Source organism: Solibacillus sp. GQ1 (assembly GCF_059758555.1).
This window is the reverse complement of the sequence record NZ_JCAXEX010000004.1, coordinates 115,344-173,014: the sequence shown is the minus strand read 5'-3', so window position 1 is coordinate 173,014 and position 57,671 is coordinate 115,344. Positions and strand designations below refer to the sequence as shown.

50 protein-coding genes (1 of these 50 only partly in view) are annotated in these 57,671 nt (G+C 38.5%); 29 read left to right on the top strand and 21 right to left on the bottom strand.

The genetic code is table 11. The annotated features are described in order from the left end of the window. The 9 genes from pcrB to AC6CH1_RS16155 all read left to right on the top strand — a co-directional run. Nucleotides 1-428: the 3' portion of a heptaprenylglyceryl phosphate synthase gene (pcrB, locus tag AC6CH1_RS16195; RefSeq protein WP_498318502.1), read on the top strand. The gene continues 262 nt to the left of window position 1, outside the view; only the last 428 of its 690 coding nucleotides appear in the window; its start codon lies off the left edge, out of view; the stop codon is at nt 426-428. Nucleotides 429-463: 35 nt separating this feature from the next. Further along, the gene (gene pcrA / locus AC6CH1_RS16190) at nt 464-2,722 is read left to right on the top strand and encodes a DNA helicase PcrA (protein WP_251690800.1); all 2,259 of its coding nucleotides are present in this window, start codon (nt 464-466) and stop codon (nt 2,720-2,722) included. Nucleotides 2,723-2,734: 12 nt separating this feature from the next. After that, nucleotides 2,735-4,732 carry an NAD-dependent DNA ligase LigA gene (gene ligA / locus AC6CH1_RS16185; RefSeq protein WP_498318500.1) on the top strand — a complete coding sequence of 666 codons (1,998 nt, stop codon included), beginning with the start codon at nt 2,735-2,737 and terminating at the stop codon, nt 4,730-4,732. An 18-nt stretch (nt 4,733-4,750) separates the two neighbouring features. Beyond that, a complete protein-coding gene (locus AC6CH1_RS16180; protein ID WP_498318498.1) occupies nt 4,751-5,926 on the top strand; it encodes a CamS family sex pheromone protein in 1,176 nt (391 codons plus the stop codon). A 292-nt stretch (nt 5,927-6,218) separates the two neighbouring features. Continuing rightward, nucleotides 6,219-6,509: an Asp-tRNA(Asn)/Glu-tRNA(Gln) amidotransferase subunit GatC gene (gatC, locus tag AC6CH1_RS16175; protein WP_079523753.1), complete on the top strand. Its 291-nt coding sequence runs from the start codon at nt 6,219-6,221 to the stop codon at nt 6,507-6,509. 17 nt (nt 6,510-6,526) lie between these two features. Next, nucleotides 6,527-7,990, top strand: coding sequence for an Asp-tRNA(Asn)/Glu-tRNA(Gln) amidotransferase subunit GatA (gene gatA, locus AC6CH1_RS16170; protein WP_251690797.1), 1,464 nt, complete (start codon nt 6,527-6,529; stop codon nt 7,988-7,990). Nucleotide 7,991: 1 nt separating this feature from the next. Next, the gene (gene gatB / locus AC6CH1_RS16165) at nt 7,992-9,437 is read left to right on the top strand and encodes an Asp-tRNA(Asn)/Glu-tRNA(Gln) amidotransferase subunit GatB (protein WP_251690796.1); all 1,446 of its coding nucleotides are present in this window, start codon (nt 7,992-7,994) and stop codon (nt 9,435-9,437) included. A gap of 468 nt (nt 9,438-9,905) precedes the next feature. Beyond that, a complete protein-coding gene (nagA, locus tag AC6CH1_RS16160) occupies nt 9,906-11,078 on the top strand; it encodes an N-acetylglucosamine-6-phosphate deacetylase (RefSeq protein ID WP_498318496.1) in 1,173 nt (390 codons plus the stop codon). Between the two features lie 15 nt (nt 11,079-11,093). Then, complete coding sequence (locus AC6CH1_RS16155) at nt 11,094-11,966, top strand: GNAT family N-acetyltransferase (RefSeq protein ID WP_251690794.1); 873 nt, start codon at nt 11,094-11,096, stop codon at nt 11,964-11,966. Nucleotides 11,967-12,009: 43 nt separating this feature from the next. On the opposite strand, the gene AC6CH1_RS16150 is transcribed toward AC6CH1_RS16155, so the two are convergent. Both AC6CH1_RS16150 and AC6CH1_RS16145 read right to left on the bottom strand, forming a co-directional pair. Further along, a complete protein-coding gene (locus AC6CH1_RS16150) occupies nt 12,010-12,906 on the bottom strand; it encodes an alpha/beta hydrolase (RefSeq protein ID WP_498318494.1) in 897 nt (298 codons plus the stop codon). Continuing rightward, nucleotides 12,903-13,520: a YesL family protein gene (locus AC6CH1_RS16145; protein ID WP_498318492.1), complete on the bottom strand. Its 618-nt coding sequence runs from the start codon at nt 13,518-13,520 to the stop codon at nt 12,903-12,905. Before AC6CH1_RS16145 ends, AC6CH1_RS16150 begins: the two co-directional genes overlap by 4 nt. Nucleotides 13,521-13,689: 169 nt before the next feature. Here AC6CH1_RS16145 and AC6CH1_RS16140 point away from each other — a divergent pair, with 169 nt between their 5' ends. From AC6CH1_RS16140 to AC6CH1_RS16125, 4 genes are all read left to right on the top strand, one after another. Further along, nucleotides 13,690-14,997: a sugar ABC transporter substrate-binding protein gene (locus tag AC6CH1_RS16140; protein ID WP_251690791.1), complete on the top strand. Its 1,308-nt coding sequence runs from the start codon at nt 13,690-13,692 to the stop codon at nt 14,995-14,997. A gap of 69 nt (nt 14,998-15,066) precedes the next feature. Beyond that, nucleotides 15,067-15,984 carry a carbohydrate ABC transporter permease gene (locus tag AC6CH1_RS16135; RefSeq protein ID WP_251690790.1) on the top strand — a complete coding sequence of 306 codons (918 nt, stop codon included), beginning with the start codon at nt 15,067-15,069 and terminating at the stop codon, nt 15,982-15,984. Between the two features lie 24 nt (nt 15,985-16,008). Next, nucleotides 16,009-16,812, top strand: coding sequence for a carbohydrate ABC transporter permease (locus AC6CH1_RS16130; protein WP_251690789.1), 804 nt, complete (start codon nt 16,009-16,011; stop codon nt 16,810-16,812). Nucleotides 16,813-16,821: 9 nt separating this feature from the next. Beyond that, a complete protein-coding gene (locus AC6CH1_RS16125) occupies nt 16,822-17,661 on the top strand; it encodes a Gfo/Idh/MocA family oxidoreductase (RefSeq protein WP_251690788.1) in 840 nt (279 codons plus the stop codon). Here the strand turns inward: AC6CH1_RS16125 and AC6CH1_RS16120 are convergent. Continuing rightward, nucleotides 17,655-18,947, bottom strand: a complete 1,293-nt coding sequence (locus AC6CH1_RS16120) for a transcriptional regulator (protein WP_498318489.1) — start codon at nt 18,945-18,947, stop codon at nt 17,655-17,657. The two genes, AC6CH1_RS16125 and AC6CH1_RS16120, sit on opposite strands and share 7 nt — an antisense overlap. An 83-nt stretch (nt 18,948-19,030) precedes the next feature. On the opposite strand from AC6CH1_RS16120, the gene AC6CH1_RS16115 reads away from it, so the two are divergent. The 10 genes from AC6CH1_RS16115 to AC6CH1_RS16070 all read left to right on the top strand — a co-directional run bounded on the left by AC6CH1_RS16115 (nt 19,031) and on the right by AC6CH1_RS16070 (nt 29,751). Continuing rightward, the gene (locus tag AC6CH1_RS16115; RefSeq protein ID WP_498318487.1) at nt 19,031-20,047 is read left to right on the top strand and encodes an NAD-dependent epimerase/dehydratase family protein; all 1,017 of its coding nucleotides are present in this window, start codon (nt 19,031-19,033) and stop codon (nt 20,045-20,047) included. After that, the gene (locus AC6CH1_RS16110; protein WP_498318485.1) at nt 20,048-21,127 is read left to right on the top strand and encodes a dihydrodipicolinate synthase family protein; all 1,080 of its coding nucleotides are present in this window, start codon (nt 20,048-20,050) and stop codon (nt 21,125-21,127) included. Continuing rightward, on the top strand, nt 21,096-22,109 hold the full coding sequence (locus tag AC6CH1_RS16105; protein ID WP_498318483.1) for a zinc-dependent alcohol dehydrogenase: 1,014 nt from the start codon (nt 21,096-21,098) through the stop codon (nt 22,107-22,109). The genes AC6CH1_RS16110 and AC6CH1_RS16105 overlap by 32 nt, the downstream gene beginning before the upstream one ends. A 1-nt stretch (nt 22,110) precedes the next feature. Then, nucleotides 22,111-23,163 (top strand): Gfo/Idh/MocA family protein, encoded by a 1,053-nt coding sequence (locus AC6CH1_RS16100; RefSeq protein WP_251690783.1) that lies wholly within the window; start codon nt 22,111-22,113, stop codon nt 23,161-23,163. Nucleotides 23,164-23,173: 10 nt separating this feature from the next. Next, entirely contained in the window at nt 23,174-23,803 is a 630-nt protein-coding gene (locus tag AC6CH1_RS16095; protein WP_498318481.1) for a peptide ABC transporter substrate-binding protein, read from the top strand. Beyond that, nucleotides 23,800-24,774 carry a Gfo/Idh/MocA family protein gene (locus tag AC6CH1_RS16090; RefSeq protein WP_251690781.1) on the top strand — a complete coding sequence of 325 codons (975 nt, stop codon included), beginning with the start codon at nt 23,800-23,802 and terminating at the stop codon, nt 24,772-24,774. Before AC6CH1_RS16095 ends, AC6CH1_RS16090 begins: the two co-directional genes overlap by 4 nt. A gap of 74 nt (nt 24,775-24,848) precedes the next feature. Next, on the top strand, nt 24,849-26,372 hold the full coding sequence (locus AC6CH1_RS16085; RefSeq protein WP_498318479.1) for a hypothetical protein: 1,524 nt from the start codon (nt 24,849-24,851) through the stop codon (nt 26,370-26,372). Next, nucleotides 26,373-27,947 carry an FAD-dependent oxidoreductase gene (locus AC6CH1_RS16080; protein WP_498318477.1) on the top strand — a complete coding sequence of 525 codons (1,575 nt, stop codon included), beginning with the start codon at nt 26,373-26,375 and terminating at the stop codon, nt 27,945-27,947. It begins immediately after the preceding gene. A 1-nt stretch (nt 27,948) separates the two neighbouring features. Beyond that, entirely contained in the window at nt 27,949-28,887 is a 939-nt protein-coding gene (locus AC6CH1_RS16075; protein ID WP_498318475.1) for a GNAT family N-acetyltransferase, read from the top strand. Beyond that, the gene (locus tag AC6CH1_RS16070) at nt 28,888-29,751 is read left to right on the top strand and encodes an ROK family protein (protein ID WP_498318473.1); all 864 of its coding nucleotides are present in this window, start codon (nt 28,888-28,890) and stop codon (nt 29,749-29,751) included. Nucleotides 29,752-29,808: 57 nt separating this feature from the next. Here AC6CH1_RS16070 and AC6CH1_RS16065 read toward each other — a convergent pair whose 3' ends face one another. From AC6CH1_RS16065 to AC6CH1_RS16045, 5 genes are all read right to left on the bottom strand, one after another. Continuing rightward, nucleotides 29,809-30,891, bottom strand: a complete 1,083-nt coding sequence (locus AC6CH1_RS16065) for an ABC transporter ATP-binding protein (protein WP_498318471.1) — start codon at nt 30,889-30,891, stop codon at nt 29,809-29,811. 74 nt (nt 30,892-30,965) lie between these two features. After that, nucleotides 30,966-31,817, bottom strand: coding sequence for a PucR family transcriptional regulator (locus AC6CH1_RS16060; protein WP_498318469.1), 852 nt, complete (start codon nt 31,815-31,817; stop codon nt 30,966-30,968). A 79-nt stretch (nt 31,818-31,896) separates the two neighbouring features. Beyond that, entirely contained in the window at nt 31,897-33,381 is a 1,485-nt protein-coding gene (gene putP / locus AC6CH1_RS16055) for a sodium/proline symporter PutP (RefSeq protein ID WP_251690774.1), read from the bottom strand. Between the two features lie 89 nt (nt 33,382-33,470). Next, complete coding sequence (locus tag AC6CH1_RS16050) at nt 33,471-34,445, bottom strand: proline dehydrogenase family protein (protein WP_251690773.1); 975 nt, start codon at nt 34,443-34,445, stop codon at nt 33,471-33,473. Nucleotides 34,446-34,746: 301 nt separating this feature from the next. Beyond that, on the bottom strand, nt 34,747-36,042 hold the full coding sequence (locus tag AC6CH1_RS16045) for an AAA-type ATPase lid domain-containing protein (RefSeq protein ID WP_251690772.1): 1,296 nt from the start codon (nt 36,040-36,042) through the stop codon (nt 34,747-34,749). A 168-nt stretch (nt 36,043-36,210) separates the two neighbouring features. Between AC6CH1_RS16045 and pruA the strand changes: the two genes are divergently transcribed. Beyond that, entirely contained in the window at nt 36,211-37,755 is a 1,545-nt protein-coding gene (pruA, locus tag AC6CH1_RS16040; RefSeq protein WP_008405509.1) for an L-glutamate gamma-semialdehyde dehydrogenase, read from the top strand. A gap of 90 nt (nt 37,756-37,845) precedes the next feature. Here the strand turns inward: pruA and AC6CH1_RS16035 are convergent, their stop codons facing one another. From AC6CH1_RS16035 to AC6CH1_RS16015, 5 genes are all read right to left on the bottom strand, one after another. Beyond that, nucleotides 37,846-38,754: an ABC transporter ATP-binding protein gene (locus AC6CH1_RS16035; RefSeq protein ID WP_251690771.1), complete on the bottom strand. Its 909-nt coding sequence runs from the start codon at nt 38,752-38,754 to the stop codon at nt 37,846-37,848. Between the two features lie 2 nt (nt 38,755-38,756). Beyond that, a complete protein-coding gene (locus AC6CH1_RS16030) occupies nt 38,757-39,803 on the bottom strand; it encodes an ABC transporter ATP-binding protein (protein WP_251690770.1) in 1,047 nt (348 codons plus the stop codon). A 14-nt stretch (nt 39,804-39,817) separates the two neighbouring features. Continuing rightward, nucleotides 39,818-40,750, bottom strand: a complete 933-nt coding sequence (locus AC6CH1_RS16025) for an ABC transporter permease (RefSeq protein ID WP_285848940.1) — start codon at nt 40,748-40,750, stop codon at nt 39,818-39,820. After that, on the bottom strand, nt 40,750-41,679 hold the full coding sequence (locus tag AC6CH1_RS16020) for an ABC transporter permease (RefSeq protein WP_008405519.1): 930 nt from the start codon (nt 41,677-41,679) through the stop codon (nt 40,750-40,752). The genes AC6CH1_RS16025 and AC6CH1_RS16020 overlap by 1 nt, the downstream gene beginning before the upstream one ends. 148 nt (nt 41,680-41,827) lie before the next feature. Next, a complete protein-coding gene (locus AC6CH1_RS16015) occupies nt 41,828-43,447 on the bottom strand; it encodes a peptide ABC transporter substrate-binding protein (RefSeq protein WP_498318466.1) in 1,620 nt (539 codons plus the stop codon). 354 nt (nt 43,448-43,801) lie between these two features. On the opposite strand from AC6CH1_RS16015, the gene AC6CH1_RS16010 reads away from it, so the two are divergent. After that, nucleotides 43,802-44,359 (top strand): thioredoxin family protein, encoded by a 558-nt coding sequence (locus AC6CH1_RS16010; RefSeq protein ID WP_427713077.1) that lies wholly within the window; start codon nt 43,802-43,804, stop codon nt 44,357-44,359. A gap of 175 nt (nt 44,360-44,534) precedes the next feature. Beyond that, nucleotides 44,535-45,461, top strand: a complete 927-nt coding sequence (locus AC6CH1_RS16005) for a diacylglycerol kinase (protein WP_251690767.1) — start codon at nt 44,535-44,537, stop codon at nt 45,459-45,461. 309 nt (nt 45,462-45,770) lie between these two features. Here AC6CH1_RS16005 and AC6CH1_RS16000 read toward each other — a convergent pair whose 3' ends face one another. Next, nucleotides 45,771-47,456: a methyl-accepting chemotaxis protein gene (locus AC6CH1_RS16000; protein ID WP_498318464.1), complete on the bottom strand. Its 1,686-nt coding sequence runs from the start codon at nt 47,454-47,456 to the stop codon at nt 45,771-45,773. A 189-nt stretch (nt 47,457-47,645) separates the two neighbouring features. Between AC6CH1_RS16000 and rlmD the strand changes: the two genes are divergently transcribed. Next, the gene (gene rlmD / locus AC6CH1_RS15995) at nt 47,646-49,013 is read left to right on the top strand and encodes a 23S rRNA (uracil(1939)-C(5))-methyltransferase RlmD (protein WP_498318462.1); all 1,368 of its coding nucleotides are present in this window, start codon (nt 47,646-47,648) and stop codon (nt 49,011-49,013) included. 234 nt (nt 49,014-49,247) lie between these two features. Here rlmD and AC6CH1_RS15990 read toward each other — a convergent pair whose 3' ends face one another. Both AC6CH1_RS15990 and AC6CH1_RS15985 read right to left on the bottom strand, forming a co-directional pair. Continuing rightward, nucleotides 49,248-49,700 carry a hypothetical protein gene (locus AC6CH1_RS15990; RefSeq protein WP_498318460.1) on the bottom strand — a complete coding sequence of 151 codons (453 nt, stop codon included), beginning with the start codon at nt 49,698-49,700 and terminating at the stop codon, nt 49,248-49,250. A 415-nt stretch (nt 49,701-50,115) separates the two neighbouring features. Continuing rightward, nucleotides 50,116-50,802 (bottom strand): type 1 glutamine amidotransferase domain-containing protein, encoded by a 687-nt coding sequence (locus AC6CH1_RS15985; protein ID WP_498318458.1) that lies wholly within the window; start codon nt 50,800-50,802, stop codon nt 50,116-50,118. Between the two features lie 74 nt (nt 50,803-50,876). On the opposite strand from AC6CH1_RS15985, the gene AC6CH1_RS15980 reads away from it, so the two are divergent. Together AC6CH1_RS15980 and AC6CH1_RS15975 are read left to right on the top strand one after the other, a co-directional pair. Beyond that, a complete protein-coding gene (locus AC6CH1_RS15980) occupies nt 50,877-51,236 on the top strand; it encodes a MerR family transcriptional regulator (RefSeq protein ID WP_251690763.1) in 360 nt (119 codons plus the stop codon). A gap of 354 nt (nt 51,237-51,590) precedes the next feature. Continuing rightward, nucleotides 51,591-53,849: a S9 family peptidase gene (locus tag AC6CH1_RS15975; protein ID WP_498318456.1), complete on the top strand. Its 2,259-nt coding sequence runs from the start codon at nt 51,591-51,593 to the stop codon at nt 53,847-53,849. Nucleotides 53,850-53,934: 85 nt separating this feature from the next. Here AC6CH1_RS15975 and AC6CH1_RS15970 read toward each other — a convergent pair whose 3' ends face one another. From AC6CH1_RS15970 to AC6CH1_RS15950, 5 genes are all read right to left on the bottom strand, one after another. After that, nucleotides 53,935-54,651, bottom strand: a complete 717-nt coding sequence (locus AC6CH1_RS15970) for a dihydropteridine reductase (protein ID WP_498318454.1) — start codon at nt 54,649-54,651, stop codon at nt 53,935-53,937. Between the two features lie 200 nt (nt 54,652-54,851). Further along, nucleotides 54,852-55,280, bottom strand: coding sequence for a MarR family winged helix-turn-helix transcriptional regulator (locus AC6CH1_RS15965; protein ID WP_498318452.1), 429 nt, complete (start codon nt 55,278-55,280; stop codon nt 54,852-54,854). 125 nt (nt 55,281-55,405) lie between these two features. After that, on the bottom strand, nt 55,406-56,035 hold the full coding sequence (locus AC6CH1_RS15960; RefSeq protein ID WP_498318450.1) for a nitroreductase family protein: 630 nt from the start codon (nt 56,033-56,035) through the stop codon (nt 55,406-55,408). Between the two features lie 295 nt (nt 56,036-56,330). Continuing rightward, entirely contained in the window at nt 56,331-56,588 is a 258-nt protein-coding gene (locus AC6CH1_RS15955) for a hypothetical protein (RefSeq protein ID WP_498318449.1), read from the bottom strand. 163 nt (nt 56,589-56,751) lie between these two features. Further along, the gene (locus AC6CH1_RS15950) at nt 56,752-57,441 is read right to left on the bottom strand and encodes a hypothetical protein (protein WP_435368085.1); all 690 of its coding nucleotides are present in this window, start codon (nt 57,439-57,441) and stop codon (nt 56,752-56,754) included. Nucleotides 57,442-57,671 lie beyond the last annotated feature (230 nt).

Sequence of the window (57,671 nt, the reverse complement as noted above, 5' to 3'; positions counted from 1 at the left end):
ATACAAAATGGGTGAAAGATTTGCATCATGAAGCGATTAAAGAATACGGCGATGTACTGATTTGGGAAGAGCTTGTAGCGGAGGGCTACTGTATATTGAATCCGGATTGTAAAGTAGCACAAGTAACAGATGCGAAAACGGATTTGACGGTGGAAGATGTTGTGGCATATGCACGAATGGCCGAAAACTATTTTAAATTGCCGATTTTTTATTTGGAGTACAGCGGTGCATATGGTGATATCGAGATGGTGAAGGCAACAGCCGAAGTATTAAATGAAACAAAGCTCTTCTACGGAGGCGGCATTACTTCCGTAGAACAGGCGAAGGAAATGGCTGCACATGCTAATACCGTAGTTGTCGGAAATATTATTTATGATGACTTAAAAGCGGCATTAAAAACCGTACAAGCAGTAAAAAGTGTTATATAATAGGAACAAACGTTCTTTAGATAGGAAGGTGCAATATGGAGCATATAGCAAAAAATTTAGTAGCGGGAATGAATCCACAGCAAGCTGAAGCGGTGAAATCAACAGAAGGCCCGCTTCTAATTATGGCAGGGGCCGGCTCTGGGAAAACACGGGTACTGACACACCGTATCGCCTATTTAGTGGTTGAGCGTGAAGTGTACCCTTCGAAAATTTTAGCCATTACGTTTACAAATAAAGCTGCCCGCGAAATGCGTGAGCGAATTGACGGGATTTTAGGAAACGGAACAACGGAAAGCATGTGGGTATCCACATTCCACTCGATGTGCGTACGCATTTTGCGACGTAATATTGACCGGATCGGCTATTCGAAAAGCTTTTCAATTCTAGATAGTTCAGATCAGCTGACGGTAATAAAAAATATATTGAAGCAGGATAATATCGATCCGAAAAAATATGATCCGCGTGCAATTTTAAATACGATCAGTTCGGCAAAAAATGAATGTATTACTGTGGACGGCTTTGAAGCGAACATGAATCCGCATAATCCATTTGAAAAGATTGTCGCACAAGTATATAAAGGCTATCAGAAACGATTAAGACAAAATCAAAGTCTCGATTTTGACGATTTAATTATGCTGACAATCCGTCTATTTAACGAAGCGCCGGATGTGCTTGAGTTTTACCAAAACAAATTCCAGTACATTCATGTTGATGAGTATCAGGATACCAATAAATCCCAGTATCTACTCGTGCAATTATTGGCGAAGAAATTCCGCAATATTTGTGTCGTAGGGGATTCGGACCAATCGATCTACCGTTGGCGCGGTGCCGATATTTCGAATATATTATCGTTTGAAAAAGATTACAAAGAAGCAAAGGTAATTATGCTCGAGCAAAACTACCGTTCCACTAAGCGTATTTTACAAGCGGCAAACAGCGTCATTGAAAAAAATAAAGACCGCTATAAAAAAGTACTGCGGACAGAAAATCCGGAAGGCGAAAAGATTCAGCTTTACAAAGCCGGCAATGAGCAGGATGAAGCGCAGTATGTCGTACGTACGATTCAAAAGCTTATGAAGGACGAAGATTACAAGCTGGATGATTTTGCGATTTTATATCGTACAAACGCACAGTCACGTGTAATCGAGGATGTGCTCGTAAAATCGAATATGAACTACCAGATCGTTGGCGGCACAAAGTTCTATGATCGAAAAGAGATTAAAGATTTGCTTGCTTACTTGCGTTTAATTGCAAACAATGACGATGACTTGTCGCTGGCGAGAATTATCAATGAACCAAAACGTGCGATTGGTGCGACTTCATTTGATAAAATGCTTGTCTATGCGATGGAACGCGACCGTTCAATTTTCGATGCGATGGGTGAGCTTGTATTTATGGGGCTTTCAGGGAAGGCAGCTACTTCCGCTGAAAACTTCTACAGTATGATTCGTTCATTAAGTGAACGTCAGCAAGAATTATCGGTAACAGAGATTGTGGAAGAAGTGCTTGAAAAATCAGGATACCGTCAAATGCTGAAAGCGGAAAAATCGATTGAAGCAGAAAGCCGCCTGGAAAATATCGAAGAGTTTTTAACGGTAACACATGCTTTTGAAGCGCGCAGTGAAGATCAGTCATTAGTAGCATTTTTAACAGATCTTGCACTAATAGCTGATATTGATTCTTTAGATGAAGAGGAAAAAGCAAAAGGTACGATTATTCTAATGACGATGCATGCTGCAAAAGGACTGGAATTCCCTGTTGTGTTCATTATCGGAATGGAGGAAAATATATTCCCGCATTCACGTTCATTGGAAAGTGAAGATGAAATGGCTGAAGAACGACGCTTAATGTATGTCGGTGCGACTCGGGCAGAGCAGCGTCTTTACTTGTCGTGTGCGGGCTCTCGTACAATTTTTGGCCGTACAGGCTACAATGCCCCATCACGTTTTTTACGCGAAATTGATGAAAATGTGTTAGAGCAAGTTTCAAAAGCAAATACTACATCATATCGTGATGACTCATTACCGTTTAAATCGAACCGTTATGACCGTATGCCGAAGCGTTCATTAGGAAGTGTGCAGGCACCTGCTTCCCAAACGTCACGTCTGAATTCTACTGGCGGAGATAAGTTTGATTGGAAAGTAGGCGACAAAGCTGCCCATGGTAAATGGGGTGTCGGTATGGTAGTAAGCGTAAAAGGTGAAGGTGATGGAATGGAACTGGACATCGCTTTCCCATCACCAACTGGAATAAAACGTCTACTAGCGAAATTTGCGCCGATTACGAAAGCTTAGGAGGAACATTTGATGAATGAAATAGAACAAAGAATTGCGGAATTGAACAAGCTTCTTCATGAGTATGGCTATGCGTATTATGTATTGGATAGACCGGTAGTAGAAGATAGTGTATATGATCAGCTTTTACATGAACTTATCGCATTAGAGGAAGCAAATCCGGAATTTATTTATCCTGATTCTCCTACTCAGCGTGTCGGTGGCATGGTATTGGAAGGCTTTAAAAAGGTAACGCATGAAACAGCAATGCTTAGTTTGTCGAATGCTTTCAATGAAGAAAATCTGCGTGATTTTGACCGGAAAATCGAGCAGGCAATCGGTAAAAATTACTCGTATGTATGTGAGCTGAAAATTGATGGTTTGGCCATATCTCTGCGCTATGAAAACGGGATATTTGTACAAGGTGCTACACGTGGTGACGGAACAGTAGGGGAAGACATTACAGCCAATCTGAAAACAATCCGTGCCATTCCTTTACGTTTAAAAGAACCAGTGACATTAGAAGTTCGCGGCGAAGCCTATATGCCCAAAAAGTCTTTTGAGAAACTGAATGAACGTCGTGCTGAAAATGGCGAGGAGCTATTTGCAAATCCTCGAAACGCGGCAGCAGGATCGTTGCGTCAATTAGATCCGAAAATTGCGGCAAGCCGAAATTTATCGACGTTTATATATGCAGTTGGCGGGAATGGAGAAAGCTATGGCATAGACGGGCATTGGGAAATGCTCAAGTATTTGGAGGAGCTAGGTTTTCCATCAAATAAAGAACGTGAGTATTGCGAAACTATTGAGGACGTTTTGGCGTTTATAGAAAAGTGGACAGAAGCGCGCCCCAATTTATCGTATGAAATTGATGGTATCGTTATCAAAGTGAATCGCTATGCCCACCAGGATGAGCTTGGCTTTACAGCAAAATCGCCGCGCTGGGCAATTGCCTACAAATTCCCGGCTGAAGAAGTTATAACAAAATTATTGGATATTGAACTGACGGTAGGTCGCACAGGGGTTATTACTCCAACAGCGATTTTAACACCGGTGCTTGTTGCGGGGACTACTGTGAGCCGTGCGTCATTGCACAATGAAGACCTGATCCGTGAAAAGGATATTCGAATCGATGATACGGTCATCGTACGAAAAGCAGGGGATATTATTCCGCAAATTGTGGGAGTTGTTCTGGAGCAGCGGCCGGATGACGCCGTCCCATATAAAATGCCGACACATTGTCCTGCGTGTGATGAAGAAGTGGTACGTATTGATACCGATGTAGCATTGCGCTGCGTGAATCCGCAATGTCCTGCGCAAATTGCGGAAGGTGTGAAGCATTTCGTATCACGCAATGCAATGAATATCGACGGTCTTGGCGAGAAGGTAGTAGAACAACTGCTTCGCGAAGGCTATATTCAAGATGTAGCTGGACTATATGAACTTACAGTAGAGCAGCTGATCAACCTGGAGCGAATGGGACAAAAATCAGCGACGAATTTAGTTGAAGCGCTTATTCAGTCAAAAGAAAATTCCCTGGAACGATTACTATTCGGTCTTGGCATCCGCCATGTTGGGGAAAAAGCAGCCAAGATTTTGGCAGCTCAGTTTGAAACAATCGATGCACTAATGGTCGCTACTGAAGAGGAATTGAAAGATATTCATGAAATTGGCGATAAAATGGCCGAATCGATTGTAGCGTATTTTGCAAACGAGCAAGTACAACAATTAATCGAACGCCTAAAAGGATTTGGCTTAAATATGTCCTATAAAGGCAAGAAAATTGTCGTGGAAGCAGGGGCAAATCCTTTTGCAGGAAAAACAATTGTACTGACAGGTAAATTGCAGCAATTGACACGTAACGAAGCAAAGGCGAAAATAGAACAGTTAGGTGGTACTGTTGCAGGGAGTGTCAGTAAAAAGACAGATCTTGTGATTGTCGGAGAAGATGCAGGCTCGAAGCTTGAAAAGGCTCAAAGCTTAGGCATTGAAATTTGGGATGAAGTGCGCCTAATCGAACAATTAATATAGTAAAGGGGACTTGCTCTCATGAAACGTTATCGCTGGATACCTGCGGTAATTGTAGCGGCGATGTTGTCAGCGTGTGCACCAAACCTCACACCTGATACAGAACTGACGCAAGAATCAGATACAGAACAAGCGGTGGAAACAACAATTATCCCGAACATGCAAATAAACGATAAATTTTATCGCACATTAATTCCTTATAAGGAAAGTGCAAGCCGTGGTTTAGTTGTTTCCAATATTTATACGAAGTACGATATGAAGGAAGTCGAAACAGGCTTAATGCGTATTTCGCAAAATCATTTCGATACGGAAAACTACTATTTCCAAGAAGGTCAGTATTTAGATGAACAAACATTGAAATACTGGTTAGCCCGTCCCAACCAAACAGAAGACAAAGGACCGGAGTACCAAGGTCTAAACCCGTCAAGCGTGGATGAGGCGACAGGTAAGGAAATGGATCCGACTGTAAAAGCGACAGAAGCTCCGGTTTATTTGGCACATATTGTGGAACAAAATTATTTAACAAAAACAGATGAGAACAAAGTAAAACTGGCTGGTGTTTCAATCGGTTTAGCGTTAAATTCAGTTTACTATTATCAAAAAGAGCAGTATGGAGAGTTTTTTGAACAAAAAATCCCTGATGCGGAAATAGAAGCAGAAGGTAAAAAAATAGCGCAGGAAGTGATCAATCGTTTGCGTGCCCGTCCGGAACTGGCAGATGTTCCGATTGTCATTGGTTTATTTAAACAAGCTGAAAGAAATGCGATTGTACCGGGGACATATACTGACTATAACTTCGCGGATAAAGGAAAAACAGAGTTGGGTGAGTGGAAAGCAATCGATGAAAAATACGTTACTTTCCCAATGAGTTCGCCGGATGATGTATACCGTGACTTGAATACGAACTTCCAAAACTTCAAGCAAGATGTCGACAAATATTTCTCGAACTTCACGAGTGTGTTTGCTACTGGATTTTATCAAAACAAAAAAGTTCAGAAGCTTGATATCGAAATCCCGATCCAGTTTTACGGAACGGCTGAAATTACAGGATTTACACAGTATTTGACCGGCTTAATGCTTAATCATTTACCTCTTGACCTGTATATTTCGGTGAGTATTACTTCTGTTAACGGACCGGAAGTGCTAATTATTAAAGAACCGAATGAAGATAAGCCTTTTGTTCATATTTATGAGTAAAATCCCCCGGAAAATACCATACTTTTACGAGTGTGGTATTTTCTTTTTGCACAGGATTTCTACTTCACTACGTTAATGCGTTAATTTGGCGAAAAATCGTCATAAGTGGGGGATTGTTTGCTGGATTTTTTCCTAAAGCGGAGATTTTTACAAGGAAAAATGTTATCATTATGGGCATGGTTTATGTAGAATCAGCGGGTATCCAAAACAATCACTGACTCCACATATAGACCCGGCGGATGATCCGATTTTGCCGAGGTATATTTGATTCGATAACTTGGAGGTGTAACAAATGGCAAACATTTCGAAAGAAGAAGTAAAACACGTAGCACACTTAGCTCGCCTTGCTATTACAGAAGAGGAAGCAGAGAAATTTGCTGAACAACTAGGGAAAATTACTGATTTCGCAGAGCAGTTAAATGAACTAGATACAACAAATGTAGAACCGACTTCACATGTTTTACCTTTAGTGAACGTACTTCGCGAGGACGTAGCAAAAGAAGGCTTACCTCTTGAAAAAGTAATGCTGAACGTAAAAGAACAAGAAGCAGGTCAAATTAAAGTACCATCAATTATGGAGTAATAGGAGGAACCACTCGCATGACAGTATTTGAGCGCACATCAGCACAATTGCAAGAGAGCTTAAAGTCGGGTGAACTAACAATTGCGGATTTAACAAAAGAAGCGTTTGACCGCATTGAAAAGTTGGACGGCGAAGTACAAGCTTTCTTAGCATTAAATAAAGAACAAGCAACTGCAAAAGCAGCTGAGTTAGATCAAGTTCCTTTTGAGGAGCGCGGTCCATTATTCGGTATGCCGATTGGCGTAAAGGATAACATCGTAACAGAAGGATTGGAAACAACTTGTGCTTCTAAAATTCTGGAAGGCTTTATGCCAATTTACGATGCAACAATCGTAAAAAAATTACGTGATGCAGGCATGGTCACTGTTGGTAAATTGAACATGGATGAGTTCGCAATGGGTTCTTCTAACGAAAACTCTGCTTATAAAACAACTAAAAACCCATGGAACCTTTCGCATGTGCCAGGTGGTTCTTCAGGTGCATCTGCAGCAGCAGTTGCAGCGGGTGAAGTACCATTTTCACTAGGTTCTGATACGGGTGGATCAATCCGTCAACCAGCAGCTTACTGTGGTGTTGTAGGAATGAAACCTACATACGGTCGTGTATCTCGTTTTGGTTTAGTTGCATTCGCATCTTCTTTAGACCAAATCGGACCAATTACACGCAATGTAAAAGACAATGCATTATTACTTGAAGCAATCTCAGGTGTAGACGAAATGGATTCTACTTCTGCAGATGTGCCAGTACCAAACTATGCAGCCGCTTTAGACGGTAATATTAAAGGCTTAAAAATTGCTGTACCAAAAGAATTCCTAGGTGAAGGCGTTGGCGAAGCAGCAAAACAGTCAGTGCTTGATGCATTGGAAGTATTGAAAGGCCTAGGTGCTACAGTAGAAGAGGTATCTTTACCACACTCTAAATATGCATTAGCAGCATATTACATTCTTTCTTCATCAGAAGCATCTTCAAACCTTTCTCGTTTCGATGGTATTCGTTACGGCTACCGTTCAGAAAACGCGAAAAACTTATTAGAGCTATACAAACAATCTCGTGCTGAAGGTTTCGGCGATGAGGTGAAACGTCGTATTATGCTTGGAACATATTCTTTATCAGCTGGTACGTATGATGCTTACTACAAAAAAGCACAACAAGCACGTACTTTAATTAAAGCCGATTACGACAAAGTGTTCGAAAACTACGATGTAATCATTGGGCCAACTGCACCAACACCAGCATTCGCTATTGGCGCAAACATTGATGATCCATTGACAATGTACGCAAACGATATTTTAACAATTCCAATCAACTTAGCAGGTGTACCGGCAATTTCAGTTCCATGCGGTTTTGAAAACGGATTACCATTAGGTTTACAAATTATTGGTAAGCATTTCGATGAAGAAACACTTTACCGTGTGGCATATGCTTATGAGCAACAAACAGATTTCGCTAAACAAACTCCAGCATTATGGGAGGTAAAATAAAATGAACTTTGAAACAGTCATTGGTTTAGAGATTCACGTTGAGTTAAAAACAAACTCAAAAATCTTCTCTAGCAGTCCAAACCACTTTGGTGCGGAACCAAACACAAATACAACAGTAATCGACCTTGGTTATCCAGGCGTTTTACCAGTATTAAATAAACAAGTAGTAGATTACGCTATGCGTGCTTCTTTAGCATTAAACATGGACATCGAACAAGAAACTAAGTTCGACCGTAAAAACTACTTCTATCCAGATAATCCGAAAGCTTACCAAATTTCACAATTTGATAAGCCAATCGGTAAAAACGGTTGGGTAGAAATCGAAATTCCAGCTAAAGGTGATACACCAGGCTATAAAAAGAAAATCGGTATTACTCGTCTTCACATGGAAGAAGATGCTGGTAAATTAACGCATGCTGACGGCTATTCTTTAGTGGATTTAAACCGTCAAGGTACACCATTAGTTGAAATCGTTTCTGAGCCAGATATCCGCACTCCGGACGAGGCATATGCTTATCTAGAAAAAGTAAAATCAATCATTCAATATACAGGCGTTTCTGACGTACGTATGGAGGAAGGTTCTCTTCGTTGTGATGCGAACATTTCAATCCGTCCATACGGTCAAGAAGAGTTCGGTACAAAAACTGAGCTTAAAAACTTAAACTCATTCAACTTTGTCCGTCGTGGTTTAGAGCACGAAGAAATCCGCCAAGCAGAAGTATTAATGGCTGGTGGCGTTATTGAGCAGGAAACACGCCGCTTTGATGAAAAAACAGGTAAAACAATCCTTATGCGTGTTAAAGAAGGTACAGATGATTACCGTTACTTCCCAGAGCCCGACTTAGTACGTCTTTCAATTTCTGATGAATGGGTAGAGCGCGTACGTAACGAGATTCCAGAATTACCGGATGCTCGTAAAGCACGTTATGTTTCTGAATTAGGTTTAAATGATTATGATGCAAACGTACTCGTAGTAAACAAAGAGATTTCCGATTTCTTTGATGCAACTGTAAATGCAGGTGCTGATGCGAAATTATCAGCTAACTGGTTGATGGGTGATATTTCTGCATACTTAAATGCAGAACAAAAAGAGTTGAAAAATACAGCCCTAACACCGGAAAACTTAGCAGGTATGGTGAAATTAATTACGGACGGTACAATTTCTTCTAAAATCGCGAAAAAAGTATTCACTGAGTTAGTAACAAACGGTGGAGACGCAGCGAAAATCGTGAAGGAAAAAGGCTTAGTTCAAATTTCTGATCCGGAAGTAATTCGTGGTTTCGTAACAACTGTTCTTGATAATGATGCAAAATCAGTAGAAGACTTCAAAGCTGGTAAAGACCGTGCGATTAAAGCACTTCTTGGCCAAATTATGAAAGCTTCTAAAGGTCAAGCAAACCCACAATTAACAAACCAAATCTTAATGGAAGAAATTAATAAACGTTAATTTTTTTCTTAGAAGAGGGTAGGACATAACCCAAAAATGCTATTTTTCTCATAGAGAAAAATAGCATTTTTTTGCTGAGCGTTAAAAATTGATTTCCATTCCGGGACGCTTTCTGCAGGCACGGCCTTACACGAACGTTTCAGGCATCGGTGCTCCTGTCGCTACGCTTTCGTCGCAAAATAAATTTTGCTGTTCCCGCAGGAAGCTTTGCTTGTAGCGAAAGGCGTAGCCGTCAGCTGGTATTTTAACAGTGCGAAAGGTGATACCGTCAGCACGAACACTCGCCCTTCATTCCAATCAATTTTCCAAAATATCCGTTTCTTAATAAAGAGTTTTGTATTTATCCAAATATAATTCTACTTCTATCCCCATCTCTTTGTTTTATTTTAAAAGGAATTTTCTTGAAAATTGGCAAGTATAGGCTAATAATGGGGAATATAAAAGGCGAGGTAGAGGAGGGAAATGTTCATGGAAAAAACATGGTGTATTGGACCACTTCAAATTGTCCGGGAACAGCGGATAGAGGAAGATTGTTATGCCGTTATTGAAGGCAAAAAAATAGTCCGGTTTTGTAAAAAAGACGAATTGCCTGTACAAATCGATTTTGTGGAAACAAAGGCAGCGTATAAAATGATGCCGGGAATGATTGACCAGCATATTCACGGAATGTCCGGTGCTGATGTTATGGACGGAACTGAAAGCAGTCTAAATACGATCAGTATGGCACTTGCAAAATACGGGGTGACTACCTTTTTAGCAACAACGATGACTGCGGCAGATACACAAATCGAGCATGTTGTACAATCGATTGCCAATACAAAGAACAATGTTAAAGGTGCCAAAATTGCCGGCATACATTTAGAAGGTCCTTTCATTAACCCGATTCAAAAAGGGGCACAGTCCGATCGGTTTATAATAAAGCCTTCTGTAGAAATATTTGACCATCTAAATGAGTCTTCCCAAAACGAAATTAAACTAATTACACTAGCAGCTGAGTTAGATGAAGGCCATAAGCTTGCAACATATTTAAAAAATAAAGGGATTGTAGCATCAATTGGTCATTCTGATGCCAAATACACTGAGACAAAGGCATTGCTAGAACAACAGCTTATTCAGAATGCCACTCATTTTTGCAATGGAATGAGGCCAATCCATCACCGGGAGCCAGGCTTGCAGGTCGCTTTACTGCAAAGTGAGTGTATGCTGGAAATTATTGCTGACGGCTTTCATATTCACTCGGATATGATTCGCTTTATTTACGATACGATTGGTGAGGACCGAATGATATTAATATCAGACAGTATGCGGGCAACCGAATTAACAGACGGTATTTATGATTTAGGTGGACAACAAGTTCGGGTAGAAGAGGGCTTGTGTAAATTAGTCGGAAGTGATGCGCTTGCGGGAAGTACGCTCAATTTAAATAAGTCCAGAAAGAATATGAAAGAGTGGCTCGGACTATCAGATGTGACACTGGCTAAGCTGACTTCAACAAACAGTGCAAAATTGTTAGGGTTATATGAAGAAAAAGGGTCAATTGAAATTGGCAAAGATGCTGATTTTTATATTGTAAATGAAAAAGAGGATGTTGTATTAACTGTTTCAGAAGGGAAGATTATTTATGAAAATAGTAAGATTTAAAAAGGAGGGGTGGAAATGAATTTCATTAAAGGAGAGGCTGTGCGCCTTAACCCCGAGCTGAAAAAAAGTTTCTTTAAACTGGCAAACGATACTTTTGGTCTGGATTTCGAACAATGGGATGAGCAAGGGTATTGGAACGATACATATTGTCCCTATGTGTTTGAAGAGGATGGCGAAATAGTGGCCAATGTTTCTACAAGTATCGGGACGATGATTTTGGATGGCAGGCAGTATAAAGCTGTTCAAATCGGGACTGTTATGACAAATCCAAAATTCCAAGGGAAAGGATTGTCCCGTCAACTTATGGAAAAGGTGATGGAAGATCATGTGAGTGCACATATCATATACCTGTTTGCAAATAAAACAGTATTGGGCTTTTATCCGAAGTTTGGTTTTGAAACACGTATACAATCTACATTTACTGTGGATAAAAAAGATATTGAAACGGTTCATACTGAAGTGAAGAAAGTGAACCTGGATGATAAGCCTACAAGAAATGTATTTTATGAAACAACGGTGTTTAGAAAACCAGTCAGTCAGAAAATGAGTATGGTTCAAAATGAAAATATCGTGATGTTCCATGCATTGATGCAATATCGGGACTGTATTTACTATGTTCCTAAGTATCAGGCATTCGTCATTTTGAATGTAACAAGCGATTATGCTGAGTTAATCGATGTGATTTCTAAAGAGCAGGTTGATGTACAGGAAATACTCGGTTGCTTACCGATTCAATCCGAAAAAATCAGACTGTGCTTTACACCGGATAATTTAAAGATTCCTGTCATGCAAGATTTGCTCATCGATGAGGGAGCAATGTTTGTTAAAAATCAAAAAGATATTATGTATCCGAATAATTTGCTCTATCCATATAGTGGTTTGGCATAAAAAAATAGAGATCCGTAAAATCCTGCGGGTCTCCATTTTGCGGTTACTTCAATAATTTTGATGTAATATCCAAAAGCCGTTTTTTAGCTTTACGGGCAATTGGTATTCCCTCCAAGTCGAATCCGTGTGTACATCCTTGGTAAATATCAAATTGAACTTGTACACGGGACTGCTGTAGTTTATCCACAAATTCACATACTTCTTCGTAAAATAAATCGTGCGTTCCGATAAACGTATATACCGGCGGAAGCCCTTCAACATTTGCATAAAAAGGCGATGCATAAGGTGGGATGTTTTCAAGATCCGGTAAATAAGCAAGCCAACTTTTTCTGTTTTTTTCGGCATTCCAAATAGCAGGTGAGGTAAATTTCTTATGAAATGACCTTTCATTTGCATCAAGCATCGGATACAACGGTAAAACCGCCGCGATTTTTGGCCCTTTTTCATCTCGGGCTTTTAATGCTACGGCCAATGCTAAGTTTCCCCCGGCACTGGCGCCACTTACGATAATTTTCGTTAGATCTATATTCAGATCGCCTGCATGTTCACTTAGCCACTTTAATAGCTCATACCCGTCGTTTAAAGCAGCAGGGTAAGGGTTTTCCGGAGCGAGCCGATATTGCGGAATGAACACTACCGCTTGGAAGTTATGTACAAAATCTGTTACATAAGGTAAGCTGTCATCCGGACTGCCGAACACCATACCCCCGCCATGAAACCAAATAAAGCCCGGCATATTTTGTACTGCATTCTTCGGCTGTATCCGGATGACTCGTATATTTCCTATCATCATTTCTTCGATTAAACAATTTTCAAGTTGGTAGTTTTGCTCGGAATAATGGATAAATGTTCTGTTCATGATCAGTTGCTCGAATGTACGAGAATTTTTTAATTTATGATCAATACTTTCAACGAGTTCAGGGTGCAGTCCATTCATCATGTTACAGCCTCCGATACTTTCCGTTGTTCAATTTTCTTAAAGGAACGCAGAGAGAATTTCATAACGAACCAACTAAGCACACTCCCTGCAAATAAAGGGATTGCACCCGGCATAATATTGAAAATGCCATAGATCAATATGATACATAACGCATTTAAAATGACCGTGAAAGGTGAAGTGATCGTAAATAAAAATGCTTGTTTGATTATTGCCAAAAATGCTAAATCAAAATGTACATACACTGGAAAGAAGAAAAATAAAGTTCCAAAAATTAAAAAGGCAATGATAAAAGTTGGTATGAGAAAGAATGATAAAGAATCCACTATATAAATCGCATAAAAGTCGATTGCTAAAATCAGCACAATAATATAACTAATTACCGCATATCCATTACCTCTAAGCCACTCGGTTTTATAGACTTCCCAAAATGTTTTTGTAATCGGCTTCTCAATATTAAGAAGAAATTGTCTTGTAATTGTAAATAAAGCAATCGTCGCCGGAAATATTCCGAAAACAAAAAGTCCAATCGCAGAAAAAAATAGCCATAGAAAATTCAAGTAAATTATTTTTAATAGCTTTACACCAAAATCGTAAAACCCGTCCCAAAATGTCATAAAGTTAATAACCCCCTTGTCTTTATTATAAAATAAAAAATCTGAAAAATCGTACAATTTAAATTAAGGTCTTTTAATGGACTTGAGTTCCTCCTAAATTTTTTGTAGTCTGGAAAAAATAGCTATTTCGCTATTTTATACAAAGGAAAAATAAAAAGGGGGATGGGTTATGAGTAATACAATTTTTAAAAAGTTGGGACTGCTATTTTTAGTATTAGTGCTTTCTGTTGTAATGGCTGCATGCAGCGAAGATGAAACGACATCAACAGATGCGGATACAAATACGGACAATGGAAGCGCTAACACAGATTCAGAAGAATCTTCAGGATTATCAGGTGAAATCACAGTTTGGGCACACCCTTATACAGATGGCTCAACAGGTGAAGGAGATATGTGGAAAACATTTGCATCGGATTTTGAAGCTGAAACAGGTGTAAAGGTAAACTTCGAACAAATTCCATGGGCAAATCGTGACCAAAAAATCTTAACGGCTTTAGCGGCAGGTCAAGGTCCGGACGTATTCTATGTAATTCCTGACCAAATGCCACAATATGCAGAACAACAATTAATTTTAGATATATCGCAATATGTTACAGATGAAGATTTAAGCGGTTTTGTACCAACTGCTATCGAAGCAACAAGTTGGAAAGGCAAACAGTACGGAATGCCAATTTTACAAACAGCGGAGTCATTAATTTATAACAAAGATATTTTAACGGAGTTAGGGGTAGATGAAAACAGCCTTCCGACAACATGGGATGAATTCAAAGCTTTAGCTGAGAAAGCTAAAGCAGCTGGTTATTATGCATTCTCCTATGCTGGTGGAGGTTCTTTAAATAACACGCTTTATCCATTTTTATGGCAAGCTGGCGGTAATGTAATTGATGAAGAAAACAACATCTTAATTAACAAGCCTGAAGCGGTTAAGTCATTTGAATTAATTAACGAAATGTATACAAAGGGCTGGATTCCGCAAGATTCAATTACAGCGCTTGATCATGACTCACTTTACTTCGGCGGAAAGTTATTAGCTGTAAATGGTTCTGGTATTTCGGTAAACCGTTTATTAGCTGAGAAGCCATTTGAGTTTGTTATTGCTCCACCATTAAAAGATGCAGAGCAATTAACTTACGGTACTGTTGGTATGTTTGTAGGTTCGGCGATTTCTAAAAATCCTGAAGCCGCAGCAGAGTTCATGAAGTATATTACAAATACAGATAACCAACGTACATTCAACAATATTACACAATATATCCCGACACGTGATGAAGCGAAGGATATTTTTGATTCACAACAATACATGGCTCAATTAGCAGGCTACACAGAGTATGCGAAGCCAGGTGTGATTCACCCAGAAGGGCGTAATATTATGCCTTTAGTTCAAGCAGAAATTCAAGCAATGTTAGAAGGTAAACAATCTCCTCAGGAAGCTGCAGATAAAGCGGCAGACGCAATTGATAAGGTAATCAACAAATAATTTTAAAGGAGAGTTTGATCGTGAAGATCAAACTCTCTCATTACTTCAAGTACAGAAAGGGTGAGGCATGTGACCTCTACAACTTCTAAACAATCACTTAGTGCACGAATTAAGAGGGAGTTAAACAAAAATCTATTAGTCTATGTCGTGCTCGTTCCCGTAATAATTCATTTTCTTATTTTTCAAATCTATCCATTTGCTTTAAGTTTTTATTTAACGTTTCATGACTGGAAAATTATTGGGGACCCTGAGTTTGTCGGGTTAAAACATTGGAAAAGTTTGTTTGATGATGAAATCGCTTGGAAAGCAATATGGAATACAGTTAAGTTTTCCATCTATTATATAGTTCCAACAATGGCACTAGGCCTAATTTTAGCAGTAATCATTAATTCAGGAGTTAAATTTTCAGGTTTTTTTAAAGGATTGTTTTTCTTACCTGTTGTTACATCATTCGTAATTATTGCAGGGATTTGGGGATGGTTATTCCGCGGTACAGAAGATGGTTTTATAAACTATTTAATCGGTTTTGTCGGAATCAACCCACAGCTGTTTTTATCCAGTTCATCACAGGCACTTCTAGTCTTGGCAGGATTAAGTATTTTTAAAGTAGCGGGTACAACGATGATTTACTATTATGCGGGACTACAATCCATCGACCGTCAATTGTATGAAGCGGCTCGGATTGATGGTGCAAGTCCATGGAAGATCTTCTGGAAAGTTACATTCCCGATGTTAAAGCCTATTCACTTTTACGTGGCAATTACAACAACGATTGGTTCATTCCAAATTTTCGACTCTGCGTTCTTGTTAACGAATGGGGGACCGAACTACTCAACAACGACCATCGTGTATTACTTATATCATCAAGGGTTTACAAGCTTGAACTTGAGCTATGCAGCAGTCTTATCGTATGTGTTATTCTTTATCATTTTAATTATCTCGTTAATACAACGTAAATATATCGGGAAAGATCCAAATTATTATTAAGCTGGTGCGGGAAGGAGCAGATAAATGAAAAAAGTAATCTCTTATACAGCATTAGCAATATTAGCAATCATTTTTATAATGCCGTTCATCATCATGGTGTTCGGTTCATTAAAAGAAGTGAAACAGGCACAAATTGATCCGCTGTTTTGGCTGCCGACCAATCCATCAATCCAAAACTATATAACAATTTTTACGAATGGGATTTTTATACGATGGATCTGGAACTCTATCGTTATAACTGTCATTCCTGTTATTACTCAAATGCTTTTTGCGGCATTGCTCGGTTATATATTTGCTAAAAAGCAATTTTGGGGTAAAGAGGCAATCTTCTGGATTTTCATGGCAGTCATCATGATTCCTCAACAGTTATTTATTATTCCCAAATATATTATGTTCGCCGACTTTGGATGGATTAATACATATTGGGCATTAATTGTACCTGAATTATGGGCAATCATGGGTGTATTTTTAGTACGACAATTTTTACAGGGAATACCGAAAGATTTGGAAGAGGCTGCCTATATTGACGGGGCGAATGACTGGCAAATCTTCTTCAAGATTATTTTGCCGCTATCATTCCCGGTAATTGCGACAGTAGGAACTTTTGCTTTTATTTCAAACTGGAATGACTTATTCCAGCCGTTAATTTATTTAACAAATGAAAAGATGTTTCCAGTTACAGTTGGTCTTGCCTCGATGCTCGGAAAAGAAGGGAACTTCGGTGTCGAAATGGCAGGTGCAACAATTTCATTCATACCGACATTTTTAATATTTATTTTCTTCCAACGTTATTTTACAGAAGGAATTACAATGTCAGGTATTAAGTAGGGGGCTTCTATGAAAATAGGTATGATCGGAGCAGATTCAACCCATGCAGTCGCGTTCAGTGAAAGGCTACAGAAAAAAGGTCATGAGCTATTCGCATATCGGGGTGGATCTACAATTGAAATAAGTAGAAACCGAATTGAACGAGTTTCAGCGGAGTTGCATATAAGAGGAATTCCTTTTATAAAAACACTACAGGAACTGGCAGACATTTGTGATGCGTTTATCATTACATCGGTTGATGCCTCACAACATTTCGAGCAATTTGCAGTCTTGGCTGCTTCTGAAAAACCTATTTTTATCGATAAACCATTGGCACAAAATTACGAGCAGGCCATTTCCATTATGGAACTAGCCAATGAAAAGGGAACACCTTTGATGAGCTGCTCTGCTTTACGCTTTGCTGAAGAAATTCAACTGGCAAAATCTAAAAAGAGCATTGAGGCAGTGGACATCATAACTCCACTGCCGATGCTGCAGGAATTCGACTATTACTACTATGGCATACATGCAGTGGAAATGATCAGTGCGTTAAAAGGAACATCTTTCAAAGACATAGCCGTTACCTTTAATGATCAGCAACACTTTATCTCATTAACATATCAGGATGGGACAGTATCTTCAATTAGAGGGTACTTGCAGCATCGTCAAAGTTTTCAATTTGTAACACATACTCAGCAGCAAAGTGAATGGTTTGAAATTGCTGAAGGAGATGTCCGATTTTATGATCGCCTGATTGATGCAATAGAGCAATTTTTTATAGAGAAAAAAAGTCACATTGATCTCACCGACACATTGCAGACAATCAAACTATTAGATCAGATAAAGCATATTGCCAGCACAACTTACTGATTCTTTATATCTTCTAAAAACTGAATATAATAGATGCGTTTAGGACGTCCTCGGTGAGCTACCTTTTCCTCGCCGATAATATCAACTAGTCCGGCATCCAGCCATTTTAGCAGTATCCGATTTGCGCTTCGTAACGTGATATTCAATGTTTGAGCAAGTTCTTCGGCTGTATAAATAAACTTTTGATGCTTCATAATGCGACCCATTAATTTGGATATATAGGATGCGGACATACCGGCTTTTTCCGCCCGCTCCAATAATTTTAAATCTGTTATGACTAACGGGTACTGTTCATAGTTAATAAAAACGGTCGTATCGATTGGACCGATCACACTATTATCTTCACGCACGATATAACAAAGGTTTGGTCCGTTTTCATTTGCCTGATAGAGAGCCTGTTTGGCATGACGACCAGAATCATTTGCATTGATTCCAAAGCCGACACCGATTATGCAATTAATTTTCAGCTCTTCTTTAAAACGGGAAAGCAGCGGCAAATGTTTGTACCCTAATGTTTCGCGCTCAAATTGCCCACGGGTCGTAATAAAACTATATTGTAATGGATTCAGCATGATTAAATGACCATCCATTTGTTGTGTGAACTGCTGCAGTATTTGTTCCACTTTCGACTGTTCTTGTTTAGCAATCAATTCAAATTGAATCAAACCGTATACAATTTGACTTTCTTTGTTTTGTCGCCCTTTAGAGGCCAATAATACCCGTTCAAAAGCAACAATCAATTCTTGCTTTGTCGGAATTAAATAACGACATTCGATATTATGTTCACTTAATGATTCATAGACAGAGGCAATCGTAGTAACCGGAAAATAGCCTTGTTCAGCATGTTTTATATGATTTTCCAATATGGCATCAACCGTTTCGCCTTCAGAAAACACATAGTCGATTTTATGATGTAACTGATGTGTAATCGACAAGATGGTACTTTGTTGTAAAAAGTCAAAACAATACTGCTTCTGTTCATTTTGTATTTTATGGGTTAATAGCAATTCATATAGCTGAAGCGCTCTACTATTAATCTGATAAAGCTGCAAAGATGAATCATAGAATTTCAATTGCTGAAAAATATAAGGATCTGCTGCGACAAGCATTTCGTATTCATATATAAATCGCTGTAGCTCGTCCGTCATTATAAAGTCTTGTGTTAAAAAATAATGTGGTTGGATATTAGGGAATCCACGTAATGCTTCTTTAATTGTATCCTGCAAAATTTCAGGAACAATAATCCCTACTAAACTTTGTGAGGTATACGGAAGTGCCTTATTCATTATGTCTGTGCCTCCAAAAATCCATATTAATATAATTTTACAGAAAGATGTAAGAATATTCAATTTATAAAGGGGTGACCGCAATGCAAACGGTACAACAATTAGAAGAATTTATGACAAAACCTTCTGCTGCATTAGTAGAGGATATAAAAAAAATTGATGGTGATATTTTGATTTTAGGAATTGCAGGAAAGATGGGTCCTACTTTAGCAAAAATGGCGAAGCGTGCTGCTGAAGAAGCGGGGATCGAGAAACGGATCATCGGTGTGGCCAGATTTTCAAATAAAGAAATGAAAGAAGAGCTGGAATCTGCAGGGATTGAAACAATTACTTGTGATTTAATGGATGAAGAGCAACTCGCTCAGTTACCGGATATAACGAATATCATTTTCATGGCGGGAAATAAATTCGGTACAGTTAATAACGAACACTTCACATGGGCGATGAATACATACGTACCAGGTCGTGTGGCAGATAAATTTAAAAACTCAAATATCGTCGTATTTTCTTCAGGCAATATTTATCCATTTACTCCTGTAACAGCGGGCAATTGCGGAGAAGATGTAACACCGGTTCCCGTTGGTGAATATGCAATGTCCACATTAGGAAGAGAACGTATTTTTACGAATTTCTCCAATCGCTTTCATACAAAAATGCTTATGTTCCGTTTAAATTATGCGATTGATTTACGATACGGGGTTTTATTGGAAGTTGCAAAATCCGTCTACAATAATGAGCCGGTTGATGTCACGATGGGCAGTGTCAATGTCATCTGGCAAGGGGATGCAAACGAATACGCGATTCGCTCGCTAATACATTGCGAATCACCTGTAAAAATTCTGAATGTAACAGGGCCGGAAACATTGTCTGTTCGCTGGCTGGCGAAGGAGTTTGCAAAACGCTTTAATAAGGAAGCTATAATTATAGGGGTGGAACAGGAAACAGCATTATTAAATACAGCGGCCCATGCCCATAAATTATTTGGCTATCCCCGTGTATCCATTGAGCAAATGCTTGATATGGTTGCAAATTGGGTGGAATTAGATGGTGCCACATTAAATAAACCAACGCATTTCCAAGAGCGAAAAGGGGCGTTTTAAATGAATGAAGCTGTAAAAAAAGCATTGTTTGACGGTGCGTTTATTCCGGCGCATCCATTAGCGTTAAACGAAGACAAATCGTTGGATGAAGTAAGTCAGCGTGCCTTGACGAAATATTATATTGAAGCTGGTGTCGGGGGCTTGGCAGTTGGTGTTCATACGACACAATTTGAGATTCGTGATCCCCAATTCAACTTGTATGAGCGTGTTCTTTCAATTGCAATAGATGAAATGAAGAAAGCGAATGTTCCGGAATCCTTCATTAAAATAGGTGGTGTTTGCGGTCCGGTAGAGCAGGCGAAAAATGAAGCGACAATTTTAAAATCTCTTGGCTATGATTTAGCTTTACTAAGTATGGGAGGACTCCAACATTTATCAGAAGCGCAGTTATTGGAGCGAACGAGAGAAGTTGCCAAAATCATTTCTGTAGTTGGTTTCTATTTACAGCCATCAGTAGGCGGCCGTGTATTCACATACAAGTTTTGGCATGAACTTGCCAATATAGAAAATGTATATGCAATTAAAATGGCGCCTTTTAATCGCTATCAAACATTAGATGTCGTTCGGGCTGTAAACAATAGCGACCGCCGGGATGAAATCGCTCTTTATACAGGAAATGACGATAATATTGTCATTGATCTATTAACTGAATATGCATTTACGATTAATGGTGAAACCGTTAAAAAGAAAGTGGTTGGCGGCTTGTTGGGGCATTGGTCAGTATGGGCAAAAACTGCCGTTCAATATTTTGAAGAGATTAAGGCAGCTAGAGATAAAGCACAAATTGATGCAAGCTGGTTAACAAAAGCCATCGAAGTGACAGATGCGAATGCGGCTTTCTTCGACCCGGCACATGCCTTTAAAGGGAGCATTGCAGGGATCAATGAAGTATTGACGAGACAAGGATTGTTAAAAGGAAACTGGTGTCTGGCAGACCACGAAGTATTAAGTGAAGGTCAAGCCGATGAAATAACTCGAGTTTATAAAATGTATCCGCATTTAAATGATGATGTATTTGTTAAACAAAATTTAGCAAAGTGGAAATCAGGTGAGAAGAGTGAAAGCTTTACAAGCACATGATGGTGTCGTGAAAATAGCTGAAATCGATCAACCCGAGCTTTTTGCAACAGGGGTATTAGTAGAGACCTATTATACTGCTGTTTCACCAGGGACTGAACGGTTATTAATTGAAGGAAGCAAACAAGGGGTACGCCAGCTTGGTTATAGCGCTGTTGGGAAAGTGAAGGGAATTGGTCAAAGTGTTACAACCGTCCAAGTAGGTGATATCGTTGCTTGCTACGGTGCACCTTATGTTGGGCATATGGAGCAGCTTGTTGTACCGGAAATATTAGTAGCTAAATGTTCTGCAGAAGTTTTGCCAAAGCACGCGGCATTCGCAGCACACGGTACGATTGCCATTCACGCAATACGTCAAGGACAACTGCAGTTCGGTGAATCGGTTGTAGTTATCGGGTTAGGAGTACTTGGCCAAATGATTGCAAAGATTTGCGCAGCAGCAAGTTATGACGTCATCTGCTATGAACCTAATGAAAAAAGAGCAGAAATGCTGAAAGGTACACCGGGCATTGAAATTTTTTCGGATTTAAAAGAAATGGAACAGCATATTGTGGATTATACGAAAGGGCATGGTGTAGATGCTGTTCTATTATGTGCTGGTGGCAAACAATCTGAAACAACTCCCCGTACCCTTGAGTGGGTTCGTAAGCAAGGCAGAATTGTTATTGTCGGTGATGTAGAACCACAATTTAATCGTGAACAATTGTTTATAAAGGAAGCGATCATTACGATTTCAAGAGCTGGCGGACCAGGCCGTTATGATGCTCGCTATGAAAGAGAAGCGATTGACTACCCGTATCATTATGTTCGCTGGACGGAAGGGCGCAACCTGGCAGCCTATATTCGTTTACTGGAACGAAAGGCGATCGATGTTTCTGACTTTGTGCAACTGGAAATTCCTTTTGAAAATTCAGCCGGTGTGTATGACATATTAGAGAGCAGTGAGGCATTGACCGCCATCATTGAATATTCGGGAGGGAATTAACATGTTAAAGGTTGGTGTAATTGGAGGAGGATCTATTTCCGAGTATCATTTAAAACCTTATTTCGAACATCCCAATGTAGAGATTGTTGCGATTTGTGATAGTGATGAACGAAGACTGAAAGCTTTAGGCAAAAAATACTGTGTAGAGAACTTATATTTAAAAGTAAGTGAGTTCCTTGCGAACGAGGAAATTGATGCAATCAGTATCTGTACCTGGAATAACTCCCATGCAGAAATTGCAATTCAGGCACTCCAAAAGAACAAGCATGTTCTACTTGAAAAACCATTAAGTTTAACGCTTGATGAAGCTTATGCAGTTGAAGCTGCAGTAAAGGAATCGAATAAGATTTTACAAGTTGGATACGTACGCCGATTTGCAACAAATGTAGGGGTACTTAAAAAGTTTATTGATGCAGGTGAACTGGGCGAAATTTATTATGCGAAGGCTTCATGCATACGCCGATTAGGCAATCCGGGCGGCTGGTTCAGTGATATTAAAAAATCCGGTGGCGGGCCTTTAATTGATTTAGGAACGCATATGATCGACCTTTGCTGGTATTTAATGGGGAAACCAAAGCCGATTTCAGTTTCAGGTAATACGTACAAAAAGTTAGGAAATCGCGCCCATGTTGAAAACTTATCTTTCTATAAGGCGGCGGATTATGACGCTGAGCATAATGATGTTGAAGATCTTGCGAATGCGCTCATTCGTTTTGAAAATGGTGCTTCTCTCTATGTGGATGTAAGTTTTACACTACATGCAAAACAGGATGAAGTATCCGTAAAACTTTATGGTGAAAATGGCGGTGCCGAAGTAGAACCGGAACTGGCCATTATAAAAGAGCAGCATGAAACGATTTTAAATATTACACCACAAATCGATTTGTTAAGTTTCGATTTCGCAGGTTCATTCATCAACGAGATCAATCATTTTGTGGATTGCTGTATTAATAATGTGCAGCCTATTTCTACAGTGGAAGACGGGGTTGAAGTGACGAAAATGTTGGCGGCAATTTATGAATCGGCTGCAACAAATCAAGAAATAAAATTGTAGGTGATTACTAGTGAAAATCGTATTGGAAAAAGACCGGAAGCTACTTATGCACTCTCCGCTGTATCGTTTTACAAACGAGAACAGTGAAGAGGCTAATACCGTAACAATTTTGCAACAGCCTGCAGCAGATGCCTATAAGCCATTCTCGATTTCTGATAAACAAGGCTGGATTTACTTCGATTTATGGTCGTATTCATTTGCCATTCAATTACATGAAGTGTTGAAAGCACATGATACGGTAAAAGGCGTCCTTCGACTGCGAAGAACGACGAATAATTTCTCGTATATAGAAGAAGATATCCTTGCTTTATCGGAATGGTTTGGAACCGTTCGAAACGTATCGGTACGTTCGAATGAAATTGGAGAAAATCATTATACGATTGTTCTGTGTGAATTCGGAGAATCGATTATGGCCCATTTAGAATACCGGACGGGTCAGGATCGGATTGAACTTGAATGGAGCAGCCATCTGCATATTGCAGAGTTTGATAGTTTACAAATGACGAGTGACACAGACAACAATCGAAACCTGTTCAAAAATATAGATGCAGTTCATCAGTATGCGGTTCAATGGAATGATGCTTATGATGAAAGACTGGCTGCTGTTAGACTGCTCCTGCAACGAGGTGAACTGCGATGAACATTGGCATTATGAGCTTTGCACATATTCATGCTACTAGCTATGCAAAGGCAATTCAGCGTATCCCCGGTACGAAATTAACAGCTATTTTTGATACGGATACAACGAGAGGTATGCATGCGAGCAAGCAATATGATGTACCATTTTTTACAGATATGAATGTATTTTTAGCAGAGGATATCGATGTTGTGCTTATTTGCAGTGAAAATGTGTTTCATAAAGAAATGGTAATTGCGGCGGCGAACGCAAAAAAACATATTTTATGTGAAAAACCGATTGCTACAAATATTGATGATGCAAAAGAGATGATCGATGTATGTAAAGAAAACGGTGTGCAACTGTCAATCGCTTATCCGGTCCGCTACAGTGCACCTATCCGAGATTTGAAAGCAGCCATTGATGCAGGTGAACTTGGAGAAATCGTTGCAATCCGTTCTACTAACCGCGGGCAAAACCCGGGCGGATGGTTTGTCGATGAGGGGTTGGCAGGTGGTGGCGCGGTATTGGATCATACCGTCCATATGGTTGATATTATGCGCTGGTATATGAACAGCGAAGCAAAGGAAATTACAGCATTTGCGAATAACTATTTTACCGAGCTTGGTACGGATGATGCAGGGATCATGACAATTGTATTTGATAATGGTGTGATTGCTTCACACGATGCAAGCTGGTCACGGTTCCCGGAATTTCCGACATGGGGTGACGTGATGATTGAAGTAATCGGAACGAAAGCAACGCGAAAAGTCGATGTGTTCAACGAGAAGCTTAACCTGTATGGGAAAGGCAACAAATCGCTCACACATTTATATAGCGGAAATGATACCGATTTTGATTTAATTGTCGACTTTCTAAATTCAATTCAGCATCAAAAGCAACCGCTTATTTCCGGTTATGATGGATTGAAATCTTTAGAAATAGCGTTGGCAGCATATGAGTCAAATTACAAAAAGCAAGCAGTAAAACTATAGGACAATTCAAAGGATACTCGTAACGGGTATCCTTTTCGTTAAACCGGAGCAATTAACGAAAGGGAATGATGCAGATGAAAAAACTAAAAAGTTATAAAAATGAAATTGAACAATTTGCATTTGAAGAACTAGAACGCTTTTATACGGGGGATAAACAAGTCATTTTTGAACAGTTGAATCCATTGGGAAATGGTGATGAATATGTAATTAATTACACTGAAAATAACTATGTGATTCGCGGGAATACAAGTCGTTCCTTGTTGTACGGGGTGTATAAACTGATTGAAAAGGTAGAAGGGCTTGTATTTTTGGAGTTGGAGAATGAGAAAAAAATTGGTATTCAAGGGCTGACAAGTACCTATGAAGGAAAACCGAAATTCAGTCGTAGAGGAAATGTATTTGAAACAATCGATGACATCCCTTTTTTAAAGAGGATGCTAGATGTTGGTACGAAAAACGGACTAAATGAAGTGTTCTTTACATTTTTCCTATGGGATGAAGTAAAGGAGGCGCTATTGCCGGAAATAAAAAAGCGTGGGATTGATGTCACGTTAGGCGGGCACAGTTTACGTTATTTATTGGCAAAGGCAAAAGGAGTTAGCGTTTCCGGAAAGGCTGCTGCTGATGGGGCGGTAAATGACTTAGTTGGAGAGGAAACAGAATTTACAGCGGCCAATGCGCTAAAAAATCATGACTTTTTACAGGATGAAAAAGCTCAGCAATCAGTCATCGAAGTAATCGTATCTTACTGTGAAGCAGAACCCGTTATTCGACGGATTTCACTCTGGCCGGAAGATGTGGGAGCAAAAGGTGAAGAAGCAAAGCTCTTTTTAACTCAATATATGGCTTTCACCGAAAAGCTACAGCAAGCATTAACTGGAGCAGGTTTACAAGTTGAAGTAGAGCATATCGTCTATAATGCCGGTCTAAGTTGGGAAATGCTTGAGCGCAAAGAACAGCAGGTAAGTACAGCCAATGTTTTATATGCATTTTGGGGACGTAATTATGCACACAGTTATGAATCAGAACGTGATGAGCGTGCATGGGATAGCCTGATGGATTGGCGCAGTGCAACTGACAAACAGATTACAGTTTTTGAATATTACAGTGACCACTTCATGCTAAGTGAACTTTTCCCGCTATTATTTAAACGAATAGCGACAGATATAGAAAATTATAAAAAAGCAGGCTGTGATGGAATGGTCAATTTAGTCGTGCCACTTCATAAACTCGCAAAGGCTCAGCTACATATGGAGCAATACGATTATCAGCAGTATCAGCAATTAAATAATGTCGTATTTGCAAGGTCGCTTTGGGAAGATGTAGAAACTGTTTCGTATTTACTGTCACCGGCCATGCAGCAGCTTGCAGAAGAGATTGAACACATTTTTGCCCAAAACAGTCAGTATAACGCCGTATTTTTCCCAAGCCGTGTTGTAGAGGCCAAAAACCCGGAAATGAAACTTGAAGTACTGGAGTTATTAAATAAAATGGAACAGTTGCTGCAACAGGAGCAAGTAGAGGAACCGCTTCAACAATATGTGGAGTCATTACAGGGAGTCGTTCAGGCTACGAAATCACGTTGGGAGGCTTTATAAATGTGGGAACCGGTTTATTATTACTGTAAAAAAGAAAAGAGACAACAGCATTATAAGCAGGATGTATTAATATACGGTGCGACACCTGCAGGCATTACAGCAGCAATTACCCTTAAAAAGAAGGGACATGATGTTCGTATTGCTGAATGCAGCCGCTTTGTCGGCGGGATGACGACAAGTGGGTTAGGGGCAACGGACTTAGGTGCTGAACAGGCGCTTGGTGGTTTAGCGAAGCAATTTTATGACGAGATTGCGCACCACTATCGTATCGAAAAATGTGTACGTTTCGAGCCGCATGTAGCAGAACGTATATTTAAAACATGGTTAGAAGAACATGAGATTGATGTCCAGACGGAGCAATTTATTGAATCGGTTCTTCTTGAAGACCGGCAAATTCAGCAAATCGTTATGACAGACAGTACAACCTATGAAGCAAAGCAATTTATTGATGCCAGCTATGAAGGTGATCTGCTGGCACATGCAGGGGTTGAATATATTGTAGGAAGAGAAGCAAGCACAGTTTATAAGGAAATTTATAATGGAGTTCAATTTGGTGCACAACATCACAAGTTTGAAAGTTTTATCGATCCGTATATAGAAGAAGGCAATCCGGCAAGCGGACTATTGTATGGAATTTCGGATGAGGTTGTGAAAGAGCAAAATGGTGAAGGTGATCATCGAATTCAAGCTTATAATTTCCGGATGTGTTTAACAAAGGAAAAAAAAGTGCCGTTCCCAAAACCGAATGGATATGAGCGTAATAATTATGCACTGCTGTTACGCTATATAAAGGCAGGGCATTGGGACGCGATGAAGTTACATACCCCATTGATGAATGGAAAAACCGATTTAAATAACCATGGGGCATTTTCTACGGATTTTATCGGAATGAATTATGCTTTCCCAGATGGGGATTATGAATTAAGAGAAAAAATGTATCAGCAGCATGTAACATATGTTGCAGGGCTACTGTACTTTTTAGCCAATGATGAAGAAGTGCCGCTTGTTATTCGTGAAGAAGTGGGACAATGGGGATTGGCGGCAGATGAGTTTACCGATACAGGCAATTGGCCGCGCCAGCTGTATATAAGAGAAGCAAGGCGAATGGTAGGCGAGTATGTTATGACAGAACACAATGCACTAAAACGAGTAATTTGCGAACAACCTATTGCAATCGCATCTTTTCATATGGATTCACATAATTGCCGTCGGATCGTCGTCAATGGGCGAGTAATGAATGAAGGTGATATCCAAGTACCGGTAAAACCATTTATGATCGATTTGCGTTCGCTTTTACCGAAGAAGGAGCATTGTACAAACTTAATTGTTCCTGTGTGCCTAAGTGCTTCTCATATTGCTTATGGTTCAATTCGGATGGAACCGGTATTTATGATGCTCGGGCAAGGGGCAGGTACTGTAGCGGCAATTGCACTGCAGGAAGGGAAACCAGTTCAGGACATTTCATATGAACAAGTAAAACAACAGTTAATAGAACAAGGGCAAGTTGTTGAATGGGATGAAAACTTTTTTGATGATCCGTTACGTCGAATGGAAGAAACATTTGGGGGGAAATAGGATGCTAAAGCCAGTAACAAAGGAATCTCACAAGGACATAGTAGATTTATGGAATATTTGTTTGCCTGACTTTAAGTTGTCGGATCGCTTGCTTGAACAAAATACTTGGCAATCATCTTATGTTTTAGATGAAGGAAGTGCGATAAAGGTAATAGACGGGAAAACTGTCGGTGTTGTCATTGCAAAAGTTTGGCATGAAACACACGGCGTTTCTTTAAATAAGGAGCATGGCTGGATTCAAATGCTGCTCGTACACCCGGATTACCGTCAGCAAAAAATTGCGACAGAACTTTATCAATATGCAGAACAGGCCCTTCACAATAACGGAATAAAGAAAATCCAGTTTGGCGGAGATTTAGGCCACTTATTATGCGGAGTCCCACTTGATCAACGGCAAGGTGTTGCATTCGCCGAAAAGTTTGGCTTTAAGAGAGTTGTCAATAGTGTAGACTTTACGAAAACGATAACAGAGCGATTGTCATTGCCTGAAAAAAACAATGTTCAATTTGTTCTATTGGAAAAAGAGGAACAACAGCAACTCATTGATTTTATGAGCAAGTCTTTTCCCGGACGTTGGACTTTTGAAGCACATGACTATTTTGCTCACGGAGGTACAGGAAGAGATTATGTCGTTGTAAAATGGGAAGGTAAGATTGTTGGCTTCTGTCGTATAAATGACGAACATAGTGCCTGGAAGGGGCCGAACTATAATTGGGCAGAGCAGTTTGACCGATTAGGTGGCATTGGTCCACTAGGGGTAAATGAAGATTATAGAAAATATGGATTAGGACGTGCGGTTATTGAAGCAGCAGAATATTATTTGCAGCAACGTGGTAAAGAGACGTTCTTTATTGATTGGACAGATTTAATCGCCTTTTATGAAAAGCTTGGCTATACGATTTGGAAAGACTACGGAATTTTTGTGAAGCAGGTGGACTAAATGTGGATTTTAAGTGCTGATATCGGAGGGACAAAATTAGCACTTGCTTTATCGAAGCAAGAACAGCCTGAAAAAATAATAAAGCAAATGGAAGCAAAGAGTCCCCAGCAATCTGAATCATTATTTGAGGCCATTATTTCTGGTTTTCATAAGCTTCTGGAAGATGAAGATGGGGGGGACGTTATAAAAGTTGCGGTCGGTTTACCGGGAATATTAGATTTAAAACAAGGGCTTGTTGTATTTCAGCAAAACTTGCCATGGCGTAATTTTCCGCTCGTCCAAAGACTTGAAATGGCATTTCCGAAAGCTCAAGTTTTTATGGAAACAGATATGATGACAGCAGCAAATGGAGAATATAAAATCCGTCATTTTGAAAAAGAGACATTCATTTATGTCACGATCAGTACAGGAATTGCCTGCTGTATCATTCATGAAGGAAAGTTTTTAAGAGGTGCCGGAATTCCAGGGGAAATCGGTTTTTCGTTAACAAGCGCAGGGGCCTATTTTGAAGAAGTATGTGCTGGACCTGGTTTATTAAAGAAGTTACAGCAGCATACAAATGAAGAATGGACATTACAGCAATTTTTTGACCGCTACTATGAAAATGATGAACGTATTGTGCCGCTCATCCATGAATGGCAGCAAGAAATCGCTCAGAAAATTAATAGTTTCATCCTATTAGTAGATCCGCATGTTGTTGTACTAGGCGGAGGAGTTATGAATCATCATCCGCTAATTGTGGATGAAATTTCCCGTTTGGTTGATCAGTATTTCAGCCTGCCATTCTTTGAACATAAAAAAGGCAGAGTGCAAGCAAGTTTAAATAAAGGCAATGCCGGACTGATAGGTGCAGCGTTGCTATAAAATATAAAAAGAAGCAGTCAGAATTTTCTCTGACTGCTTTTTCTAATTATTTACTAATCAGCGAATCCGCATTTCAGTTGCCGGATCAAAAAAGTGTGCCTTAGCTAAGTTGAAGTTAAGGGAAAGCTCCTGGCCCATAGCTACATCTGCATCTGCGTGTATTTTGCCTACAAATTGCTGGTCATCAATTGATGCATAAACAATCATTTCTGCACCGGTTAATTCGCTTACTTGCACTTTAGTTTTAACAACACTGCTCGAGTCTTGTTTATTGCCGTCATGTATATCTTCAGGACGGATACCTAAAATAATTTCCCGGTCCGTATAATTTTGTTCTTTTAATACTTTTAATTTTTCTTCGGGAATGCGAACTTTTTCGCTGGCAATTTCAAAATATTCCCCTACGACATTCCCGCGAAGGAAGTTCATAGCTGGTGAACCAATAAACCCGCCAACAAATACATTCTCAGGTGTATCATATACTTCACGAGGCGTTCCGATTTGCTGAATGATTCCATCTTTCATTACAACAATACGTGAAGCCATTGTCATCGCTTCCGTCTGGTCGTGTGTAACATATATAGTCGTCGTATTTAAACGGTAATGGAGCTTTGTAATTTCAGAGCGCATTTGTACACGAAGTTTTGCATCCAAGTTCGATAATGGTTCGTCCATTAAAAACAGTTTCGCGTCACGAACAATGGCGCGTCCTAATGCAACACGTTGGCGCTGACCACCGGATAGGGATTTTGGCTTCTTGTCCAATAATTCCGATAACCCTAAAATTGCTGCAGCGTCACGTACTTTTTTATCAATTTGATCTTTGGAGAATTTACGCAGCTTCAAGCCAAAAGCCATATTATCATATACATTCATATGCGGATAAAGAGCGTAGTTTTGGAACACCATTGCAATATCACGGTCTTTTGGTTCAACTTCATTCACTCGTTTACCCTCGATGCGTAGTTCCCCTTCGGAAATCGTTTCAAGTCCTGCCACCATACGCAATGTCGTAGATTTCCCGCAGCCTGAAGGACCAACAAGTACAAGGAATTCACCAGGTTTAACCTTTAAATGAAAATTTTCAACAGCTACATAGCCATCGGGATAACGTTTTACAAGATGATCAAAATCTAACATAAAAAACAATCCCCCTTTTTTCATATTATAAAAGATTAAGAGGGGAATGCCTTTGTGCAATGTGCTTAAAATTTTCAGGGATATTTTGTCAGTTTATTCAATTGAGCTGCTAAATAAGCTATTAGCAGATCGTCACTGCGCTTTAAGTCCAATGATGTTTCTTCAAAATAACGTTGTGTTCGATACAACAACGTGTTGCGGTGTATATGTAATTCTTTTGCGGCTGAGGACATGTTTCCATTATGGGAAAATAGCGTTGTAATGGTAGTAATCATTTCATCATTTAAATTATTGAACAGCGTATGCTGCAAATATTGTTGTAACGGCAGATTTAAATGTAACGGCAGTATAGTTAGGAAGCATTCAGAAAATGTATAGATCGTTTGATGTTGCCGTTCTAAAATAGTCTGAAACATTTTTTGTTCTGATGAGAAAGATTGGTGAAGCATCTCGGAAACTGGCAGCATTTGACCTATGAAAAGTTGTCCATGCAAATAAAAATCATTTTCCAGTATAGCAATAAAGCCTTCCAGTTCCTCCCGTGAATAATTTTTAAACAAAATAATCCAGAAAGTAGTAGGAGAAACTTCAAGAAGATAAGCATCATGCATAAAGAAAAGTTCGATAGCGTATTTTAATTGCGCGGCATCATTATTAATATGATATTGTAAAATTCGAATAGAAGAGTAAGTAGCTGGCTTTGGTACAACTCCTTGTGTTAATAATTGTAACCACGGATCCGTTTGCTCACTACATTCATGATAAAAATGCTTTAACAATAGAGCATCTCGTTCGGTTATTTCACTTTTGGCGATTTCATACCAACATGCATTAGGCGAATCATAAAAAATTGTAGTTGCAGAATTATGGGCTGTCGGGTATGTACTATGTTGCTTAAGGGAAGGGAATAGTTGTGCAAGTTGCATAAAATAACCTCCATCAAAAGTTTTTCTGGATATTGAAAAAACGGTATATCTATAAAAGATCATACCGTTTTTATTGTTACTATTGCTCTTCTTTTAAAATACGCTGAGTTTCATTGAACTCTTCTTCGATTTCCGCATTTGGTTTATACGTTAACATACTTACTACGACTGCAACGACTAAACACGCGATAAAGCCAGGTACAATCTCATAAAGCATGCTTGTTAAACTTTCCGTACGACCCCAAACAAATGCAACTGCGGCACCGGCAACCATGCCGGCAAGTGCTCCGTAGTTAGTAAGCTTGCGCCAGAACAGGGAAAGTAAAATGATTGGACCGAATGCTGCACCGAAACCTGCCCATGCGAATGCTACCAGTCCTAAAATTGTGCTTTCAGGATTCCATGCAACAATTGCGGCAATGATAGATACGAATAGTACAGCGACACGACCTAAAAATACGTAATGTTTATCTGTCGCAGTTTTGTTGAATAAAGCTTTATAAATGTCTTCAATCAGTGCTGAAGAAGTTACGATTAATTGTGATGAAATGGTACTCATAACTGCTGCCAAAATTGCTGCAAGTACAATTCCTGCGATGAACGGATGGAATAAAATTTGTCCTAGTACGATAAATACCGTTTCCGGATCTTTTAATTCCGTACCTTGCTGTTGGAAGTATGCTACACCGACCAAAGCTGTTGCAAGCGCACCTAGTAAACTGAAAATCATCCACCCAATACCGATACGGCGTGCACTTTTCGTTTCTTTTACAGATGAAATCGCCATAAAGCGCACAATTATATGTGGCTGACCAAAGTAGCCAAGCCCCCATGCAAGAGAAGAAATAATAGCCGCAGCTGTCACAGTAGATGGAAGAAGGCTGAACATTTCCGGATCTACCGCTTTAATGGAATCGACCGTTTCCCCAATACCGCCTGTTAGGAAAATTCCGAAAACAGGGACAGCAATTAATGTAATAAGCATAATAAGTCCTTGAATAACATCCGTATAACTAACAGCCAGGAATCCGCCAAATAAAGTGTAAGCGACAACTACTGCAGATACGAATAAAAGACCTGTATGATAATCCATTCCGAATGAGCTTTCGAAAAACTTACCGCCGGATACCATTCCGGAAGATACATAGAATGTAAAGAATACTAAAATGATAATTCCGGATGCGATACGTAATAGTTTAGTGTTATCACGCAAACGGTTATCCAAATAACTTGGAATTGTAATGGAATCCTTTGTTACTTGTGTATAAACACGTAAACGAGGTGCTACAAGTAACCAGTTTAAGTAAGCACCGATTGTTAAACCGATTGCAATCCAAGCTTCCACAAGTCCTGATAAATAGATTGCACCTGGAAGTCCCATTAACAGCCAGCCCGACATATCCGCTGCACCGGCACTTAATGCTGTTACAGCTGCACCGAGACCGCGCCCGCCTAACATATAGTCTGTCAGGTTGCTAGTTTTTCGAAAGGCATACCAACCGATACCGAGCATCACAATCATGTAAATAATAATGGCCAACAACTGATAGCTATAATCCGACATAAAGACAACTCCTTTATTAATAATTTTTGACTAGTTTAACATGCTTCGATAGATGGTCGTCAACGCAATAAAATATGGCGCATCTGTACTTATCTATACTTTTTAGACATACGTCCGGCTAAAAATGCACCTGCTGCAACAGCTAAAATTGTATTTGTTTTTTTCGTAAATACTTGTTTTGTGACAAGAGTCAGGTTTTGCGGGCGTTCAGCTAAACGACGCATAAAGTAGCCATACCAATCATTACCAAATGGTACATACGTACAGAAGTTGTATCCTTCTTTTGCAAGGCTCAACTGCATTTCTTTACGGAAACCATAAAGCATTTGGAACTCAAATTTATCATTCGGAATATTATGCTTTTCGACAAATTGTTTTACATGATTAATTACATTGTGGTCATGTGTTGCAATTGAAGTGAATTTGCCATGTAGTAAATGGTATTCAATTTGCTCGATAAACTTGCGGTCAATATCGGCTTTATTTTGATAAGCGACAGATTCGTCTTCTTTGTAAGCACCTTTTACAAGGCGTAAACGGTAATCTTTAAAACGTTCGACATTTTCATCTGACTCGAAAAAGTACGCTTGAATTACTGTACCAACATTATCGTATTCAGCATGAATCTTCTCCAATAACTCAAATGAAGGGTGTAAACGAGCATAGTTCTCCATATCAAAATTAACAAAAATCTGATATTCATTTGCCAATGCAACGATCTCTCTTAGATTTTCATAGCTAAACTCGAAATCAATATCCAACCCCAACTGAGATGGTTTTAAAGAAATATGTGCATCAAGGTTTTCACTGTGAATGCGTTCGATTACTGCCAAAATTTGCTCTTTTGCAGCAAGTGCAGCTGACTTCTCAAACACAAATTCCCCTAGGTTATCGACAGTACAAGAAATACCCTGTGCATTTAAATGCTTGATGCTTTCTATAACTTCATCAATATTTGTACCTGCAACGACACTTTGCGCCCCTAGCTTAAATCCGTATTTTTGGGCTGCAGAATTTAATGTTTGATTCTCTGAAAGTGCGATAAAAAAATCTTTTAATGACATTTTAATCAATCCCCCTGCGATTAAAAAAGTATTTTATTGTTATTGACGTGAGTATAAAACAAAAAATTCAAAAAAGGAAACAAATTTTGAGAAGTTTAGTGTTTGCTAGAAGGAAAAGCGAGAAATAGCAACGGTTTTTGCTGTAAAAAAATTTTGCTGAAATACTTTATTAAAACGTTTACATGCTCTAAAAAACATCATTTATATGACATGCATTATAATATTGCACTTTGTAAAATGAAAAACAGACCCACATAGAGCGGATCTGTTAAATGGTAATTAATAGAATATATTTCCAGTTTCACTTGCGTTTTAAGCGATATTGTAAACCTTGGCGGTGGATGCCTAGTGCTTTAGCTGTTTGTGAAATATTTCCATCATTCAGCTGTAAGGCGTGTGAAATATAATAATCCTCAACTTTACGCATATATTCATCAAGAGGCTGCAATGTTTGTCCGGAGAAGTCAAATAATTTTTGCTGCTCGGAGGTAGTTGGCTCGGCTTGCTGGAGCTTCCACTTGAAATATGCTGGGATATGTATAAGTTCCACATATTCTTCTGTTGTAAGTAATGCACTAATATCATCCAGTAACACTTCTAGTTCTTTTAAGTTTCCTGGCCATTCATAGTTCAGAAATATTTCCTCGATTTCAGGTGATAGACCTTTAACCGGGCTGCCGTATGCAATGCGTCGGCGAGCGAAATAATCGTCCACGAAAGGCTTAATGTCTTCACGGCGCTCACGTAATGCCGGTACTTGAATTGTTAAGTTAGAAAATAAGTAATACAGATTTTTGGAGAGATGACCTTTCTGGATTAGGTCAATCGGATCTTCACCAATACTTGCAATAAATACATGGTTACGTTCGGAATGTTTCTCCAGAAGCTCCACGATACGGTTTTGTGCTTCATCTGATAAAAACTCAATCCGCTCGGCAAAAAACGTATAGTTTTTTTCCTCGGCAATATATTTTTCGATTTGAGCGAGCAAAGTTTCTTCATTGCGGCGGCAAATAAGTGTAATAAAGCGTTCGTTTTTTTCTGCCAACTCATGATGAATACCTTCTGCAATCATATCTTTCCCTGTCCCTGATTCACCGACAAGCATGACCGGAATTCGGCCTAGCGCGGCAATTTTAGCTTGCTGGATTACTTGCTTCATCGATTTTGAGACAGCGGTAATAATATCAAAAGTTAATGGAGCTCCGTAACGACTTAAAGGACGGTCCATTAAAAACTCCTGCTGTGTAATATCGCGGGAAAATTGAATAGCGATTTTCGTACCGTCATTAAGGGTATATGGATAATAGTCATTCATCATTGTGACTTCTTCACCACGGGCATTCCAGAACGTTTGCTTAATATGTTTAAAACTTTGACCCGAAGCTAAAACTTTTTGCAGCATATTTTGCTCCAAGTTAAAGTCAAGTGACTGTGATAAAAAGCGCTGTGTTATTTGTTCAAGTGATTCACCAGTAAGTTCGCGCATTTTTTTGTTGTAAACGATGACTCGTCCATTTTCGTCAATAGCGCAAAGACCGGTTTCTATTTTTTCAATCATAAATTCAAAAACACTAGAGTCATCTAGTTGATTCATACGGTGTAACCCCCTCCATTTTATTTTAGCATGGGAATGTCAAAATGAGATAATTTGCGTAATTTAGAAAAAATAATTGATTTAAGCATTATTATATTGCATAATTCAAATTAAGTAACATAATATGATGCAAAAATATATTGCACTTAATATCGGAGGTAATGATAAATGATTAACTATAAACATGAACCATTTACAGATTTCTCGGTAGAAGAAAACAAGCAAGCTTATTTGGAAGCGCTTAAAAAAGTAGAATCACAGCTTGGTGCCGACTATCCTCTAATTATCGGTGGCGAACGTATTACGACAGAAGAAAAAATTGTATCATATAACCCGGCAAAGAAAACAGAAGTGATTGGGTCTGTTTCAAAAGCTTCAAAAGACTTGGCTGAAAAAGCGATGCAAGAAGCAGATAAAGCCTTCAAATCATGGAAAAAAGTTAAACCTGAAATCCGTGCAGACGTATTATTTAAAGCAGCGACAATTATCCGCCGCCGCAAGCATGAGTTTTCTGCATGGTTAACGAAAGAAGCAGGTAAGCCATGGAATGAAGCGGATGCAGATACTGCAGAAGCAATCGACTTTTTAGAATATTACGGCCGTCAAATGCTGGAAATGAAAGATGGACGTAAAGTAGAAAGTCGTCCAAATGAATACAACCGTTATGATTATATTCCACTAGGGATCGGGATTGTTATTTCTCCTTGGAACTTCCCGTTCGCAATTATGGCAGGTACAACTGTAGCAGCTGTTGTTACTGGTAACACAGTATTATTAAAACCAGCATCAACAACACCGGTTGTCGCTTATAAATTTATTGAAGTGCTTGAAGAAGCAGGTTTACCAAAGGGCGTAGTAAACTTCGTTCCTGGTAGTGGAGCGGAAGTAGGGGACTACTTAGTAGACCACCCGAAAACACGCTTCATCAGCTTTACAGGTTCTCGTGATGTCGGTTTACGTATTAACGAACGCGCATCAAAATTAAGCCCAGGTCAAATTTGGATTAAACGTGTCATCGCTGAAATGGGTGGTAAAGATACAATCGTTGTTGATAAGGATGCAGATTTAGAGTTAGCTGCACAGTCCATTGTAAAATCAGCGTTCGGTTTCTCAGGACAAAAGTGTTCAGCATGTTCACGTGTAGTAATTGTAAAAGATGTATATGATCAAGTTGTAAACCGTGTGGAAGAGTTAACGAAATCATTAACAATCGGTGACCCTTCAGACAATAACAACTTTATGGCAACAGTAATCGATTCAGCAGCATTCAAAAAAATCAGTGAGTATATTGAAATTGGTAAAACAGAAGGCCGTCTAGTTGCTGGTGGTACTGCAGATGATTCTGTTGGTTACTTCGTACACCCGACAGTATTTGCCGACGTAGATCCAGAAGCGCGTATTATGAAAGAAGAAATCTTCGGTCCAGTTGTAGCGATTACAAAAGCAGATTCATTTGAAGAAGCGATTGATATTGCAAACAACACGGAATACGGCTTAACAGGTGCTGTTATTACAAATGACCGTATGAACTTAGAGTATGCTCGCGAAGAGTTCCATGTTGGAAACCTTTATTTCAACCGCGGCTGTACAGGTGCAATCGTTGGTTACCAACCATTTGGCGGCTTCAATATGTCAGGTACTGACTCTAAAGCAGGCGGACCAGATTATTTAACATTGCATATGCAAGCGAAAACAACATCAGAAGCATTTTAATTATTAAGTAATAGTCATTGGAAATTTCCTTATATAATATAGAAAGAACTCCTTCACATTGCCTCGTGAAGGAGTTCTTATTTTGTTCTTTTATTTAGCCCAGTCTTTTACTTGTACATCTGTGCCAAAGACGAAATGGCCAGGGCGGGCTTCGATTACTTTAGCAGCCGGATCATGTTCAACATGTTTGTACGGGATACGTGTACGGTTGCGTTCATAAGCCGGATCTGGCTGAGGAACTGCAGATAATAGAGACTTCGTATAAGGATGGATTGGGTTATTGTAAATCTCATCCGCACTTCCAAGTTCTAATATTTTTCCGCGATACATAACCGCAATTCGGTCTGATATATACTTTACCATCGATAAATCATGGGCGATGAATAAATAAGTTAGCCCACGTTCTTTTTGTAGTTGCTTCAGTAAGTTTACTACCTGTGCTTGGATAGAAACATCAAGCGCAGAAATCGGCTCATCTGCAATAATGAAGCTTGGGTCTAAACTAAGCGCACGGGCAATACCGATACGTTGACGCTGACCACCAGAAAACTCATGGGCATAACGGTTAGCATGCTCACGTGTCAGTCCAACTGCTTCCAGCAACTCACCAATACGAGCTTGGCGTTCTTTTTTATTTTTATACAGGCCATGGATATCAAAGCCTTCTGCAATTAATTCGCCGGCCGTCATACGAGGATTTAAACTCGCATAAGGGTCCTGGAAAATCATTTGCATTTCACGGTTGAATTGCATCAATTCTTTTCGAGACTTCATTTCTGATATGTTTTTGCCTTTAAAGGTAATTTGACCTTCTGTAATATCGTAAAGGCGGATAATAGAGCGACCAGTTGTAGATTTACCGCAGCCTGACTCCCCGACTAAACCTAATGTTTCGCCTTCATACACATCAAAGGAGATGCCATCGATCGCTTTAATCGGCTGTTTAGCAGTGCCAAAATATTGTTTTAAGCCTTGTACTTCTAATATTTTATTTGCCATAATTACATGCCCTCCTGTTGATAGCCTTTAATACGGCGTGCTACCGCATCAGGAACAGGCATTTTTGGTGCATCAGGATGCAGTAGCCAAGTTTTTGCGTAGTGTGTATCCGATACTTTAAACATTGGCGGTTCCATTTCAAAATCGATTTTCATTGCAAACTCATTACGAGGGGCAAATGCATCGCCTTTAGGTGGATCGATCAAGTTTGGCGGTGAACCCGGAATCGCCATTAACAACTCATCAGTAGAGTTGTTTAAGTCCGGCATAGAGCCAAGAAGTCCCCAAGTATACGGGTGCTGCGGATTGTAGAAAATATCTTCCACAGTACCATACTCAACGATTTGACCTGCATACATTACCGCAACACGGTCCGCAACATTTGCTACAACACCTAAATCATGTGTAATGAAAATAATTGACGTATTTGATTTCTTTTGAAGTTCTTTCATCAGCTCTAAAATTTGGGCCTGAATTGTTACATCAAGCGCAGTTGTTGGCTCGTCGGCAATTAAAAGCTTCGGATCGGCTGCAAGTGCGATGGCGATGACAACACGTTGACGCATTCCGCCTGATAGTTCATGAGGGTAAGACTTATAACGTTTTTCAGGGAAAGGGATACCTACTTGATCAAGTAACTCAACCGCACGTTTTTTTGCTTCATCCTTATTTTTAACTTTATTATGCTTTAAAAGCACTTCGGTAATTTGCGACCCGATACGCATTGTTGGGTTTAATGCAGTCATGGGGTCTTGGAAAATCATTGAAATATCATTTCCGCGAACTTGCATCATTTCTTTTTCCGATAAAGGGATAATATTGCGACCATTGAAGTTGATTTCACCACCGGCATAAATACCAGGTGGTTGTGGAATTAACTTCATCAATGCATTACTCGTTACTGATTTTCCTGAACCGGATTCACCAACGATTGCTAATGTTTCGCCTTCGTATAATTCAAAGCTTACTCCGCGTACGGCTTGTACGACACCAGCGTACGTTTTGAAATTAATACGTAAGTCGTTTACTTCTAATACTTTTTTCTTCATTGCGTACACTCTCCTTATTTACGTAATTTCGGATCAAGTGCGTCACGTAAGCCGTCTCCAACTGCGTTAAATGCGAAAATTGTAATCGAGATTAAAGCTGCAGGGAACAATAATCGCCATGGTGCAGATTGAAGTGCTTTGAAACCTTCAGAGGCCATTGTACCCCAGCTGGCTAAAGGAGCCTGAACTCCTAAACCTAAGTAGCTTAAGAAACTCTCTGTGAAAATTGCACTTGGAATAGTCATTGTCATTGTTACTAAAATAGCACCCATTGCATTTGGGATTAAGTGACGTTTAATGATGTGCCATTGATTTGCGCCTAATGTACGAGCAGCAAGTACGTACTCCTGATTTTTAATTTTCAGTACTTCACTTCGTACAATTCGTGCCATGTTTACCCAACCTGTAATGGAAAGGGCGATAATCATAGGAATTAAACCAGGTTCCATGATTACCAATAATATAATTACTACTAATAAATAAGGGATTGCAGTCAATACATCTGCGATACGCATCATAATATTATCGACACGACCACCTGCCAAACCTGCAATACTTCCCCACAAAACACCGATAATTAAGTCAATTACAGCGGCAGTAATACCGATGAATAATGAAATTCGGGCACCTTCCCATGCACGGACGAAAATATCACGCGCAAGGTCATCCGTACCGAACCAATGTGTTGCAGAAGGAGCCGTATTGTATAATCCAACATTCTGTTCATATGTATAAGAAGAGAACATCGGCGCAAAAATTGCAAATCCTGCAATTATAATAAGAAGGATTAACCCGATTACAGCTAACTTGTTATGAGAGAAGCGATAAAATACTTCTTTCCAATAAGATACTTGCTTTTTAGAAAGGGCATCTGTATTTTCTGAACGACCGACAACATCGAACATGTCAGCTGATACTTTTGGTATTTGCTGTTCGTTTTGAGCCATTATTTTTTCGCTCCTTTCAATTTAATACGTGGATCGATGACACTGTATAAAATGTCTACGATTAATACAGCCAGTAATAAAATTAATGAATAGAACACAGTCGTACCCATAATTACCGTATAGTCACGGTTTGTAATACTTGTTACGAAATGGCGGCCAAGTCCTGGCACCGCAAAAATCTGTTCAATAACGAACGAACCTGTAATAACACCGGCAAATAGTGGGCCTAAATACGTTACAACCGGCAATAATGCATTACGTAAAGAGTGCTTGAACACGATTGTCCATTTTCCTAGACCTTTTGCACGAGCAAGCTTTACATACTCACTATTGTTTTGCTCCAACATACTAGAACGAGTAAGTTTGGCGATAAATCCGGCATGGGTAACAGCGATTGCCAACGAAGGTAAAATCGTATAGGCGAATCCTTTCCAGCCACTTACCGGGAACCAGCCAGCTTCAAATGCCAAGTAATACTGTAATAGTCCGGCTAAAATGAATGAGGGAACTGAAATCCCTAAAATTGCAAAGATTGTCGCGGCATAATCTCCGAAGCGATTATGATACAGTGCAGAAACAACACCGAGTAAAACACCAAGACCAATAGCTAAAACCATCGCCTGAAGACCTAAAGCAAGGGATACAGGGAAGCTTTCTGCGATAATGTCATTTGTGGAACGGCCTTTGTATTTCATTGACTCCCCAAAATCAAAGGTCATCGTGTCTACTAAATAGTCTTTATATTGGATATACCAAGGATTATCCAACCCGTATTTCGCGTTTAACTGTTCTTCGATAGCAGGTGGCAATTCACGTTCGCTTGTAAACGGGCTACCGGGAGCAAGCTGCATTAAGAAGAACGTTGCTGTAATAATTAAGTACATTGCAAGTACGATATAGAGTAATCGTTTAATAATAAAGTTAAGCAATGTCCGTACCTCCTTTTTATACTATTTTGAAAATTCGATAAAACTGTGAAAGGGAGTGCCCGAAATATAATTTCGAGGCACTCCCTATTTACGATGATTTTTTGAGATTATATCGACCATCGTAGGGGTAAATACTAACTAGTTAAAATTACTTCACTTTAACGTATTTAAGGTTAATGTTACCTAAAGCATCTGGAGCCATATTTTCTACTTCATCAGATACAACGTTTAAGTTAGTGTTGTAGTAAATTGGTGCTACTGGCATTTCTTCCATAATTACTGCTTCAGCAGCCAATAATTTTTCCGTACGTTTTGCCGGATCTGTTTCAGAAATTGACTCATTTAATAATGCAGTGTACTCTTCGTTCGACCAGCCAGTTTGGTTATTGCCGTTTTCAGCAGAGTTATACATTTCTAGGAATGTATACGCATCGTTGTAGTCAGCGCCCCAACCAAGTCGACCAATTTGGTAATCGCCATTACCGATTTTATCTAAGTATACTTGCCACTCAGAGTTATCAAGTTTAACAGTAATACCTAAATTCGATGACCATCCTTGTTGAATGAATTGTGCGATTGCAGAGTGAGCTTCAGAAGTGTTGTATGAAACTTTTACTTCTAAATCTTTAGCGCTAGCTAAGCCTAATTCTTTCAGACCAGCCTCTAAATATTTCTTCGCTTCTTCGAAATCAGCATCTTTGAAGTATCCTTCATCATCGCCGAAGCCTTCTACAGAGTTTGGCACGATACCTAATGCAGGTTCTTGTTCACCTTTTACTACATTACTGATTAAGCCTTCACGGTCGATTGCCAATGCTAATGCTTTACGAATGTTTTCGTTTTGCATTACTGGATCTTCTGTATTGAACTTGTACCAGTAAATAGATGACATATCAGAAACGTTTAATTTATCTTCTGATTTTAAGCGGTCGATTGCATCAAGAGAGATTGTCCCGTAAGGAGCTCCTAGGAAATCAACTTCGCCAGCGTCAAACATTGTCATTTGAGTTGTTTCAGACTCAACCATTGCAATGTTTACTGTATCGATATCTACATTTTTAGTATCCCAGTAAGTATCGCTTTTCTCTAAAACGATATCGCCTGAATGGTTCCAAGTAGTTAAGTTGAATGCACCGTTCGATACATATGTATCTGCTTCTGTGTACCATTTTGGATCCGCTTCAGCTGTTGCTTTATGAATTGGATAGAACGTTTTGAATGCTGTTAATTCCAAGAAATATGGAGTTGGAGCGTTTAACGTTACTTCTAATGTTTTTTCATCGATTACGTTAATTGCAACATCTTCAGCAGTACCTTTACCGTTGTTGTATGCCTCTGCTCCTTTAATAGGATAAAGGATTGTAGAATATTCAGACGCATTTTCCGGGTTTAATGCCCATTTCCAAGCGTATGCAAAATCTTCAGCAGTTACTTTTTCACCATTTGACCATTTTGCGTCACGTAAAGTGAAAGTGTAAGTTAAAAGATCATCAGATAGTTTATAATCTTCAGCAGCAGCAAGAACTGGCTCGCCATCAACCATTGTTGTTAACCCTTCGAATGTGCTTTCTAAAATTGCACCAGAAGTTGTATCTGAAGCCAATTGTGGATGTAATGAAGGCGGCTCCGAAGTGATTAGTAAATCTAATTCTTTTTCACCATCTCCAGATGATGTAGATTTTGTTTCTTCTCCACCACCACAAGCTGCAAGTAATGCAGATAATGAAAGTGCTGTAGCAGTCAATGCGACCTTTTTATTGCGTTTCATAAATAACCCCTCCTAGAAAATCATGTAAATTAAATTTTCTGATAATTTTTTGATGCGTTATTTTAATATATCAGAATATTTATAAGAAATATATACTATATTAAAAATTTTTTATAGATACTAATAAGTAAGATGATTGAGAATATTTTTAATTATTTTATAATAATGTAACGTTATTTGAGCAAAAGAATTAGTCGCTTTAATATTCTCGAAAATAACAAAAATCTGCTATCTTATGCAATTTGTTTTGAAAATTTTGAATTGTATTATTGTGTAACAATTTTGACACATAAAACTTTCTTTTTTTCTTTAAAACGTGCAAAATAGAAGAGAGAAATGAAAGGTGGTATATATATGAAAACAGAACAACAATATTTTGAAGAGAGCAAATCAATGAAGGAATATATGGATGCAATGTCTCAACTGAAAGAACAAAGCTTTGCGATTTATGAGAGCTTTGAACTTCCGGAAGATACAGCTTTTATTGAAAAGCTGAAAAATGCTAATGTCCATATTTTAGCGATTACGGAAGACTGGTGCGGTGATGCGATGATTAACAATCCAATCATCCGTAAAGTAGCAGAAGCGGCAGGTGTGGAAATTCGTACGGCCTTACGTGATGCGGATACAGATTTGATCGACCGTTATTTAACAAATGGCGGACGAGCTATTCCAATGTATTTAATTTTAAATGAAGCCGGGGAAGTAATTACTACATGGGGACCACGTGCACCACAATTACAGCAGCTTGTAACTGATTTACGTTCGACTTTACCGGATAAAGAAGATCCGTCATTTGAAGAAGCACAAAAAGCGGTATACGAAAATATGCGCGGACAATATGTAAATGATTCAAAGCTGTGGATTTACGTATATGAAGATTTTAAAAATAAAGTAAGTGCAGCTATTTAATTTTACTTAACCTGTTATTTTTACGAGTTCTTACTATATAATATAGTAGGAACTTTTTTCTATTTAATGCGTATTATTGAAGAGAATATCCTGGGTACTATTGTTGCTTTTCTAAAACAGACAGCAGTATACTTTGGACAGGATGAAAAATATAATTAATCAGGATGAGATCAATATGAAAAGAGCGAGAATTATATATAACCCAACTTCGGGTCGTGAAGTATTTAAGAGACATCTTCCGGAAGTATTGGAGAAACTCGAAATAGCCGGATATGAAACTTCATGCCATGCAACGACTGGTGAAGGTGATGCAACAAAAGCTGCAATTGAAGCTGTAAGACGAGAATTTGATGTTGTAATTGCAGTAGGTGGAGACGGTACGTTAAATGAAGTAGTGGCAGGTGTTAGTCAATGCGAAAAACGGCCAAAGCTTGGTTTAATTCCAATGGGGACGACAAATGACTTTGCAAGGGCTGTTCGTATTCCCCGAAATGTTGAAGAAGCACTAAACATCATTCTTGCAGGGGATACAATACCTGTCGATGTCGGTATTTTGAATGACGACCGCTACTTCATTAACATTGCTGCAGGCGGGCGAATTACCGAGCTGACATACGAAGTACCGAGCAGAATGAAAACGGTACTTGGACAAATGGCGTATTATTTGAAGGCAATTGAAATGATTCCTTCTATTAAAGCAACTCATATGAAAATCCAGATGGATGATGAAGAGTTTGATGGAAAAGCGATGATGTTTTTATGTGGCTTAACAAATTCAGTAGGCGGTTTCGAAAAAATAGCACCCGATGCATCGATTAATGACGGACTGTTTACAGTTATGATCTTAAAGGAATGCAATATTGCTGATTTCATACGTATTGCTTCACTCGCATTACGTGGTGAGCATTTATCCGACGAGCGTCTCATTTACCGAAAAGCTAGCCGTGTTGTCGTATCATCTGATCAGGAAGTGCATTTAAATCTGGACGGGGAATATGGCGGGGATGCACCAGCTGTTTTCCAAAATTTAAAACGGCATATTGAAGTATTCGTGCCAATCGATAAAATTCGTGAAATTGAAACAGATGAAGAAGTAATTTAACTAAAACTTGCAAGGGTAGTGGAATGCCCTTGTGAGTTTTTTAGTTTGGGCTGAGATGTTCAAATAAACCCAAAGAATGCTCTTATATCCTTTTAACATCTTCTAATAAAGTACACCATTGTTCTAAAATCCGTACCTTTTCATAAGAAAGAGCACTCTAACCCCCTGTAGAAAGCATCTTATCTAATATCTCCCTCAACTTTTCTAATAAACGAAAAGTTGTTCTAATAAACAATGAGAAACTTCTAAAAAACCTCCACTTCAACAAGTGAAAACCGTTAAAGTGAAGGTAATTTAAATCAATTTATTCTACAAAGTAAACTTCTCCATACTTTGTTGGAGCTGTTCGGCCTGATTAGCTAGTCGCTTAGACAGCTCTTCCATTTCAACGACAATTTCAGTTTGAAGTTGAGTTGCATTGGCTACTTGCTCTACGTCCGTCATCGTTTTTTCTGTACCTTGCGAAATTTCGATGACGGAAGCGGCGACTTCTTCAGAGCTTGCTGAAATTTGCTGTGATGTAGCAGAGATATGTTCTACACGCTCCGTTATATTGTAAATATTATCGGTAATCGTATGAAACGACTGACCGGCACGATCGATAATAACAACACCATCATTTGCACGTTTGAGACTGCTTTCCACCGCTTCGCCAACATTTTGGGAATTGTGCTGAATCGTTTCAGTTAAATGTACAATTTCATTTGCCGACTTTTTGGATTGCTCCGCGAGTTTACGGACTTCATCTGCAACAACAGCAAAGCCTTTCCCATGTTCACCAGCCCTGGCAGCTTCAATGGCAGCATTTAAGGCAAGCAGATTTGTCTGATCCGCGATATCAGTAATAGCTTTTGTTATTGTACTGATTTGTCCCGACTGTTCGATTAAGACACTGGATAGGTTGGAAATCGATTGAGTCGATGCATGTACTGTTTCCATTTGCTGCATTGCTTCATCAATAATCTTTACCCCATCATTGGCAAACTGTGTCAATGTCACCGCACTACTATGCAGGTCCTGTGTTGCCCGTGCAATCGAGTTAATTCCCTGTGCAGTTTCATCTACAGCAAGCGCACTTTCATTTGCTCCAATTGTCATCGTTGCGGCTGTCTGTGCAGTATGCTCGATCAATTCTTTAATATGGGCTGTTTCCGAAGAAATCGTCCCGCTGTTTTTCATAAGTGCATCCGCCGAAGAGCTAAGCTGATTTGCATTTTGCTGAATGCTTATTAATAAGTCCTCAAAATTACGCTGCAATGAAATGAACGCATTCGACAGCATACCGAATTCATCTTTTGTGTGAACCGGTTTATGTAAAACTTTAATATTTCCATCTGCAATTTGTTCCAGATCATTTGTAATGGATTGGAGACGCTGTGTAATGCCATATTTCGTATACACCATATAAAAGCCGATGACAATAAGCGTAATAATAATGAAAATAATCGACAAAATCGTAGAAAGTGAGATCATGTCTTTCGTATTTTTTACCACTTTATCAAGCTCTTTGTTTTCGATTTGTTCCACTTTCTCCGCAAGTTCGCTCGTGAATACGCTCGTATATGTATAATCGCCGTTCACCATTGAAAGAGCGGATGAAATATCACGTGCCTGTACAGATGAAATGACCTTATCAATTTGCCCAGCGATTATTTCCGACTGATCCTTTAAGTTAGTAATAACCGGTGTCGCTTCTGCTAAAATATTCTCATCTTGTACCTCTTCAATTAATTGAACGAGGCTTGTTGTATGGCTGTTTAGTAAATCCAAGTTATTTTGAGAAGGGTCTACTGCATAGGCACGTGCATAAATCCCTTGGGATAATATGTGCTGCTGAATATCATTAATACGAGTAACCTGTGCCATCTGTACATCAACGGCTTTGGAAACTTCATCACCAATACGGAAAAACTGAACGGTTGCAAATCCGATTGAAAGCAGAAGAATCATCCCGATTAAAATAAAGCCTATATTAAGTTTTTTGCGAACTGACATGTTTTTTCTTCTCCTTGAAATTAATAGAATTATTAGAGCTATAAGGTAAATTATATAGGTAATACTTACTGAATACTAGAACAAAAGTAATAATTGGGATTAGTCAGAATGTTAGTAGAAAGTATAATAAGTGCAAAATATATGGAGCGTGGTACAATAAAGTGATTGAAATGAGAGGAAGAAATGAACATGTCTGCACCAATTAAAAAAAATGATCGTCAAACAGTTTATATAGAAGATTTAACACATGATGGCAATGGCGTCGCGAAAATTGATGGCTATCCATTATTTATACAAGGGGCACTTCCTGGAGAAACTGCCGAAATTCATGTTATGAAAACATTAAAAAATTATGGCTTTGCAAAAGTTATAAATATACTGGAAAAGTCACCTGATCGTGTAGAAGCGCCATGTGTCTATTTCTCGCAATGTGGGGGATGCCAATTACAGCATCTTTCGTATGAGGGACAATTAAAATGGAAACAAAATATGGTCGCAAATGTGATGAAGCGTCTTGGTAAAATCGATGCGCCTGTCCTTCCGGTAAAAGGGATGGAAGAGCCTTGGCATTACCGCAACAAATCACAAATACCTTTCGCGCAAAACGAAGCAGGACAAATGGTGGCAGGCTTCTATAAAACGAAGTCACACTCAATCGTTGATATGGAACGTTGCTTAATTCAAACAGGGGAAGCCGATGTTGTTATGGCAGAATTGAAACGTGAATTAGAAATTTTAGGTGTGCGTCCATATGATGAAAAATCCCATCAAGGTATGCTGCGTCACGTGGTCGTTCGTAAAGGACGTGCAACAGGAGAAGTGATGGTCGTACTTGTTACAAAGTCTAAAAAGTTCCCGCAGACGAGCGCTGCAATCGGAAAAATCCGGGCACTTATTCCAAATGTCACTTCAATTGTGCAAAATGTAAACGGCGAGAAAACAAATGTAATTTTCGGCAACGATACATTCACACTTTGGGGCAAGGATACAATTGAAGATACAATCGGCAATGTCCGCTTTGAAATTTCGGCACGTTCGTTTTATCAAGTCAACCCGGTTCAAACAGAAGTGCTTTATAAGCAGGCACTCGATTATGCGCAGCTGACAGGCAATGAACGCGTAATCGACGCATACTGCGGTATCGGATCCATCTCACTGTTTTTAGCCCAAAAGGCTGGTCATGTAATGGGTGTTGAAATTGTCGAGCAGGCAATCGAGGACGCAAAACGCAATGCTGCATTAAATGGCTTTACAAACACATATTTCGAAGCAGGCCCGGCTGAGGAAGTCATTCCCCGCTGGTACAAAGAAGGTAAAGAGGCAGATGTATTAGTAGTCGACCCACCGCGTAAAGGCTGTGATGAAGCATTACTGAATACAATCATCGAGCAAAAGCCAAAGCGTGTCGTATATGTATCGTGCAACCCTGCAACCCTTGCGCGCGACCTCCGCATTTTAGAAGATGGCGGATATAAAACAAAAGAAGTGCAGCCAGTTGATATGTTCCCGCACACGACGCACTGTGAAGCGGTGGCTTGGCTTGAACTAGCTGATTAGAGATAATTTAGGAACGGTTTTTACGCCGATGCTTAGGTATAGACAATTGAATATTTGTTGAAACATAAAAGCAGACGGTTTAGAAGTGCGATAATGTACTTCTAAACCGTCTGCTTTTATAAAATAATAAATTCTATTCTATTTGAGAGGTCATTCTCCTATTAATAGCTCGAGACTCAAAAAAGTTTTTTGGCTTATAATTTTTACTATGTATAAGAATTGTTACCAATCTTGTTATTGTTTATCTGATGAATGATTTAGAAATGAAGCAAACATTCCTAAAATTATGAAGCTAATAAAAATCCAAAGCAAAGTAATTTTCAATAGTGACCAAAATGAAATTAAAACTTTAATTAATACACTAGATAAAATTAAAATCATTATTACCATTATAATTTTTATAGTAAGAGTATCTTTATTTAAAAATATACCTTTTGATAAATTCCATAACATAAATAAAAGAATAGTTATACCAAGACATAAGAGTAGGAATGGGAGTAATAAATTTAAATTAAATTCAATGTTGTCCTCAGAATTAAACATTAAATCTAAAAGTGGCATCCCTGTTTTTAATTCCGTAATAAGTGGTTCAGCAAGTTGGTTAGAAATGAATAAAAATGTAAAAATCAAAACAATTCCTAAGGCGTAAAATAGGATATCGAATTTCTTAAGAATATTTTCTTCCAAATAAAACCTCCTTTTTCTTCAAAGTATGAGTAAAGGATAAAAAAAATCACTCTAGAACCTTAAGGAATTTAATTATATTTTACCTAGAGGAGCACGAGAGATATTCCATCTAGATGACTTATAGATTTTAGAAAAAATGCCAGTTTGGCGTATAATATTAGAGTAGAAATAAAACACATGAATAAAGCAAATGAAAAATGCCAAATACTCATACAATTATAGTAAAGAAAATGTAACTCTATTACATCCATTTTATAAATTTGTTCACGTTCAGTACTCATGGCACTGTGAAGCGGTGGCTTGGTTGGAGTTAGTATAGGAGTACAATAAAAAAGCTGTGTCAAAAATCCACATTGTATGGGGATTTTAGCACAGCTTTTTTGAGGTTAAAAACAATTTTTTGAGTTAATTTGTATTAAAGTGATTTTAATAACTTAATTACATCTTTGGCAACTGCGCCACCTGATGCAGGATTTTGTCCTGTAACAATACGATTATCAGTTACAGTGAATACTGACCAATCAGCATCTTTTACGTAATTAGCACCTTTACGAACAAGTTCATCTTCAGTTAAAAATGGAACGACTTTATCTAGTCCAACAGCAATTTCTTCTGTGTTAGTAAAACCAGTCACTTTAGTATTTTTAATTAAATATTCACCATCACCATTTTTAATATTTAATAATCCAACAACTCCATGACAAACAGCAGAAACAACACCACCGTTAGCGTGAATAGTGCTTGCAATGTTTTGCAGGTTTTCGTCTTCTGGGAAATCCCACATAACTCCATGACCACCTGCATAATAGATAGCATCATAATCATTTGGGTTAATAGAGTCAGCCGGCAAAGTAGTGCTTAGTTTATTTAAGAAATCAGCATTTGCGTAATATTGCCAATCTAATTCAGTCATTTGATCAGCTTGTAAACTGTGTGGGTCAAGTGGTGTATGGCCACCTTTAGGGCTCACATAATCAATTTCATATCCTGCTTTTTCCATTTCAGCTGCAAAGTGAACAGCTTCTCCTAACCATAATCCTGTTGCACGATCTAAATTGGGATACTTAGAGGTATTCGTTACTACTAATAATATCTTTTTCATTATACAATCTCCTTTAAGTTTGATACTATCAAGCTTATAGGTTAAACCATACTTTAAGTCAAGGAGGACACCTCGTGTATACAATTCAACAAGCGAGCCTCTTAATTGAAATACCTGCAAGTTCAATTCGATACTATGAAAAAATAGATTTAATTCCACCAATAAAAAGAAATGAACAAAAGCATCGAATATTTGATGAACAAGATATTGAACTTTTAAAATTAATTAAATGTTTTCGAAGTCTAGGCATGTCAATTGAGGATATAAGAGAAAATATATCAACGCTGAATTTAGAGCAGGAAGAGATTAATACACAAGCTATATTAATTCAGCACAAGGAAAAACTAGAAGAGCAAATTGGCATTTTAAATTCTTTTATTAGTGAAATTGATCAGAAAATAATTCCTGCATTATCAGATACAGATTTAAAATAACGTTAAAAGATTAAGCTGAGTGATTCTACTACATCATTCGGCTTTTTTGTTGTTTTAAAATGAAAACATAACTTGTCAATATCATTAATTTACAGGAAGCATAATAACAAATGGGGATGAAAAGAAGCTGCCTTGAGCGTGACCTTCTTTAAAATATTTGAATGCTCCTGTTATTTCACTAAACTTGAGAAAATCAATAATATACGTTTGTGCTACAAAGAAGTTTCAAAAATATGTATTGTTATGGAATTTAAATTTATAAATATGTAAAAATATTGAATAATTTGAATTATATGTTACATAAATAATTCTGTGAGTTATTATTAAATTTATATTAATCAAGGAGGGGATATTGTGAAAAAAACCTTTTTATCAGTTATGTTAACGATGTCATTATTAGTCTCGTTACCATTTTCAGCTTTAGCAAACAATTCTACAAATGAGTTAGCAGCAAGTCAAGAGTCACGAGTAACCATTGATGCTTTTCTTGAAGAAGCTGTCACAGCTTTAACATTTCAGCATGCATCAGACTATATGAGAGCAGAAGTCATCGGAAATTGGCTTGGTGATTATGAGTTCGAAAATACAAGCAACTATATTACTGAAAATCAGTCTGCACTTATTTTAGTAAAAGCACTTGGTGCAGAAACAAATGAGGAAACGCTCGATGATTATAGAAAAACAGCTGAAAAACTAGGCTTATTTAAAGGTATTTCGGATTTCCAGCCGATTACAAAAGCAAAGGTTTCCAAAATGTTTAGTAATGTAAAGCAATATCAAAACAAAGATATTAATAACACAGGGGTACAGGAAATCTCTGTCGAAGATTTTATGCGAAATCCCGGTAGTTTAGGTTATCAAATGTCTCCAGATGGCCAATACATCGCTTACGCTGCTGAATGGCAAAGTCGCTTAAATGTGTTTATAAAGAACATGGCTGATGAGAGCGAGCCTGTGCGAGTAACAAGTACAACTGATCGAGATATTGCGGGGCTTTTCTGGAAAGATAATAGTATGTATTATTTGAAGGATAACGGGGGAGACGAAAATTATCATATTTACTCGTCTACATTTAACGGTGCAGAAGAAAAAGATTTAACGCCGTACCCGAATGTTGTTGTACTTCCTATTGATTATTTAAAAGATGTTGAAGATGAAATTTTAATCATGATGAACAAAGAAGATGCAACGGTATTTGATGTTTATAAATTAAACTTAAAGACAGGTGCAACAAAGTTAGTGGCAAAAAATCCTGGGAATATTTTAAGCTGGATTCCCGATAGCAAAGGACAAATTCGAATGGCTGTAGCATCTGACGGTGTAGTAGGTGCTGTTTTATATCGTGAAACAGAAGAAGAGGAGTTCCAGCCCTTTATTTCGATTGATGCTGGTGAAACAGTTTCACCGCTAGGATTTTCTCGAGACAATCAATCTATTTATGCCGTATCTGATAAGGGTCGAGATAAAGCGGCCCTAGTAAAATATGATTTAGAGGGCAAAGAAGAAGTAGTTTTCTCAAACCCACTCGTAGATATTTCAGGGGCTCTTTACAGCTCAACAAAAGATCAACTTCTTTACGCTGCGTATATCACGGATAAAGTTCACTATAATTTCTTCGATAGCGAGTTTGAAAATCTTTTCAATAAAATGAAAGACCAACTCGGTGTAAGTGCAAGTGAATTTGGAATTAACGATTACAATAAGGAAATGACGAAATTTATCGTAAGTGTTTCAAGCGATACTGTGTATGGAAAGTATTATTATTATGACGCTGAAACAGAAACAATGACATTATTAACAGAGTTAGGCTCATGGTTGGATGCTGGTAATTTAGCGGAGATGCGTTCTATTTCCTATGAAGCGAGAGACGGTCTAATAATCCATGGTTATTTAACACTACCAAAAAATAAATTAGCTGAAAATTTACCGTTAGTTGTCATTCCGCATGGTGGACCATGGGCACGTGATATGTGGGGCTTTAATAATGAAGTACAGCTATTAGCTAATCAAGGCTATGCAGTTCTCCAAGTGAACTTTAGATCATCCACAGGCTACGGGAAAGATTTCCTTGAAGCGGGCAACAAACAATGGGGATTAAAAATTCAGGATGATATTACAGATGGGGTTCAATGGGCAATTGATTTAGGCATTGCTGATGCAGAAAAAATCGGTATTTACGGTGCTTCCTTTGGGGGGTATGCAACTTTGGCCGGTATAACATTCACACCAGACTTATATGCCGCAGCTGTTGATTATGTAGGGGTTTCAAACATCTTTACATTACTGGAAACAATCCCTCCATATTGGGAAACACAACGAAATATGTTCTATGAGCGTGTAGGCCACCCTGAAAAAGATAAGGAACTGTTAAAAGCTGCTTCACCGGTTTTCCATGTCGATAAAATCAAAACACCTTTATTTGTAGCACAAGGGGCGAATGATCCACGTGTGAATAAACAAGAATCAGACCAAATCGTACAGGCACTTAAAAATAGAGGTGTGGAAGTTGAGTATATGGTAAAAGATAATGAAGGACACGGCTTTGCAAATGAAGAAAACCGAATTGAATTTTATAACGCATTGGTAGACTTCTTTGCGGAATATTTAAAGTAAACTATAAAAAATCTATAGAATATTAAAAACGGGGTTATCCGAAAAGCAGAATACTTTTTCGGATAGCCCCGTTTCATATAATTAATTAAATTGTAGATTCAACCGGGAAGAAATTAGGTAATTGTCGTTCACGTTTATCAAGGACAATTTGTTCCGGTTTGATTCCTTGCTCACGCAACACGTCAATGTTTTGCATAATAAACTCGTCGCTGCCGACAACATAAAATAGTCCGTCCTGATCTGCAGCAAGTTTTTTAGCTTCTTCATAGTAATCTTTTCGATTATCAACATACTGTGATGTGAAATTTTTATCAGGTGCAGATTCAAAAACATCAGTAAATAAGAAGTTCTTTGTTGAATCAATATTAAGAGAATGAATGCGATTGATGTTATCAGGGCGTTCCAAATAAGTAAGTACAAGCGGTCTGAACGTTGCAAGACCTACACCGGAAGATAATAAATAAATATTTTTATCTTCTCTTTTCAGGGGTACATTTGAATGGATTTTAAATAGTGCAACTTTATCGCCGACTTTTAGATTTCTTAAAATCGATTTAAATTCAGAGCACAGTTCTCTTATGCGAGTTGTAATCCCGACAGTCTGCTCATTTGGTAACGTGGAGATGGACATATGACGAACTAAGCTTTTATTTGGCTGATCACCAGCATTGAAACCTTCTAAAGCAAGGTGTGTATGTGCACCTTCTTCCCATGTAAAACCTTCAGGAAGGTCGAGCAAAAACGTTTTAACTTCTGATGTTTCATCAATAATTTTGTTTATTTTCGTCCAGTATATTTGCATAAAACATTCTCCTTAAATAATGCTTATTTTCTTTATAGTTATAGTATATCACAGATGATAAACATTCTCATTTAAAATCATCCGTAATTACGTTAATTTATTGGAAACGCCAGTAGTAGAAAGGGTTATGAGAGCAATAAAAGAAGAACGATTTCCTGGATACAGAAAATCGTTCTTCTTATTTTATTATTATGCAACGATTAAAGCTTCTCTACATTATGGTTTAAGCGCGTAAGAAACTGTTTAAGCTGCTGTAATTCGCTATCTGAAAAATCCTCATATAAATCATTCAGAAACTGATCTTTAAACATTGTGCAACCTTCAAGTAATGCTCGTCCTTTATCGGTAATCGTTACAAGAACTTCTCGGTTGTTTTTTGCATTGCGTTGTCGTTCCACATATTGCTGTTCTTCAAGCAGCTTTAAATGGCGCGTAATTGCAGATTGATCGATAGCTAAGGATTGTTGCAGAACCTTTTGAGAAACGCTTCCTTTTTTTAATAAAGAAACTAATATCTCATATCTCGTTAAACTGACTTCTGTTCTTTTTTCAAATATTTGCGTTACATGACGGTCTAATCTTTTTAACATCAAGATCATCTGTTTTTTATCATCCAAACAAACTTCCATACTATACCTCCTTACATTGATTGCTCTTCGTTCCAAGTATCCCTATATGGTAGCATTTCCGTTCATTCGGATAAAGTCTAAAAAATTTCAATCGAACATGTCAGGCAAAGGACCCTATAAGTCCATTAGCTAGAAAAACGAATAATTTGTTCGAATGGTAAACGAGATGAATTACGTGCTGGCATAGCAGCTTTTCCGATAGCGATTAAAATCATCGGAACCTCATTGGCAGGTAACTCATATTTTTTAGCGAATGCTGCTTTATCAAAGCCGCCCATTATTACTGTGTCATAGCCCATATCCTTCGCTAAAAGTACGATTTGCATAGAAATTAAACCTGAATCCAAATGTGCAATATTACTGCGTTCAGCATCAGAAAAATTGCTGTACGATGCTTCGGAATTTGAAATCATCATATCTGCAATTTCACGTGGCATATAGCCCAACTCAACATTTAAATCGTTAATTTGCTTGGCATTTTTATACATTTCGATATCGCCGATGACTGCAATAATTGCAGAGGATGTTTCAATTTGTTCCTGATTAAATCCAGCGATGCGCAACTCTTTCTTTTGCTCCTGATCGTCAATAACAAGGAAGCGCCAAGGCTGCAGATTACTTGATGATGGAGCTGTTGTTGCCTGTTGAAGTATATGTTGAATTGTCTCGCGAGGAATCGCAACACCAGATTCATATTTACGAACCGATTTACGTTCATCCATTAATTTTTCTAAAGCTGATTTTTGTTGTGACATTTTTTTCACCCTTCTTTATCGAAATTAGAATAGGTTTTTATTTTATTTGATGAGTCAATTATTGACAAGTCATATGTCTTATTCAAATTTGGATAGCGGAAAGATATAAAATAAATTAGCTCGCAGCAGCAAAGAAAGACCGAGTATAAAAATATACGAGCAGTCTTCTATAGTATTTAAATCAAATGTAAGGGGACTTATGGAATTCCCGCAAGGAGCTATTCGTTTTTTGGGGGAGGTTAAAAAAATCATATGAAAAAGACAGGGGGAATAAATTCCTCCTGCCTAAAAATTCTTAATCTTGTTCCTTATAGTGTTCGGATAATTGATTGTTCAAGCGTTCTAATTGAGTGATTTGTGAATGGGGAAATCCATCTATTTTCGTTTTTTGAGAACACATCCAACATGAACAGTGAATTTTCCCTTTTGCAAAATATCCGGTATAGCGAGCATGCCATCCAATTTGTTTCGCAATTTTAAGTTTCCGTTGAATGACTCTTTCTCGCTGATGTCGATAATAGGCTCGACTACGATTTTTAGTATGTGGTTTCATTACCATCAACTCCTTGGGTTAGGGCTCAGCCTGTAAAAGTCCCCCAAAGAATAAATTGGACCGTTACAGGCTGAGTATGATGGCAATAAATATTTTGTTAAGGTTCATATCAGTCACTCCTGGTTAAAATATTTATTTTAATTATACATTAAATGTTGTGTTATTAATAAGAGTTGTGTGGACACATAAATCGGTAAAAGAATTGCATTACAATTGCTGATGCGATCATATCGGACATAGCCAATGCCTCGGCTTCAATTTCATCAAACAATTCAATATCCGTTTGATAATCTTTTTGAATCATTGTCACGGCTTCTTTTTTAGTTAACTCTAAATGTTTATAGAACATTTCCTGCAGTGCATCCTTATATAAGTATGGATTTAGATTGCTTAAAAATAAAACAATGTCATCCGCATTTTTATACCATTCTTTTTCTTTAGCATTCACCGTGTTTGTATCTCCTTTGACTGCAGCTGTTACAAGTTCGGCAGCAATGACTAGGTGAGCTTGAATAAGCTTAGCGTAGTAATCCGCAATTTGGTCGCCATAAAATGGGCGCAGACAATTGCCTAAGTCAGTTGCGTTTTGCAGGAGGCGCTTTTGGACAAATGGTAAATCAGGCAATTGGAACACAATGCTAATAATCGTCATTCTGGTCCAATTGACATGCTCCATCCAAAGTAATCGATTCATTGCCATATAGTCTGCCTCTGTTTTACTGATACAACGCTGATCAAGATTGCTCTGTTGCCGAGTTAAAAAATGACGAAGCGGTGCAGTATATTGGGAAAAGGGTTGCGCATAGGAAGCGCTAAGCGGATAAGTAAAACCATTTGTATAAAAAGGATACACTCATACCATTCCTCTCAACTTTTAGATTCAATAGTAATATGAATTTGGGCTTTTTTATTAGCATACTCATCCGCATCGGCGTTTGTGAAAGTGTTCGAGAGGATTTCATGTTAGATTCAATGGAGAAGCGACAAATTGGCAAGATAACGCAACCGAACTGCGTGAAATTTACAGCAAAGCTTTTAGATAAACAATGGGATAGAAATTTACTTTCCACACACACTGTTAGT

Bases quoted from the DNA above. Each gene is read 5' to 3' on its own strand.
- ligA (WP_498318500.1), top strand. From the start codon at position 2,735: ATGAATGAAATAGAACAAAGAATTGCGGAATTGAACAAGCTTCTTCAT.
- AC6CH1_RS16015 (WP_498318466.1), bottom strand. From the start codon at position 43,447: ATGAAACGCAATAAAAAGGTCGCATTGACTGCTACAGCACTTTCATTA.
- gatA (WP_251690797.1), top strand. From the start codon at position 6,527: ATGACAGTATTTGAGCGCACATCAGCACAATTGCAAGAGAGCTTAAAG.
- gatC (WP_079523753.1), top strand. From the start codon at position 6,219: ATGGCAAACATTTCGAAAGAAGAAGTAAAACACGTAGCACACTTAGCT.
- AC6CH1_RS16115 (WP_498318487.1), top strand. From the start codon at position 19,031: ATGCAAACGGTACAACAATTAGAAGAATTTATGACAAAACCTTCTGCT.
- AC6CH1_RS16100 (WP_251690783.1), top strand. From the start codon at position 22,111: ATGTTAAAGGTTGGTGTAATTGGAGGAGGATCTATTTCCGAGTATCAT.
- putP (WP_251690774.1), bottom strand. From the start codon at position 33,381: ATGTCGGATTATAGCTATCAGTTGTTGGCCATTATTATTTACATGATT.
- AC6CH1_RS15960 (WP_498318450.1), bottom strand. From the start codon at position 56,035: ATGTCACAACAAAAATCAGCTTTAGAAAAATTAATGGATGAACGTAAA.
- AC6CH1_RS16000 (WP_498318464.1), bottom strand. From the start codon at position 47,456: ATGTCAGTTCGCAAAAAACTTAATATAGGCTTTATTTTAATCGGGATG.
- AC6CH1_RS16030 (WP_251690770.1), bottom strand. From the start codon at position 39,803: ATGAAGAAAAAAGTATTAGAAGTAAACGACTTACGTATTAATTTCAAA.
- AC6CH1_RS15955 (WP_498318449.1), bottom strand. From the start codon at position 56,588: ATGAAACCACATACTAAAAATCGTAGTCGAGCCTATTATCGACATCAG.
- AC6CH1_RS15970 (WP_498318454.1), bottom strand. From the start codon at position 54,651: ATGCAAATATACTGGACGAAAATAAACAAAATTATTGATGAAACATCA.
- AC6CH1_RS16075 (WP_498318475.1), top strand. From the start codon at position 27,949: ATGCTAAAGCCAGTAACAAAGGAATCTCACAAGGACATAGTAGATTTA.
- AC6CH1_RS16070 (WP_498318473.1), top strand. From the start codon at position 28,888: ATGTGGATTTTAAGTGCTGATATCGGAGGGACAAAATTAGCACTTGCT.
- AC6CH1_RS16045 (WP_251690772.1), bottom strand. From the start codon at position 36,042: ATGAATCAACTAGATGACTCTAGTGTTTTTGAATTTATGATTGAAAAA.
- AC6CH1_RS16080 (WP_498318477.1), top strand. From the start codon at position 26,373: ATGTGGGAACCGGTTTATTATTACTGTAAAAAAGAAAAGAGACAACAG.
- pcrA (WP_251690800.1), top strand. From the start codon at position 464: ATGGAGCATATAGCAAAAAATTTAGTAGCGGGAATGAATCCACAGCAA.
- AC6CH1_RS16155 (WP_251690794.1), top strand. From the start codon at position 11,094: ATGAATTTCATTAAAGGAGAGGCTGTGCGCCTTAACCCCGAGCTGAAA.
- nagA (WP_498318496.1), top strand. From the start codon at position 9,906: ATGGAAAAAACATGGTGTATTGGACCACTTCAAATTGTCCGGGAACAG.
- AC6CH1_RS16085 (WP_498318479.1), top strand. From the start codon at position 24,849: ATGAAAAAACTAAAAAGTTATAAAAATGAAATTGAACAATTTGCATTT.
- AC6CH1_RS16050 (WP_251690773.1), bottom strand. From the start codon at position 34,445: ATGTCATTAAAAGATTTTTTTATCGCACTTTCAGAGAATCAAACATTA.
- AC6CH1_RS16125 (WP_251690788.1), top strand. From the start codon at position 16,822: ATGAAAATAGGTATGATCGGAGCAGATTCAACCCATGCAGTCGCGTTC.
- rlmD (WP_498318462.1), top strand. From the start codon at position 47,646: ATGTCTGCACCAATTAAAAAAAATGATCGTCAAACAGTTTATATAGAA.
- pruA (WP_008405509.1), top strand. From the start codon at position 36,211: ATGATTAACTATAAACATGAACCATTTACAGATTTCTCGGTAGAAGAA.
- AC6CH1_RS16180 (WP_498318498.1), top strand. From the start codon at position 4,751: ATGAAACGTTATCGCTGGATACCTGCGGTAATTGTAGCGGCGATGTTG.
- AC6CH1_RS15985 (WP_498318458.1), bottom strand. From the start codon at position 50,802: ATGAAAAAGATATTATTAGTAGTAACGAATACCTCTAAGTATCCCAAT.
- AC6CH1_RS16090 (WP_251690781.1), top strand. From the start codon at position 23,800: ATGAACATTGGCATTATGAGCTTTGCACATATTCATGCTACTAGCTAT.
- AC6CH1_RS16060 (WP_498318469.1), bottom strand. From the start codon at position 31,817: ATGCAACTTGCACAACTATTCCCTTCCCTTAAGCAACATAGTACATAC.
- gatB (WP_251690796.1), top strand. From the start codon at position 7,992: ATGAACTTTGAAACAGTCATTGGTTTAGAGATTCACGTTGAGTTAAAA.
- AC6CH1_RS16005 (WP_251690767.1), top strand. From the start codon at position 44,535: ATGAAAAGAGCGAGAATTATATATAACCCAACTTCGGGTCGTGAAGTA.
- AC6CH1_RS16065 (WP_498318471.1), bottom strand. From the start codon at position 30,891: ATGTTAGATTTTGATCATCTTGTAAAACGTTATCCCGATGGCTATGTA.
- AC6CH1_RS16130 (WP_251690789.1), top strand. From the start codon at position 16,009: ATGAAAAAAGTAATCTCTTATACAGCATTAGCAATATTAGCAATCATT.
- AC6CH1_RS15965 (WP_498318452.1), bottom strand. From the start codon at position 55,280: ATGGAAGTTTGTTTGGATGATAAAAAACAGATGATCTTGATGTTAAAA.
- AC6CH1_RS16150 (WP_498318494.1), bottom strand. From the start codon at position 12,906: ATGATGAATGGACTGCACCCTGAACTCGTTGAAAGTATTGATCATAAA.
- AC6CH1_RS16035 (WP_251690771.1), bottom strand. From the start codon at position 38,754: ATGGCAAATAAAATATTAGAAGTACAAGGCTTAAAACAATATTTTGGC.
- AC6CH1_RS16010 (WP_427713077.1), top strand. From the start codon at position 43,802: ATGAAAACAGAACAACAATATTTTGAAGAGAGCAAATCAATGAAGGAA.
- AC6CH1_RS16120 (WP_498318489.1), bottom strand. From the start codon at position 18,947: ATGAATAAGGCACTTCCGTATACCTCACAAAGTTTAGTAGGGATTATT.
- AC6CH1_RS16145 (WP_498318492.1), bottom strand. From the start codon at position 13,520: ATGACATTTTGGGACGGGTTTTACGATTTTGGTGTAAAGCTATTAAAA.
- AC6CH1_RS16110 (WP_498318485.1), top strand. From the start codon at position 20,048: ATGAATGAAGCTGTAAAAAAAGCATTGTTTGACGGTGCGTTTATTCCG.
- AC6CH1_RS16025 (WP_285848940.1), bottom strand. From the start codon at position 40,750: ATGGCTCAAAACGAACAGCAAATACCAAAAGTATCAGCTGACATGTTC.
- AC6CH1_RS16140 (WP_251690791.1), top strand. From the start codon at position 13,690: ATGAGTAATACAATTTTTAAAAAGTTGGGACTGCTATTTTTAGTATTA.